The sequence below is a fragment of the Mycobacterium sp. WMMD1722 genome, assembly GCF_049315205.1.
Lineage (GTDB): Bacteria > Actinomycetota > Actinomycetes > Mycobacteriales > Mycobacteriaceae > Mycobacterium.
This window is the reverse complement of the sequence record NZ_CP186056.1, coordinates 804,831-862,501: the sequence shown is the minus strand read 5'-3', so window position 1 is coordinate 862,501 and position 57,671 is coordinate 804,831. Positions and strand designations below refer to the sequence as shown.

At 70.6% G+C, this 57,671-nt stretch carries 45 protein-coding genes (2 of these 45 cut by a window edge); 17 read left to right on the top strand and 28 right to left on the bottom strand.

Going from position 1 to position 57,671, the window contains the following annotated elements:
- The 4 genes in view from ACN27E_RS03870 to ACN27E_RS03855 are tightly spaced (at most 9 nt apart) and all read right to left on the bottom strand, a layout consistent with a single transcriptional unit that may run on beyond the window.
- A protein-coding gene (locus ACN27E_RS03870) for a DUF881 domain-containing protein (RefSeq protein WP_422746700.1) crosses the window boundary here: on the bottom strand, positions 1-595 show its 5' portion. It extends 329 nt beyond the left edge of the window; only the first 595 of its 924 coding nucleotides appear in the window; the start codon lies at positions 593-595; its stop codon lies off the left edge, out of view.
- Positions 588-1,190 (bottom strand): CDP-alcohol phosphatidyltransferase family protein, encoded by a 603-nt coding sequence (locus ACN27E_RS03865; protein ID WP_422746698.1) that lies wholly within the window; start codon positions 1,188-1,190, stop codon positions 588-590. The genes ACN27E_RS03870 and ACN27E_RS03865 overlap by 8 nt, the downstream gene beginning before the upstream one ends.
- A gap of 9 nt (positions 1,191-1,199) precedes the next feature.
- Positions 1,200-3,536, bottom strand: coding sequence for an accessory Sec system translocase SecA2 (gene secA2, locus ACN27E_RS03860; RefSeq protein ID WP_422746696.1), 2,337 nt, complete (start codon positions 3,534-3,536; stop codon positions 1,200-1,202).
- Between the two features lie 4 nt (positions 3,537-3,540).
- Positions 3,541-4,380: a GNAT family N-acetyltransferase gene (locus tag ACN27E_RS03855; RefSeq protein WP_422746694.1), complete on the bottom strand. Its 840-nt coding sequence runs from the start codon at positions 4,378-4,380 to the stop codon at positions 3,541-3,543.
- A gap of 127 nt (positions 4,381-4,507) precedes the next feature.
- Here ACN27E_RS03855 and ACN27E_RS03850 point away from each other — a divergent pair, with 127 nt between their 5' ends.
- Positions 4,508-6,421 (top strand): ABC transporter ATP-binding protein/permease, encoded by a 1,914-nt coding sequence (locus ACN27E_RS03850; RefSeq protein WP_422749590.1) that lies wholly within the window; start codon positions 4,508-4,510, stop codon positions 6,419-6,421.
- Here ACN27E_RS03850 and ACN27E_RS03845 read toward each other — a convergent pair.
- Genes ACN27E_RS03845 through ACN27E_RS03835 form a run of 3 tightly spaced genes read right to left on the bottom strand, consistent with a single transcriptional unit; the run spans position 6,418 to position 9,140 of the window.
- Positions 6,418-7,917 (bottom strand): FAD-binding protein, encoded by a 1,500-nt coding sequence (locus ACN27E_RS03845; RefSeq protein ID WP_422749589.1) that lies wholly within the window; start codon positions 7,915-7,917, stop codon positions 6,418-6,420. The genes ACN27E_RS03850 and ACN27E_RS03845 overlap by 4 nt on opposite strands.
- Positions 7,918-7,925: 8 nt before the next feature.
- Positions 7,926-8,420, bottom strand: coding sequence for a VOC family protein (locus ACN27E_RS03840; protein WP_422746692.1), 495 nt, complete (start codon positions 8,418-8,420; stop codon positions 7,926-7,928).
- 45 nt (positions 8,421-8,465) lie between these two features.
- Positions 8,466-9,140, bottom strand: a complete 675-nt coding sequence (locus ACN27E_RS03835) for a TetR/AcrR family transcriptional regulator (protein WP_422746690.1) — start codon at positions 9,138-9,140, stop codon at positions 8,466-8,468.
- A 107-nt stretch (positions 9,141-9,247) separates the two neighbouring features.
- Between ACN27E_RS03835 and ACN27E_RS03830 the strand changes: the two genes are divergently transcribed.
- Positions 9,248-9,688: a nitroreductase family deazaflavin-dependent oxidoreductase gene (locus ACN27E_RS03830; RefSeq protein ID WP_422746689.1), complete on the top strand. Its 441-nt coding sequence runs from the start codon at positions 9,248-9,250 to the stop codon at positions 9,686-9,688.
- Positions 9,689-9,691: 3 nt separating this feature from the next.
- Here the strand turns inward: ACN27E_RS03830 and ACN27E_RS03825 are convergent, their stop codons facing one another.
- The 6 genes from ACN27E_RS03825 to ACN27E_RS03800 all read right to left on the bottom strand — a co-directional run bounded on the left by ACN27E_RS03825 (position 9,692) and on the right by ACN27E_RS03800 (position 16,122).
- Positions 9,692-10,378 carry a hypothetical protein gene (locus ACN27E_RS03825; RefSeq protein ID WP_422746688.1) on the bottom strand — a complete coding sequence of 229 codons (687 nt, stop codon included), beginning with the start codon at positions 10,376-10,378 and terminating at the stop codon, positions 9,692-9,694.
- 91 nt (positions 10,379-10,469) lie between these two features.
- Positions 10,470-11,876, bottom strand: a complete 1,407-nt coding sequence (locus ACN27E_RS03820; RefSeq protein ID WP_422746686.1) for an NAD(P)/FAD-dependent oxidoreductase — start codon at positions 11,874-11,876, stop codon at positions 10,470-10,472.
- 10 nt (positions 11,877-11,886) lie between these two features.
- Positions 11,887-13,041 (bottom strand): cation:proton antiporter, encoded by a 1,155-nt coding sequence (locus ACN27E_RS03815; RefSeq protein ID WP_422746684.1) that lies wholly within the window; start codon positions 13,039-13,041, stop codon positions 11,887-11,889.
- 3 nt (positions 13,042-13,044) lie between these two features.
- Positions 13,045-13,554 (bottom strand): cation:proton antiporter regulatory subunit, encoded by a 510-nt coding sequence (locus ACN27E_RS03810; protein WP_422746682.1) that lies wholly within the window; start codon positions 13,552-13,554, stop codon positions 13,045-13,047.
- A 30-nt stretch (positions 13,555-13,584) separates the two neighbouring features.
- Positions 13,585-14,469, bottom strand: coding sequence for a sterol desaturase family protein (locus ACN27E_RS03805; protein WP_422749587.1), 885 nt, complete (start codon positions 14,467-14,469; stop codon positions 13,585-13,587).
- A 90-nt stretch (positions 14,470-14,559) separates the two neighbouring features.
- Complete coding sequence (locus ACN27E_RS03800) at positions 14,560-16,122, bottom strand: carboxylesterase/lipase family protein (protein ID WP_422746680.1); 1,563 nt, start codon at positions 16,120-16,122, stop codon at positions 14,560-14,562.
- Between the two features lie 97 nt (positions 16,123-16,219).
- Between ACN27E_RS03800 and ACN27E_RS03795 the strand changes: the two genes are divergently transcribed.
- Together ACN27E_RS03795 and ACN27E_RS03790 are read left to right on the top strand one after the other, a co-directional pair.
- Positions 16,220-16,564, top strand: coding sequence for a DMT family transporter (locus ACN27E_RS03795; RefSeq protein ID WP_422746679.1), 345 nt, complete (start codon positions 16,220-16,222; stop codon positions 16,562-16,564).
- Positions 16,564-16,887, top strand: coding sequence for a DMT family transporter (locus tag ACN27E_RS03790; protein ID WP_422749585.1), 324 nt, complete (start codon positions 16,564-16,566; stop codon positions 16,885-16,887). Before ACN27E_RS03795 ends, ACN27E_RS03790 begins: the two co-directional genes overlap by 1 nt.
- Here ACN27E_RS03790 and ACN27E_RS03785 read toward each other — a convergent pair.
- Complete coding sequence (locus tag ACN27E_RS03785) at positions 16,856-18,064, bottom strand: MFS transporter (RefSeq protein WP_422746677.1); 1,209 nt, start codon at positions 18,062-18,064, stop codon at positions 16,856-16,858. The genes ACN27E_RS03790 and ACN27E_RS03785 overlap by 32 nt on opposite strands.
- Before the next feature lie 82 nt (positions 18,065-18,146).
- Here ACN27E_RS03785 and malQ point away from each other — a divergent pair, with 82 nt between their 5' ends.
- On the top strand, positions 18,147-20,321 hold the full coding sequence (malQ, locus tag ACN27E_RS03780) for a 4-alpha-glucanotransferase (protein WP_422746675.1): 2,175 nt from the start codon (positions 18,147-18,149) through the stop codon (positions 20,319-20,321).
- 79 nt (positions 20,322-20,400) lie between these two features.
- Positions 20,401-20,805, top strand: a complete 405-nt coding sequence (locus tag ACN27E_RS03775; protein WP_422746673.1) for a hypothetical protein — start codon at positions 20,401-20,403, stop codon at positions 20,803-20,805.
- 4 nt (positions 20,806-20,809) lie between these two features.
- Here the strand turns inward: ACN27E_RS03775 and ACN27E_RS03770 are convergent, their stop codons facing one another.
- The 4 genes from ACN27E_RS03770 to ACN27E_RS03755 all read right to left on the bottom strand — a co-directional run bounded on the left by ACN27E_RS03770 (position 20,810) and on the right by ACN27E_RS03755 (position 23,401).
- Entirely contained in the window at positions 20,810-21,595 is a 786-nt protein-coding gene (locus tag ACN27E_RS03770; RefSeq protein ID WP_422746672.1) for an SDR family NAD(P)-dependent oxidoreductase, read from the bottom strand.
- A gap of 48 nt (positions 21,596-21,643) precedes the next feature.
- Positions 21,644-22,078: an SRPBCC family protein gene (locus tag ACN27E_RS03765; RefSeq protein WP_422746670.1), complete on the bottom strand. Its 435-nt coding sequence runs from the start codon at positions 22,076-22,078 to the stop codon at positions 21,644-21,646.
- A gap of 66 nt (positions 22,079-22,144) precedes the next feature.
- A complete protein-coding gene (locus tag ACN27E_RS03760; protein ID WP_422746669.1) occupies positions 22,145-22,990 on the bottom strand; it encodes a lysophospholipid acyltransferase family protein in 846 nt (281 codons plus the stop codon).
- Between the two features lie 66 nt (positions 22,991-23,056).
- On the bottom strand, positions 23,057-23,401 hold the full coding sequence (locus tag ACN27E_RS03755) for a hypothetical protein (RefSeq protein WP_422746667.1): 345 nt from the start codon (positions 23,399-23,401) through the stop codon (positions 23,057-23,059).
- Positions 23,402-23,449: 48 nt separating this feature from the next.
- Between ACN27E_RS03755 and ACN27E_RS03750 the strand changes: the two genes are divergently transcribed.
- Genes ACN27E_RS03750 through ACN27E_RS03740 form a run of 3 tightly spaced genes read left to right on the top strand, consistent with a single transcriptional unit; the run spans position 23,450 to position 26,237 of the window.
- Entirely contained in the window at positions 23,450-24,874 is a 1,425-nt protein-coding gene (locus ACN27E_RS03750; protein WP_422746665.1) for a serine/threonine-protein kinase, read from the top strand.
- On the top strand, positions 24,871-25,746 hold the full coding sequence (locus ACN27E_RS03745; protein WP_422746663.1) for an LLM class F420-dependent oxidoreductase: 876 nt from the start codon (positions 24,871-24,873) through the stop codon (positions 25,744-25,746). The genes ACN27E_RS03750 and ACN27E_RS03745 overlap by 4 nt, the downstream gene beginning before the upstream one ends.
- Positions 25,743-26,237, top strand: coding sequence for a nuclear transport factor 2 family protein (locus ACN27E_RS03740; protein ID WP_422746662.1), 495 nt, complete (start codon positions 25,743-25,745; stop codon positions 26,235-26,237). Before ACN27E_RS03745 ends, ACN27E_RS03740 begins: the two co-directional genes overlap by 4 nt.
- On the opposite strand, the gene ACN27E_RS03735 is transcribed toward ACN27E_RS03740, so the two are convergent.
- Genes ACN27E_RS03735 through ACN27E_RS03725 form a run of 3 tightly spaced genes read right to left on the bottom strand, consistent with a single transcriptional unit; the run spans position 26,164 to position 28,228 of the window.
- A complete protein-coding gene (locus tag ACN27E_RS03735) occupies positions 26,164-26,679 on the bottom strand; it encodes an NUDIX domain-containing protein (RefSeq protein ID WP_422746660.1) in 516 nt (171 codons plus the stop codon). The two genes, ACN27E_RS03740 and ACN27E_RS03735, sit on opposite strands and share 74 nt — an antisense overlap.
- 10 nt (positions 26,680-26,689) lie before the next feature.
- A complete protein-coding gene (locus ACN27E_RS03730) occupies positions 26,690-26,881 on the bottom strand; it encodes a hypothetical protein (RefSeq protein ID WP_422746659.1) in 192 nt (63 codons plus the stop codon).
- Positions 26,882-26,914: 33 nt separating this feature from the next.
- Positions 26,915-28,228 (bottom strand): NAD(P)/FAD-dependent oxidoreductase, encoded by a 1,314-nt coding sequence (locus ACN27E_RS03725; protein ID WP_422746658.1) that lies wholly within the window; start codon positions 28,226-28,228, stop codon positions 26,915-26,917.
- A gap of 34 nt (positions 28,229-28,262) precedes the next feature.
- Between ACN27E_RS03725 and ACN27E_RS03720 the strand changes: the two genes are divergently transcribed.
- Positions 28,263-28,970, top strand: a complete 708-nt coding sequence (locus tag ACN27E_RS03720) for a hypothetical protein (protein WP_422746657.1) — start codon at positions 28,263-28,265, stop codon at positions 28,968-28,970.
- Between the two features lie 2 nt (positions 28,971-28,972).
- On the opposite strand, the gene ACN27E_RS03715 is transcribed toward ACN27E_RS03720, so the two are convergent.
- The gene (locus ACN27E_RS03715) at positions 28,973-29,530 is read right to left on the bottom strand and encodes a type 1 glutamine amidotransferase domain-containing protein (RefSeq protein WP_422746656.1); all 558 of its coding nucleotides are present in this window, start codon (positions 29,528-29,530) and stop codon (positions 28,973-28,975) included.
- Between the two features lie 85 nt (positions 29,531-29,615).
- Here ACN27E_RS03715 and ACN27E_RS03710 point away from each other — a divergent pair, with 85 nt between their 5' ends.
- Positions 29,616-30,395 (top strand): SGNH/GDSL hydrolase family protein, encoded by a 780-nt coding sequence (locus ACN27E_RS03710; protein ID WP_422746655.1) that lies wholly within the window; start codon positions 29,616-29,618, stop codon positions 30,393-30,395.
- A gap of 28 nt (positions 30,396-30,423) precedes the next feature.
- On the opposite strand, the gene ACN27E_RS03705 is transcribed toward ACN27E_RS03710, so the two are convergent.
- The 3 genes from ACN27E_RS03705 to ACN27E_RS03695 form a co-directional block, all read right to left on the bottom strand.
- Positions 30,424-30,987 carry a hypothetical protein gene (locus ACN27E_RS03705; RefSeq protein ID WP_422749583.1) on the bottom strand — a complete coding sequence of 188 codons (564 nt, stop codon included), beginning with the start codon at positions 30,985-30,987 and terminating at the stop codon, positions 30,424-30,426.
- A gap of 84 nt (positions 30,988-31,071) precedes the next feature.
- Entirely contained in the window at positions 31,072-31,266 is a 195-nt protein-coding gene (locus ACN27E_RS03700) for a hypothetical protein (RefSeq protein ID WP_422746654.1), read from the bottom strand.
- A 57-nt stretch (positions 31,267-31,323) separates the two neighbouring features.
- Positions 31,324-32,127, bottom strand: a complete 804-nt coding sequence (locus ACN27E_RS03695) for a nuclear transport factor 2 family protein (RefSeq protein WP_422746653.1) — start codon at positions 32,125-32,127, stop codon at positions 31,324-31,326.
- Between the two features lie 67 nt (positions 32,128-32,194).
- On the opposite strand from ACN27E_RS03695, the gene ACN27E_RS03690 reads away from it, so the two are divergent.
- From ACN27E_RS03690 to ACN27E_RS03680, 3 genes are read left to right on the top strand one after another with little or no spacing between them, the layout of a single operon-like run.
- On the top strand, positions 32,195-32,572 hold the full coding sequence (locus ACN27E_RS03690) for a hypothetical protein (protein WP_422746652.1): 378 nt from the start codon (positions 32,195-32,197) through the stop codon (positions 32,570-32,572).
- A 51-nt stretch (positions 32,573-32,623) separates the two neighbouring features.
- Positions 32,624-33,046 carry a hypothetical protein gene (locus ACN27E_RS03685; RefSeq protein WP_422746651.1) on the top strand — a complete coding sequence of 141 codons (423 nt, stop codon included), beginning with the start codon at positions 32,624-32,626 and terminating at the stop codon, positions 33,044-33,046.
- A gap of 42 nt (positions 33,047-33,088) precedes the next feature.
- On the top strand, positions 33,089-34,753 hold the full coding sequence (locus ACN27E_RS03680; protein WP_422746650.1) for an acyl-CoA synthetase: 1,665 nt from the start codon (positions 33,089-33,091) through the stop codon (positions 34,751-34,753).
- A gap of 125 nt (positions 34,754-34,878) precedes the next feature.
- Here ACN27E_RS03680 and ACN27E_RS03675 read toward each other — a convergent pair whose 3' ends face one another.
- A complete protein-coding gene (locus ACN27E_RS03675) occupies positions 34,879-35,493 on the bottom strand; it encodes a hypothetical protein (RefSeq protein ID WP_422746649.1) in 615 nt (204 codons plus the stop codon).
- Here ACN27E_RS03675 and ACN27E_RS03670 point away from each other — a divergent pair.
- Positions 35,483-36,685 carry a PGRS repeat-containing protein gene (locus ACN27E_RS03670; RefSeq protein WP_422746648.1) on the top strand — a complete coding sequence of 401 codons (1,203 nt, stop codon included), beginning with the start codon at positions 35,483-35,485 and terminating at the stop codon, positions 36,683-36,685. The genes ACN27E_RS03675 and ACN27E_RS03670 overlap by 11 nt on opposite strands.
- Before the next feature lie 12 nt (positions 36,686-36,697).
- Here the strand turns inward: ACN27E_RS03670 and ACN27E_RS03665 are convergent, their stop codons facing one another.
- A complete protein-coding gene (locus ACN27E_RS03665; RefSeq protein ID WP_422749581.1) occupies positions 36,698-38,449 on the bottom strand; it encodes an AMP-binding protein in 1,752 nt (583 codons plus the stop codon).
- 314 nt (positions 38,450-38,763) lie between these two features.
- On the opposite strand from ACN27E_RS03665, the gene pks2 reads away from it, so the two are divergent.
- Both pks2 and ACN27E_RS03655 read left to right on the top strand, forming a co-directional pair.
- Positions 38,764-44,958, top strand: a complete 6,195-nt coding sequence (gene pks2, locus ACN27E_RS03660) for a sulfolipid-1 biosynthesis phthioceranic/hydroxyphthioceranic acid synthase (protein ID WP_422746647.1) — start codon at positions 38,764-38,766, stop codon at positions 44,956-44,958.
- 49 nt (positions 44,959-45,007) lie between these two features.
- Positions 45,008-45,682, top strand: a complete 675-nt coding sequence (locus tag ACN27E_RS03655) for a methyltransferase family protein (protein ID WP_422746646.1) — start codon at positions 45,008-45,010, stop codon at positions 45,680-45,682.
- Here ACN27E_RS03655 and ACN27E_RS03650 read toward each other — a convergent pair.
- A protein-coding gene (locus tag ACN27E_RS03650; protein ID WP_422746645.1) for an amino acid adenylation domain-containing protein crosses the window boundary here: on the bottom strand, positions 45,651-57,671 show its 3' portion. Its footprint extends 492 nt past the window's final position; the window shows 12,021 of its 12,513 coding nt (coding positions 493-12,513); its start codon lies off the right edge, out of view; the stop codon is at positions 45,651-45,653. The genes ACN27E_RS03655 and ACN27E_RS03650 overlap by 32 nt on opposite strands.

The following is a 57,671-nucleotide window of genomic DNA, read 5'->3' as shown; positions in this document are numbered from 1 at the left end:
CGCGGTCGAGAATGACCTGACGGCTGCCCTCGACCCGCTGTTCGGCGACGTCGGAGAGGTTCTTGGACATCCCGGGTTCGGTCACGGTGACCACCAGACCCGGTCCGATCGCCGCCGTGGCCGCCGCCTCGGCGTCGGCGACGTCGAGTTCGGCGAGCAGCCGGCGGCCGAGTTCGTCGCCCTCAAGCCGGCTGCGCCGCTGAGCGGCCACCGCGGCGGCCAGCGTGCTGCGCTCGGCGGCCAGTTGGTCGTCGGTGGCCTCGGCCGAACGCACGCTGCCGGCCAGCACCTGCTGGGCCTCCCGGGCCGCCGGTGCGGCGATCTGCGCCTGCGCCGCGGCGACCGAGAACACCGCCGCCACCGCGACCGCGGCCGCGATCTGCCAGGTCCACTCGCCGGCGCGGCCACGGCGCGCGCCCGCCCGCCGGGCCGATGCTGCAGCGGCGTAGCCGGGATCGTGGTGGTCGGTCAACAGCGAACGCAGCAGCGAGGGCACCGGGATCCGCGTCGGGGCGCCGGCAGCGTGTTGACTGCGCCCGGCCGACGGATCGAACCCGCCGAGCGTGCGGTCGACGTCGGTCGGCGGCTCAGCCACCGGCGCCCACCTTCGGCATCCGCCGCAGCACCAGCCCGACCTGCATCAGGTACAGCACACCCGACCACAGGTACAGCGCCAGCCCCCATCCCAGAAATCCCCAGCCACAGGCGAGCACCAGGCGGCTCCACACCTGGTCCCACTGCCCCAGCAACACCAACGGGAAGCCCGACATCAGCGCGAACGTGGCGGCTTTGCCGAGATAGGTGACCGGCAGGGCGGCCAGTCCGCGGCTACGCAGCAGCGGCAGCGTGGCGGCCAGCACCAGATCGCGCCCCAACAGGGTCACGACGAACCACCACGGCACCGTGCCGTGCGCGGCGAGCGCCAGCGGCACCGTGATCATGTAGATGCGATCGACCAGCGGATCGAGCAATTCGCCGAGCCGCGAGGACTGGTTGGCCACCAGCCGGGCGATCTTGCCGTCGGCCCAGTCGGAGAACCCGCTGAACATCAACACCCCGACCGCCCACCCGTTGGCGTGCGCACCGAACAGCAGCCAGAGGAATACCGGCACCAGCGCCAGGCGCAGCACCGACAGCGCGTTGGGCACCGTCACCACCCGGTCCTCGGCGCCCGCCCCCGGAGCGTTCATGGCCTGAATCTATCGGAACACCCCGGGCAGGCTCAGCGCCGCCATCGTGTCGTCGGCCAGCGGATTGTCGTGCACCATGTAGGTCCACGTCGAGGTCGGGCGGGCCAGTTTCGACAGGTCGACACCCGGCTCGTCCTCGATGGACGGGGCCGTCTCGAACGTCTGCTGGGCGGCCTCGATGGCGTCGGCGGCCAGTGAGGCGAACGCGTCGACGGCCATCCGGTGGAACTCGTCGAGCGGATTCTGCCGGCCGAGTGCCCGCAGATGGATGCTCTCGCGGATGTCGGCCAGGTAGGCCAGGTGTTCACACCAGCCCCGGTCGAGGTGGTACAGCATGATCAGCCGGCAGATCTTCTCCAGCCGCTCCTCGGAGAGCTGCTCGGAGAGCTCCTCGTAGCGTTTCGGGGACAGCTCGGCGAGCTCTTCGCGGGCGGCCGCGGTGCGCAGCAGCGTGTCCCGCCGTTCGACGATGATCGCGCGCTGCTGAGCGGTGAGCTGGTTGTAACGCCAGGTGTTGGCGTGCACGTCCAGCAGCCGCCCCTCGGCGATGCGCTGGGCATGGTCGAGCAGCCCGGCGGCCTTGTCGCTGAGCACCCGGCCGTCCTCGTCGGCCTGCATCGGCAGTTTGGTGGGGTCGAGATGGGCGAGCACCAGCTCGTCGTCCCAGCTGGAGAAGAAGACCGACGACCCCGGATCGCCCTGTCGCCCGGCGCGCCCGCGCAGCTGGTTGTCCAGCCGCTCGGTGTGATGGCGCCCGGTGCCGACGACGTGCAGCCCGCCCAGCTCGGCGACGCGTTCGTGTTCGGCGGCGTGATCGTCGGCGTCGGAGCCGCCCAACCGGATGTCGGTACCGCGACCGGCCATCTGGGTGGACACCGTGACGGCGCCCAGCGAGCCGGCCTCGGCGATGACCGCGGCCTCCTCGGCGTCGTTCTTGGCGTTGAGCACAACGGCCGGGATCCCGTGCCGAACCAGCTTCTCGTGCAGTTCCTCGGATTCGGCGACGTCGCGGGTGCCGATCAGCACCGGCTGCCCGGTGGCGTGCACGTCCTCGACGTGGGCGATGATCGCCTCGGTCCGGGCGGCTGCGGTCACATACACCCGGTCGGCCTCGTCCTCGCGCACGTTGGGCTTGTTCGGCTCGATCGGCGACACCCCGAGCTTGTAGAACTGGCGCAGCTGCTCACCGGCGGCCAATGCGGTGCCGGTCATTCCGCACACCGTCGGGTACCGATTGATCAGCGCCTGAACGGTGATGGTGTCGAGCACCTCACCGGTCTCGGTGGTCTCGATGCCCTCTTTGGCCTCGACGGCCGCCTGCAGACCGTCGGGCCAGCGCTGTAGCTGCGCGATGCGGCCGCGGGAGGCGTTGATGAGGTGGACGGCGCCGTCGCGGACGATGTAGTGCACATCGCGCTGCAGCAGTACGTGCGCGTGCAACGCCACGTTGACCTCGGTCAGCGTCGAGACGACGTGTTCCTCGGAGTAGAGGTCGATCCCGCCGAGCTTGGCCTCGAGTTTGCGGGCGCCACGGTCGGTGAGGTGGACGTTGCGGCTCTCGGCGTCGGTCTCGTAATCCGTGCCGGCGGTCAGCTCCCCCACCATCCGGATCAGCTCGACCCGCGGTGTCTCGCGGTGGCTCGTTCCGGCCAGCACGAGGGGCACCAGCGCCTCGTCGACCAGCACCGAATCGGCCTCGTCGATCAGCGCCACGTCGGGGCGCGGCGAGACCAGGTCGTCGACGTCGATGACGAGCTGATCGCGCAGCACGTCGAAGCCGATCTCGTTGACCGACGCGTAGGTGACGTCGCAGGCGTACGCGTCCCGGCGCTGTTGCGCGCTGGACTCGGCGGTGATCCAGCCGACGGTCAGCCCGAGCGCCTCCAGCAGCGGACCCATCCACTGCGCGTCGCGGCGGGCCAGGTAGTCGTTGATGGTGATGACGTGCACGCTGCGTCCGCCGATGGCGTAGCCGGCGGCGGCGATCGCACCCGAGAGCGTCTTGCCTTCACCGGTCGCCATCTCCACAACGTCGCCGGCCAGCATCCGCAGCGCGCCGAGCAGCTGGACATCAAAAGGACGGAGCGAGGTGGTCCGCTCGGCCGCCTCCCGGGCGATCGCGAGGAACTGCGGGATGTCGGCGGCCTCGGCGAGGTCTTCCAGGCGCAGCAGTCGTGCGGCTTTGCGCAGCTGTTCGTCATCGAGGTCGGCGGCCTTGTCGTCGAAGTCGGCCGACGCGGTGACCTGTGCCAGTGATCGGCCCTGGTTCTTCTCGGTGGCGGCGCCGAGCAGCTTCCAGAACTTGCCGCTCAGGCGGCCGGTGGTGCGGGAACTCGTCTTGGGCACACGTTTACGGTACGCGGAGGTCCACGATGAGCGAATCTCCCACCGGGACGAATCCGAGCTTGCGGTAGACGTGGTTGCTCGCCGGATTCGCCACATCGGCGAACAGCACGACGTGCCGGGCTCCGGCGGTCAGCGCCCAGCGGCAGGCCGCCGCGGTCACCGCCGACCCGAAGCCGCGGCCGCGCACCTCCGGCGGGGTGTACACCGGCCCGATCCGCGACACCCCGGCGGCCGGCGCGCGCACCGCGGCCATGCTGACCGGCGCCCCGTGCGCGGTCCACAGCAGATACGCATCGCCGACGGCACCGGCGGCCGCCACCGCAGCCGCGGCCCGGTGCGGGTCGGGTTCGTGGCCGAGCGCCTCCGCCGCGAAGTCGCACTGGTACCGGATGAGCACCGGCAGATCGGCCGGGCGCGCCACCCGGTGCACACCGGCCACCCCGGCCGGACCGGTCAGCGTTCCCAGCCGGTAGAGCCGCTCCTCGACGGTCCCCTCGGCGACCGACCCGGTGTGCGCACACCACCGCCGGCAGAACCTCTCGGTCGTCGCCCGCGGACCGCGCACACCCGGCACGGCGAGGCCCGCACCGTGCACCGCACGCACCGTCTCGTCCAGCGGGGCGCCGGTCAACCCGCCGCACAACAGCGCCAGCGGCGGCGTCCGCATCGCCGCACCCACCAGTTCGTCGCCCTCCCACACGGTCAGCAGCAGCGGATCCTCCGGGCCCGGCAGTGCTCGGCGGAGCAGGGACAGTTCGATCGTGTGCACGATCGGGCTGCGCCGGTACCAGTCGCCGGCGGACGCCAGGAAGTCGTCGGCGTCGGTGTGCACCCGTAACCGCATGACCCCAGCATGGGTGGCGATCGGCGGGATCGTCGAGAGCACTGCCGGGACCCGCACGCCGGACGTGTTCGCGCGTCCGGCGCCGCGCGGACAGGCCGACGGCAGGTCCGCGCGGTACCTTCCCCCGGTGGAGATGTTCACACCGACCCTCGACTGGGGCAACGAGATCTGGACCTCGCTGTGGTGGATCGCCCGGGCGTGGGTCTATGCGGCGGTGGCGACCATGGTCGCCCTGTTCCTCATCGTCCGGTTCACCGAGTGGGGCAGGCAGTTCTGGCGGGTCACCCGCGAGTACTACGTCGGCCGCGATTCGGTGATCGTGTGGGTGTGGCTGGCCGGGTTGCTGCTGTCGGTGATCGTCGGGGTTCGGCTGTCGGTCCTGTTCAGCTATCAGGGCAACGACATGTCGACCAGCTTCCAGGTGATCGCGGCCGGGCTGGGCAGCAACGACGACGCGGTCCGGAGTTCCGGCGGCGAGGGCTTCTGGCTGTCGATGTTGATCTTCACCATCCTCGCCACGATCAACATCGCGCTGGTCATGCTCGATCTGTATTTCGCCCAGCGGTTCATGCTGCGCTGGCGCGCGTGGCTGACCGACAAGCTCACCGGCAACTGGCTCGAGGGCAAGGCGTTCTACCGGTCCCGGTTCATCGACGCCACGATCGACAACCCGGACCAGCGCATCCAGGCCGACATCGACATCTTCACCGCCGGGGTCAACTCGCAGCCCAACCGGCCCAACCAGGGTTCGGAGACCACCCTGCTGTTCGGCGCGGTCTCGTCGATCGCCTCGATGATCTCGTTCACCGCGATCCTGTGGAACCTGTCGGGCCCGGTCACCCTTCCGCTGGTGGGGTTCACCCTGCCCAAGGCGATCTTCTGGATCGGCATCGTCTACATCGCCATCGCCACGGTGATCGCGTTCCGGATCGGCCGGCCGTTCATCACGCTGTCGTTCAACAACGAGAAGTTCAACGCCGCGTTCCGTTACGCGCTGGTGCGGTTGCGCGACGCGTCCGAAGCCGTGGCGTTCTACCGCGGCGAGGCGGCCGAGCGTTCGGGTCTGCGCCGCCTGTTCGCCCCGGTCGTCACCAATTACCGCAAGTACATCAACCGGACGATGGGCTTCGCCGGCTTCAACCTGTCGGTCACGCAGGCCCAGGAGCTGATCCCCTACGTGGTGCAGTTCCAGCGGTTCTACAACGGCGAGATCACCCTCGGGGCGTTGGGTCAGACGGCCTCGGCGTTCCGTTCGATCCTGAGCGGGTTGTCGTTCTTCCGGACCGCGTACGACGACTTCGCCGGCTACCGCGCCGCCATCATCCGGTTACACGGCCTGGTGGTCGCCAACGACGAGGGCCGCGAGCTGCCCACCCTCGCGGTGGCGGCCAGCACGGACGGCGCGGTCGAGTTCGACGACGTCGAGGTCCGCACACCCGACGGCACCCAGCTCATCGATCCGATCGACCTGCGCCTCGAAACGGGTGACACCCTGGCCGTGACCGGCATGTCGGGCACCGGCAAGACGACGCTGCTGCGGAGTCTGGCGCAGCTGTGGCCGTACACCAGCGGCACGCTGCGCTGCCCGTACGGGCCGCACGAGACGATGTTCCTGTCGCAGATGCCCTACGTGCCGCTCGGCGATCTGCGGGCCGTGTTGTCCTATCCCGGCCAGGTCGGGGACTTCTCCGACGAACAGTTGGCCGCCATGCTGAACAAGGTGGCGCTGCCGCATCTGGTGTCACGGCTGGACGAGGTGCAGGACTGGGTCAAGATGCTCTCCCCCGGTGAGCAGCAGCGGGTCGCGTTCGCCCGCATCCTGTTGACCAAACCCAAGGCGGTCTTCCTGGACGAGGCGACCTCGGCGCTCGACGTCGGCCTGGAGACGATGCTGTATCAGATGGTCCGCGACGAGCTACCCGACACCATTCTGGTCAGCGTCGCGCACCGCGGCACCGTCGTCGACCTCCACGAGCAGGAGCTGGCGTTGCTCGGCGGCGGCGAGTGGCGGCTGGCCCCGGTCGGGGCCGCCGCGCCCTAACCCGCGGTGGTGTGCGCGTCCGCCCGCCGGGCCGCGTGCGCCCCGGCCCGCCGGCCGAAGAACGACCCTTCGCCCAGCTGGGTGCCGCTGGCGTAACCCTTACCGTCCTGGGCGATGTTCGACGCACAGGCGCCCGCCGCGTAGAGGCCGGGCACGACCGAGTCGTCGTCGCGCAGCACCTGGCCGTCGACGGTCACGGCGAGTCCGCCCATGGTGAAGCCCGAATACATCGCGACGCCCAGCGACAGGTCGAACGCCGCATAGGGCCCGGTGTCCTGCGCCGCGAGATAGTCCGGCTGCTTGTGGAAGTCCGGGTCCTCGCCCCGGGCGGCGTGGGCGTTGTAGCGCTCCAGGGTGGCCGCGAGATTGCCCTGCGGGATGCCCAGCGCGGCCTCCATCTCCGCGACGGTCTCCCAGCCGTCGATGAACTTGATCAGCGGCATCTCGGGCATCTGCATGTGCGCCTCGTCGACGACCAGATAGGCCCGTTGATCCGGCTGTTCGAGGACGAACGCCGAGGTGCGCGAATGGTAGGAATCCTCGGCGACGAAGCGCTGCCCGTCGGAGTTGACGATGACGCCGGTGAGCAGGATCTCCGGCGGGTAGGCCGCAGCGGTGATGAACAGCTGGTCCAGGTCTTTGGCCACGCCGCCGGCGGACACGCCCAGCCGGATCCCCAGCCCGTCGTCGTTGGGGTTGCCCAGGATGTAGGGCTCGACCTCACCGTGGTGTTTGGTGCGCCGTCGCTGCCCCAGCGCCGGGGTGAACTCGGCCACCATCTGCGGGTTCATCGCGAAGCCGCCGGCGGCGATGACGACCGAGGCGGCCCGAACGGTGCCGGTCTCGGTGAAGTGCTTCCACCGCACACCGACGACGCGACCGTCCTGCACCACGAGGTTGGTGGCGCCGGTCTCGTAGCGGACCGCGACACCGACTTCCTCAGCTCGCTTGATGAGGAGTTTGATCACCATGTCGGCGCCGCCGAGCTCGCCGGGCACCGGCACGGAATGCCCGCGCGGGGCCGGCCGGGCCTGTTCGCAGAACGGCCACACCTTCTCGTTGCCGGTGTAGGACAGGCCCTCGGTACCGGGCGGCACGACCACCTTGCCGGGGTAGTAGCTGCGCTCGAATTCGAATCCGAGCGCCTCGAGCCACTCGAAGTGCTCGACGCTGCCCTCGCAGTACGCGCGGATTTTGTCGTGGTCGGGCTCACGCGCCTGGGAGACCAGATACTTGTACATCTCCTCGGCGGAGTCGTCGTGACCCGTCGCCCGCTGTACCGCGGTGCCCCCGCCGAGGTAGAAGTGTCCCCCGGCCATCGAGGTGGTGCCGCCGGCGCCGGCGGCGCGTTCGAGGACCAGCACCCGCGCACCGGCCGCGGCGGCGCTGACCGCCGCGCAGCCACCGGCGATGCCGAAGCCCACGACGACCACATCGACGTCGTCGGACCACTCGGACACCGATGCGGCGTCGATGATGTCGGGGATATCGGGCACGTTGGGGCTCACTGCTGCTCCTGTTTGACGTAATCGAAGAAGGACCGGATCTCATCGGAGATGTAGGCGATCTCCAGGTAGGGCACGCCGGCGTGCGCGGCGCCGACATAGGCGAAGCGCATACCCCCCGCCATGACCCCGTCGCACACCAGGTCCGCGCCGGCCTGGCGGGCGTCGTGGACGGCGGCGTCGAAGGCCGGTTCGTCGAGGGTCTCGACGCAGATGTGGTGCAGACCGGGGCCGTGCCGGTCGAGGAATTCAGCGTAGAGACTCGCACCCCGCACGGGGGTGATGAGCTCCAGTTGGGTGTCGCCGGCGTAGCTGAGTGAGACGTCGGCGACGAAGTCGGCGGGTTCACCGCGGAACCGGCAGCTGTCGGGCCCGAAGTGGACGCCCGGCATCCGCACCCACCGACGGGCTCCGAGCAGCGTGGTGAGTGCGTGTTCGGTGGCGTCCTGATCGTCGGTGACCCAGGCAATCTGGACAGGTGTCTGGGCAAGCATCGACACGACAATATCGCCCCACCGGCGGCTGCGCTAGAACGTGTTCTAGTTGTCCCCGGCCACCATCTCGATCAGCAGGCGGAGTTGCCGGTCGAACAGGCCCGGCGGATCGCTGAACGTATCGGCACCGTACTGCCCGAACACCTCGAGGCTGATGGCGCCCACCAGACCCGCCCACAGCGCAGTGCAGCGGATGACCAGATCGTCGCCGCCCCCGAAGCCGAACTCGTCGCGCAGCCGGTCGAAGTCCGACGGGACATCGTGCGGCGCAGGCGGTTGCGTCGTGGCGACCAGCCCTTCGGCGACGGTGTCGAAGATCGCCTTGACCACCCTCGTCCCGGGGATCACGGTGCGCTCGGCCGGCGCCTGGTACCCCGGCACCGGGCTGCCGTAGAGCAGCGCCCACCGGGCCGGCTGCGTGACCGCCCACCCACGCGCCGCGTGCGCGATCGCCAGCACCCCCGCGCGCCAGTCCCCCCCTGCCGTCGCCCGCTCCCGGTCCGCGCAATCCGCGAGTTCGCCGTAGGCGTCGACCAGCAGCAGGGTCAGCAGGTCGTCGCGGCTGGCCACGTAGCGGTACACCGCCGAGGACACCATGCCGAGTTCGCGGGCGATCGCGCGTAGCGACAGCCCGGCGGGTCCGTCGGTGGCCAGGTGGCGACGTCCGACCTCGACGATCTGGGCCTCGATGCGTGCCCGGCTGTCCTCCCGTTTACCCACGGCACCGAGTGTGACAGAAAAGTGAGCAGTGCTCTTGCTTATTGGGCGAGTGTGGGGCATCGTGAAACGAGAGCACCGCTCACACATTCATCGACCGAGGAGTGACCGTGACACCGCGCTACGACGAACCGAATCTGGCGGCCAGGGTCGCCAACGAGATCTTCCGCAGGCTGGCCGAGGCCGGGATCAGCATCGCCGGGACCAGATCACTGCGGGTCCGGGGACGCAAGACCGGTGAGATGCGCGGCGTCGTCGTCAACGTGCTCACCGTCGACGGCCGCGAGTACGTCGTCTCCCCCCGCGGCAACACCCAATGGGCCCGCAACGCGCGGGCCGCGGGTGAGGTGGAGGTCGGGTCGCGCAGGCGCCGCCACACCGTGCGGCTGGCCGAGGTGGCCGACGACGACAAGCCCGAGCTGCTGCGGCGCTATCTGAAGCGGTGGTACTGGGAGGTCAAGGGCCACGTCGGCGGTCTGACGCCGGAGTCCGGCGAGAACGAACTACGCGCCACCGCTCCGTCGATCCCGGTGTTCGAACTGCTGAGGTAGCGCTCAGGCGGCGCCCGAGGCGACCAACACCGGCGCGCCGGCCTGCGCCAGCGCGGACTGCCAGGAGACGGCGGCCGGGAAGCTGCCCCAGGTGCTGTTGTAGATGCCGAGGATGACGGCCCGACCGTCGGGGGCGTTGAAGTACACCGGCCCGCCGGAGTCACCCTTCTGGCTGCGCACACCGTTGGCCATGGTGAACCAGCCGTTGTTGACCGACTCGATGGTGCCGCACGACTCGCCGGTCATGATGCCGAAGTGGCACACCGGCATGCCCGGCGCCACCACCACCGAGGCGTCCTGCACCAGCGGCCGGCCGTTGGGCAGCACATTGTTGACCTGGACGTCGGACGCCAGCGCGATGGTCTGCCAGTCCGAGATCTGGTGGTTGGTGTCGATCGTGGTGCCGTCGGGCGTGTTGTCGGAGAACGCGACCTGGCTGCCCAGGAATCCGTTGGTCTTGTCGGTGACCCCGGCGCCGCCGCGGCAGTGTCCCGCGGTGTAGGCGACGCGGGCCTCCACGTCGACGAAGGCCAGGGTGCACAGATTGGACCCCTGCCGGATCTCCATGCCGGGGAACACCAGCACTCCGGGGTCGGCCTTGGCGTGCACCGGCGGGCCGACGAGGGTGGCGAAGAATGCGGCCGCAGCGGCCAGGACACCGATCAGTGTGCGACTCAGCATGCGACGCATGGTGGCTCCCCTCCCCGGTGGGTTGCGTGATTCGTGAGGTGTATCGCCCCATTGTCAAGCACCGTTACCGAAGCGTGTCGTCACGGGTCGGTCAAGAGTCGAAACCGAGCCCCAACCGGTCGAGCGTGCGCAGCAGCAGGTTGCGCCGGCCCGCCGCATGATCGGCCCGGTCCAGTGACCAGCGGGTGGCCTGGATGCCGATCGAGGCGATCGGTTCGGGCGGGAACGGCAGCGGTTTGCGGCGCACCATGGCCAGCCGGGTGCGCGGCGTGTCACGGCGTTCCAGCAGGTCCAGGCATACGTCGGCGGCGAAGCGGGTGGCGCCGACCCCCAGGCCGGTGAACCCGTTGACATAGGCCACCCGGCCGCCGCGGGCCAGGCCCCAGTGCGCACAGAAGCGGGTGTTGGTGTCGATCGCGCCACCCCAGCGGTATGCGAACCGGACATCGGCCAGCTGCGGGAACGTCAGGTAGAAGTGGGCGGCCAGCTTGCGGTAGGTCTGCGGCCGGTTCTCGTAGTGCGGCTTGATCCTGCGCCCGGGGAAATAGACCGCGTCGTAGCCGCCCCAGACGATGCGATTGTCGGCCGACAGCCGGTAGTAGTGGAACTGGTTGGCGCTGTCGCCGATGCCTTGCCGGTTGCGCCAGCCGATGCGTTCGAGCTGTTCGGCGGTCAGCGGTTCGGTCGCCAGCACGTAGTCGTACACCGGAACGGTGTGCAGCCGGTTCCGCCGCAGCAGGCTCGGGAAGACGTTGGTCGCCAGCACCGCCCGGCGCGCGGTCACCCGGGCGCCGGGGCTGTCGATCCGCACGCCCGTGCCGTCGGTGTGCAGTGCCGTCGCCCGGGTGTGCTCGTGGATCTGCACGCCGGCGTCCACGCAGGCCCGCGCCAACTCCAGCGCCAGCTTCCCGGGGTCGACGATCGCGCACGTGTCGGGACTGAACAGACCCGCCAGATACGTCGGCGAGTGCACCTCGTCGCGCACCTGCGCCTGGTCGAGCAGCATGCCCTCACCGGCGGCGGCCGCCTCGGTCAGCCAGCCGACCTGGTGCGGTTCGGTGGCGACGGTCAGCATGCCGGTGCGCTGCCAGTCGACGTCGAGACCGAGGCGCCGGATGTCGGCCTGCATCCCGTCGAGGTTCTCCCGGCCCATCCGCTCGAGCTCGTCGAGTTCGTCGGGCCAGCGGGACCGGCCGTTCTCCAGTCCATGGGTGAGGCTGGCCTCGACGAAGCCACCGTTGCGTCCCGACGCCGCCCCGCCGATCCGATCGGCCTCGATCAGCACGATGCGTCGGTGCGGGTGCTGCTCGGCAGCGTGCAGAGCGCTCCACAGGCCGGCGTAACCGCCGCCGACCACGACCAGATCGGCGTCGACGTCCACGCTCAGCGGCGGGTGCTCCGGCCGCGGCACGTCCAGCCAAAGGGATCCGAATTTCGCCGGCGCCAGCCCCCGGTCGACGAGGGCGGGGTCGACATGGGCGTCGAAGACGGTCTGCACACCGCGGAGACTATCCGGCGCGCGACCGCTTGGGCAGTCGAGCGCCCGTGAAGCGCGTGATCACCGGCCCCACCATCGCCAGGATGAACACGTAGGGCATCGCCACCGCCTCCAGCGACGCGACGGTGGCCCCCACCAGACCGATGATGACCAGCGAGAACTCCCCGCGCGCGATGAGCGCGGTGCCGGCACGCAGCTGACCCGCGCGGGCCACGCCGTCGCGCCGGGCCGCGAAGCGCCCGGTCAGCACCTTCGTCAGCGCCGTGACCACCGCGAGGGCTGCGGCGACCGGCAACATGGGCAGCAGTTCGGCCGGCGACACCGACACCCCGATGGCGAGGAAGAAGATCGCGGCGAACAGGTCGCGCAACGGGGTGAGCACGGTGCGAGCCCGGTCCGCGGCCTCACCGGTCAACGTCAGCCCGACGAGGAAGGCGCCGACTGCCGCGGAGGCGTGGATGAACTCGGCCACCGCGGCGACCACGAGGGTCAGCCCGAGGATGCGCAGCATCAGTTGCTCGTTGTCCGGGTGGGCGATGAGGCGACCGACATGGTGGCCCCACCGGTAGGACACCACGAACGCCGCCACGAGTGCGGTGACGGCGACGGCCATCCCGACCATCGCCTGCACGACGGTGCCGCCGGCCGCCAGCACGGCCAGCAACGGCAGGTATGCCGCCATGGCGAAGTCCTCGAGCACCAGCACCGACAGCACCGCGGGCGTCTCCCGGTTACCCAGTCGCCGCAGATCCGTCAGCAGGCGTGCGATGACGCCGGACGAGGAGATCCAGGTGATCCCGGCGAGGGCGAGGATGCCCACGGCATCGAGGCCGATCAGCCACCCCGCCAGCGCGCCCGGCGCGGCGTTGAGCACGAAGTCCACCCCGGCCGAGGGCAGATGCCTGCGCAGGCTGCTCGCGAACTCCCCGATCGAGAACTCCAGGCCGAGCGTCAGCAACAGGAGTACGACACCGATCGAGGCGCCGGTCTCCAGGAACTCGCCGGCTGCGGGCACCGGCGCCAGTCCGCCCTCGCCGACCGCCAACCCCGCGGCGAGATACAGCGGAATGGGCGACAGGGCATATCGCCGGGCGACCGTTCCGAGCACCGTGAGCACCGTGAGCAGGACGCCGAGCTCGAGCAGCAGCGTCGCCGAGACCTCCACGGATCAGGTTCCGGATGGCGGGCCGCTGGGGTGATCCCGGGCCACGATGGCCTCGACACCGGCGATGCCGTCCTCGGTGCCGATGATCACCAGGACGTCGCCGGCATGCAGGATCTCCGCCGGGCCCGGCGATGCCATGACCTCGTCATCCCGCACGATCGCCACGATCGACGCACCGGTGCGGGTGCGGGCCCGGGTCTCCCCGAGGGGTCGGTCCACGAACGCGCTGCCCGGGCGGATCGACACCTGCCCGGCGTCCAGTCCGGGCACCTCGCGGGTCAGATCGGCGAAGCGTTCGGCGATGCGTGGGGCGCCCAGGATCTGGGCGAGCGCCTCGGCCTCCTCACCGGTCAACCGGAACACCTGCTCGGCCTGGTCCGGGTCCTCCCGCGGGTAGACCACGACCTCGAAATCCCCGCTGCGCCGGGCGACGACACCGATGCGGTCGCCGTCGCGGTTGTCGAACTCGAAGCGCAGCCCTACACCCGGCAGCAGTACTTCTTTGACGTCCATGCGTTTCATCCTGGCGGTCCGCGGGCCGGATCAGGAACCGACCCCGGCGACCGGTTCGACGGATCGCCGCGCGGCCGGCTGCCAGCCCGGCGGCCCGAAGGTGTACCCGAACCGGTCTCGCCAGCGGGTCGCCCGACGGACGTCGCGCGAGATCGCCGCGTACTCGTGGGTCTGCAGGGTCCAGATGTTGTAGGTGCCGACGGGCTTGGTCAGCCCGTAACGGGGCCGCGCCACCTCGGGGGCGAACGTGCCGAACAGCCGATCCCAGACGATGAACACCCCGCCGTAGTTCCGGTCCAGGTATTCGGGATCCATGCCGTGGTGCACCCGGTGGTGTGACGGGGTGTTGAACACGAACTCCACCGGTCGCCACAGCTTGTCGATGCGCTCGGTGTGCACCCAGAACTGGTAGATCAGGTTCAGCGAGAAACTGGCGAACACCATCCAGGGCGGGACCCCGAGCAGCGGCAGCGGAACCCACATCAGGATCTCGCCGCTGTTGTTCCACTTCTGGCGCAACGCGGTCGCGAAGTTGAAGTACTCGCTGGAGTGGTGGGCCTGATGGGTCGCCCAGATCAGCCGGATCCGGTGCGCCAGCCGGTGGTAGGCGTAGAACAACAGGTCGACCCCGACGAACGCGACCACCCACGTGTACCACTGCGTGGCCGGTAGGTGCCACGGCGCGACGTAGGTGTAGAGCGCGGCGTAGCCGAGCAGCGCGACGAACTTCCACGCCGCCGTCGTCGCGACCGACACCAGACCCATCGAGATGCTGGTCCACGCGTCCCGGCGGGCGTAGGAGCCGGCCGGGCTGCGCTGCTCGTCCTCCAGGGCCTCCAGCTTGCGCGCCGCGGTCCACTCGAGGGTCAGCAACAGCAGGAAGAACGGGATCGCGAACAGCACCGGGTCGCGCATCTGCGGCGGCAGGGCGTCCAGAAACGCCAGATCCACGGGTCACACCTCCGCGTGGAGTCTATCGGCCGGTCGCACACCACCGGGCACACCTCACCGGAAGCTGAGCACCTCGTCGCCCCAGGCGGCGCGCAGTTCGCCGTCGAGGTCGTCGACCACCCGGTCCTCGCTGTCGATCACCAGGGTCGCGCGGTCCCCGGGCCGGTACGGCCGCCACCGCGGCGCGCCGCCGGGCTCGCCGGCCCGGGCCAGGCCGGTCCAGCGCTCGCGCACCCGCCCCGACAGCGCCGTACCCGTCTTGAGGCCGCCGAGCTTGAACGTCGGATCCTTGGGTCCGGCCGACAGATTGCCCCACACGAAAGGCAGCTCGGTGGCGTGCGCGGCGCCCAGGCGCAGCAGCCGCATCATCGGGGTGGCGTAGTCGAACCGGTAGAGATACACCGGGGCCACCGCACTGTGTCCCTCGGCGAACCACACCGACGGCATCCGGAAGCCGATGTCACGCGCCACACCCATCCCGCGGGCCTTGCCCTTGAGGCCGGGATAGGCCGAACCGAGCTGTTCGTCGGAGGGGATCTGCAGGCCGGGCTGTTCGACGGCGATGTCGGCGAACATCGCGGTGATCGCCTCGGGTGTGATCGGCATCAGCGGCGACTTCATCCACCGGAACAGCGCCGCCTCATGTTTGTTGGACCCGATGATCAGCGGGACGGGCAGCGACCGCCCGGCCCGCGCGGCGTGGGCGGGGAAGTCGGGGACGATGTCGCCGTCCACCACCGGCGCGAACGCCAGGGTGCCGGGCATCTGCACCGGCACCTCGTCGAACAGCTTCTTCGAGGCGGCCAGCACGGCGGCCAACGGCGCATCGGGCAGCCGGTCGCCATCGGCGGGCGCCACCCCGAGCCGCTCCAGGAACTGCTCGGCGGTCCGCCGACCCCGGTCGGCGCTGTAGACCGATGTCACCGGGGAGCTCTGCGCGATCGCCGCCGAGAAGAGTCCCTCGGCGGCCGGGCTGGTCAGCAGCGTAGTGACGATGCCGCCGCCCGCCGACTCCCCGAACAGCGTGACCCGTTGCGGGTCGCCACCGAAGCCGGCGATGTTGTCGCGGACCCACTGCAGCGCGAACAGCACGTCACGCAGTCCCGGATTGGTGTCGAAGCGGGTGCGCGGGGTGCTCAGCGACGACAGATCGAGGAAGCCGAATGCGCCGAGACGGTAGTTCACCGTCACCACCACGACATCCGCGTCGGACGACAGGGCGCGGCCCCGATAGAGCGGCTGGGTGGCCGCGCCGATCAGGTAGGCGCCGCCGTGCACCCACACCAGCACCGGCTTGGCGTCGGCGGCCGTGGTTCCCGACGGCGCCCACACGTTGAGCACCAGGCTGTCCTCGCCCTGCGGGGCGCCCAGATCGAACGGGATCCCCGGGAACACCGGTTGCGGAGCGGCCGGTCCCACCCGGCGGGCGTCGGCGACCTCGCGCCACGGCTCGGGCGGCTGAGGCGCACGCCACCGCAGTTCCCCGACCGGAGCGGCGGCGTACCGGATGCCCCGCCACACCGCGGCGACCCCGTCGTCTCGCCCGCGGACCGGCCCGTGCACCGTCTCGACGACGGGCTCGGCGACCGGGATCGCACTGGATGTCTCGGCAGTCATGCGCTGCCCTCCTCTCCGTACTCGCTTCGCCGGTCTCGGCAAATCCGCACCGAGCGTCGGCCCATCCAGGCTACCCACCCTCGGATAGGTTGAGCCGGTGCAGAAGTCGGTGCTCCTGGCAGGAGCGATCGCCAGTGAGGTGGCCGCCACACTGGCCCTGCGGGCGTCCCAGGATCACAGTGGCTGGCTCGTCGCGGTGGTGTTCGGCTACCTCGGCGGGTTCGTCTTGCTGACGGCCGTACTGCGGGCGGGTATGCCCGTCGGCGTCGCCTACGGCATCTGGGGCGCGTCGGGCACCGCGGCGACGGCGGTGCTCGCGGCGGCGATTTTCGGCGATCCGTTCACCTGGCCGATCGCCGCGGGGATCGGCTTGATCATCGCGGGTGTGCTGCTCGTCGAGTTCGGCTCCCACGCCCGCGCAACCGGCGACGTTGCCTCGTGATCTACCTGGTCCTCGGGTCGGCCATCGCGCTCGAGGTGATCGCCACCCTGGCGTTGCGCGCATCGGAGGGTTTCCGTCGCAAGGTGTGGATCGCTCCGGTGGTGATCGGCTATCTGGCGTCGTTCTATCTGCTGTGGCTGACGCTGTCGCTGGGTGCGCCGGTGGGTCTGGTGTACGGCATCTGGACGGCGTGCGGAGTGGCGCTGGTGGCGGTGCTGGCCAGATTCCTGTTCGGCGAGCGGCTGACGCCGATCATGGGGCTCGGGATCGCGCTGATCGCGGCCGGTGTGCTCACGATCGAGCTGACCGGCCTCTCGCCCTGAGAGCACCGGCCGCGACGATCACCACGATGCCGGCGACCGGCACGCTGAGCAGACCGATCCGCAAGCTGGTGGTGTCCGCGATGAAGCCGACCACCGGCGGCGAGGCCAGGAAGCCGATCCGCAGCAGCCAGGTCAGCAGGGTGAGGCCCGTGCCCGGCCGCAGGCCGGGGAGTTGATCGGCACGGTTCATCGCCGCCGGAATCCAGGTGGCCACGCCCAGCCCGGCAGCCGCGAAACCGGCCAGGGTCCCCGGCACGCTGGGCACCGCCAGCGCGGCCCCCATCCCGCCGGCCACCAGCAGTCCGCCCGCCCTGGCCACCGTGACGTCACCGAAGCGGTCGACCAGTCGGTCGCCGGCCAGCCGGCCGACGAACATGGCCCCGGCCAGGGCGACGTAGCCCAGGCCGGCGACCGCGGCGGGCGCGCCGACGCTGTGGCTCAGATACAGCGCCGCCCAGGAGCTGCCGGCATCCTCGACCAGCGCCCCGGCGATCGCGATCGCCGCCAGCGCGGCCAGCGCGGCCAGCAGCAGATACCCCCGCGGGCCGGCGCGTCCGGTCGCGCCGGGTGCGTCGGCGAGGTGTTCGTCGTGGTCCGCGCCGGGCAGCATGAACCGGTAGGCCACCAGGACGACCATGCTGAACAGCACCGCGGCGACCCCGAGGTGCACGCTGCGCGGGATGTGCAGCGCGATGGCCCCGGTGGCCATCAGACCGCCCAGCACCGCGCCGGCGGCCCACACCGCGTGCACCGAGTTGATGATCGACCGGCCGTAGTGGCGCTGCACCCGCAGAGCGTGCGCATTCTGGGCCACATCGGTGCACGCATCGCAGGCGCCCGCCACCAGCAGCGCCGCCGCCAGCCACATCGCCGACGGCGCCACCGCCGCGGCGAGGACGAACACCGCGATGCCCACCGTGCCGCCGACGGCGACGCGGGCGGAGGTGAACCGCCGGATCAGCGCTCCGGCACCCAGACCGGCGACGAAGGCGCCGGTCGAGAACGCCCCGATCGCCAGGCCGTACACGGTATTGGACAGGCCCAGATCGGATTTGATCTCGGGGAAGCGCGGCAGCAGGTTCGCGAAAAGTGCGCCGTTGGTGAGGAATTGGGCCGCCACGGCGATTCGCGCGCGCCGGATCAGCGGGCCGGAACGGTGATGCACCTCCGCCGCCATAGCCCGCGACCCTACCGGGCGCGGGCCGCCGCCGGCCGAGGCGGGAATGCCGTCGCACGCCGGTCCCGGCAGGATGGCGGTCATGACTGCCGACACGCCGCTGTCTCCCGCGCTGGTCGAACTGGCTGATCGCCACGGCGTGGCCACCCACTACGAGGACTGGAGCGGCGCGACGGTGGCAGCGCCCGAATCGACCCTGGTGGCGGTGCTGGCCGCGCTCGGGGTGCCGGCGGGCGACGAGGATGAGCGCACCGCGGCGCTGACCGCCGACCGCCGGCGCCACTGGCAGCGGTCGCTGCCCCCGACGATCGTCGCCCGCCGCGGGTCGGCCACCCCGTTCTGGGTGCATGTCACCCACGGCGATGCCGTCGATTTGTCGGTGCAGCTGGAGGACGGTTCGATCCGCACCGGTCTACGCCAGCTCACCAACGACACACCACCGTTCGACCTCGATGGCCGCCTGGTCGGTGAGGCCAGCTTCGAACTGCCCGCCGACCTCCCCCTCGGCTACCACCGGGTGCGCCTGCGGGTCGGATCGTTCGAGACCGACACCGCGCTGATCGTCACCCCGGACCGGCTGGCCTTGCCCCCGCGCCTCGGGGAACGACGTAGCTGGGGGTTGTCCACCCAGCTCTACAGCGTCCGCTCGCGGGATTCGTGGGGCGTCGGCGACCTCACCGACCTCACTGACCTCGCCGTATGGTCGGCGACCCGGCACGGCGCGGGCTTCATCCTGGTCAATCCGTTGCACGCCGCGGTCCCGACCGCTCCGATGGAGCCTTCGCCGTACTTGCCGACCTCGCGGCGCTATGTGAACCCGCTGTATCTGCGGCCCGAGGCGGTCGCCGAGTTCGCCGGGCTGCGTCACCGGGGCAAGCTGCGCCGATTGCGGACCGAGGTCCAGTCGCGCGCCGCCCGCAAAGACCTCGTCGACCGCGATGCCGCCTGGCGCGCCAAGCGGGCCGCGCTGGAGGCGGTGTACCGGGTCGAGCGCTCGGCGGGCCGGGAATTGGCCTACGCCGGGTACCGGCATCGCGAGGGGCGCAGCCTCGACGATTTCGCGGTGTGGTGCGCCCTGGCCGACAGACATGGCAACGATTGGCACGCCTGGCCGCAGGACCTGCAGCATCCGGCCAGTCCGGCCGTCGCGGCCTTCGCGGCCAAACGCGCCGACGACGTCGATTTCCACCGGTGGCTGCAGTGGCAGCTCGACGATCAGCTGACCCGGGCGCACGCCACCGCGTTGGGTGCGGGAATGGATCTGGGCGTGCTGCACGATCTGGCCGTGGGCGTCGACCCGGACGGCGCCGACGCCTGGGCGTTACAGGACGTCCTCGCACTCGGGGTGACGGCCGGGGCGCCGCCGGACGAGTTCAACCAGCTCGGCCAGGACTGGTCGCAGCCGCCGTGGCGGCCCGATCAGCTGGTGGAACGGGAGTACGAACCGTTCCGTGCGCTGGTCAACGCGGTCCTGCGGCATGCCGGCGGGGTGCGCATCGACCACATCATCGGGTTGTTCCGGCTGTGGTGGATCCCGCGCGGCGCGTCGCCCACCGTGGGCACCTACGTCCGCTACGACCATGAGGCGATGATCGGCATCGTCGCGCTGGAGGCGCATCGCTGCGGTGCGGTGGTGGTGGGTGAGGATCTGGGCACCGTGGAGCCGTGGGTTCGTGAGTACCTCCGCGACCGCGGGTTGCTCGGCACGTCGATCCTGTGGTTCGAACACGACCGCGGACCGGGCGGGACGGGCGGCCCGCTACAAGCCGAACGCTGGCGCCAGGACTGCCTGTCGGCGGTGACGACCCACGATCTGCCCCCGACCGCCGGCTATCTGGCCGGTGAACACGTCCGGCTGCGCGACGAACTGGGCCTGCTGACCCGCCCGGCGGCCGACGAACTGGCCGACGACCGGGCCGCCCAGGCCGCCTGGCTGGCCGAGCTGCGGCGGGTCGGTCTGCTTCCCCCCGACGACGGAGCCGAGACCGACACTGACAGCGTCGTGCTCGCGCTGCACCGCTATCTGGGCCGCACCCCGTCGCGGCTGCTGACCCTGTCGCTGGCCGACGCCGTCGGTGAGTTGCGCGCCCAGAATCAGCCGGGGACCAGCGACGAATATCCGAACTGGCGGATCCCGCTCGGCGGGCCGGACGGCCGGCAGCGGTTGGTGGAGGACGTGTTCGACGACGTCCGCGCCGCCGCGCTCGGCGAGGTGATGCATGCGCTGGTCGATCCCGGCGTCGACCGGCGGATGTAACGCCGGGCGGCCGCGCTCCGGTTTCACATAGGTCACGGCTGCGATATGTTCGCACCGCACCACAACCGACGGAGGCCATGTGAAGAAGCTCGTGATGCTCGGCGCCGGGGTACTGGCCGCCGGATCCGCAGCGGTGATCAGCTCCGCTGTGGCGTTCTCCCAGCCCGGTGGCACCTACAACGTGATCGGTGAGCCCTACGCGAAGGCGCTGGCGATCCTCAAATCGCAGGGTGTCAGCACGGGTTTCGGCGGCTCGTTCGGCAGCGTGCTGCCGCAGGCGCAATGCCTGGTCGACACCCAGAAGGTCACCTCCGGCGGGAAGATGCTGCTCTCCCTCGACTGCTCGCAGGCCGCGGCCGATGCGATCGCCGCGATGGGTCCGGCCGCCGGGCCGCGGGTGGGCAGCAACGGCATCACCACGATCAAGGCCACCCCGGTCGCCCCGCGCCCCGCGCCCGCCGCTCCCCCACCGCCGGCGGGCTGACCGCTCAGCGCGGTCTGGCGATCAGCCGGTTCATCGCCGCTTTGACCGCATCCGGCAGCACGGTGTTGAGCGTCCCGAGCGCCTTGGACATCGCCGAGGCCGCCACCACCTTCTGATCGCCACGCATCATCGCCTCGAAGCCATGCCGGGCCACCTCGGCGGGATCGTCCTTGGGCAGCAGCCCTCCGATCACGGTGTTGTCCATCTCGGCGCGGTCGAAAAAGGCGGTGTCCACCGGGCCGGGCATCAGCGCGGTGACGGTGACGCCGGTGCCGCGCATCTCGTCGTGCAGGGCTTCGGCGAAACTCTGCACGAACGACTTCGACGCGTTGTACATGCTCTGGTACGAGCCGGGCATCGCCGCGACCGTCGACGAGGTGAACAGCACCCGGCCCGCACCCGCGGCGGCCATATCGCTGAGCACCAGCCTGGCCAGGTGGACGGTGGATCTGACGTTGAGGTCGATGATCGACATGTCCTCGTCCAAGTCGCCGTCGATGAACCGGCCCGCGCGGCCGATCCCGGCGTTGAGCGCCGCGGCATCCAGCTGCCGACCGCCCGAGGTGGCCGTCCGGTAGAGCCCGGCGACGCCGTCGGCGGTCCGCAGGTCCGCCTCGACCGCAGTCACCGTCGGTCCGAGAGCCGAGAGTTCCTCGGCCGCACCGTGTATCCGCGGTTCGTCAGCGGCGATCACCAGGTCGTAGCCGTTGGCCGCAAAGAGCTTGGCCAACTCGAATCCGATTCCGGTGGAGGCGCCGGTGACCAGCGCGAGCCTCGTTGAGTCAGCCACCCCGGCGGACTACCCGCGACCGATGCCGCCAAACGACGCCGAGCCAGGTCAGCCGTCGACGAGGGTTTTGAGTCGTTTGAGCGTCTCGGACATGTTGCGACCGACCTGCCGGGCCGCGACCCGGTCGGCGAGCAGCCCCAGCAGACCGCCCGGCGCCTCGTAGGAGAGCCGGAACGTCACCTTGGTGCGCCCGTCGGAGGATTCCCGCAGGCGGAACCGTCCGCGCAGAGTGATTCCGGTGATGCCGATCCAGGCCAGGTCCCGCGGCTCGTCGAACTCGACGATCTCCACAAGCCCACCGATCGGCACCGAACCGACCTTCCAGTGGACGGTGAACCGGGAGCCGACGGCCACCGGCCCGTCGGTCGCGGTCTCCCAGCGCTCGAGACTGGCCATGAACTCCGGATAGCAGTCCGGGTTGCTGACCGTCTTCCACACCGTGGCCGGGTCGGCGTCGAGCACGCACCGCCGTTCGAGTCTCATCGGGACCCCTTGCTCTTCGCGCAAGCGCTCATCGGGACACCTTGTTCTTCGCGCAAGCGCTCATCATCAACCCACCAGGGGGAAACGTCGTTCGGCCGCCAGCCGGTCCACCCCGTCCTGCAGGCTGGCCACCACCTTGTCGTTGATGACGTCGTCGTCGGCGCCGGCGATGTCGGACGCGTCGATCGGATCCTGCACCTCGATCACGATCTTGGTCGGCAGCGGAAGCCGGGGGATCAGATCGCTGACCACCAGACCCCACGGTGGGGCCAGCAGGATGGGCACGCTCTTGAGCCGCGCGAGCTTGTCCACCATCAGCAGCTTGGCCAGCCACTGACCGCGGTCGAGGAACAGGGCCGCCTCCTGACCGCCGACGCTGGCGACCGGAACGATCGGCACCCCGGCCTCGCGGGCCAGCTTGACATATCCCTTGCGCCCGCCGAAGTCGACGCGGTGACGCTCCCAGGACGGCCGGAACACCTCGTAGTCGCCGCCCGGGTAGACCAGCAGCGCCGCCCCGGATTCCAGGGCGAGCCTTGCATTCTCGTGATTGGCCGCGACGGTGCCGAATTTCCGCAGCCACCCCAGCCCCGGTGCGGAGACGACCAGGTTGTGCGCGAGTTGGTAGAACGGCCGCTCGACGCCGAAATAGGAGCAGAACGCGAGGGTGAAGACGAACGTGTCGGGCGGGATGTTGCCGCCACTGTGGTTGCCGACCAGCAGGACCGGACCGTCCTTGGGGATGCGGTCGAGCCCGCGCACGTCGGCCCGGAAGTACAACGACGCCAGCAACCAGGTGCCCGGCAACTGCTCGAGGATGTAATCGGAGTCGCGCTGATCGAGGTCCGCTTTCGGTACCCGGGAGGACACCTGGTGTTTGGCCCACTCGAAGACGTCGCCGATCCCAGCCATGGCACGCGTATTGCCAGCGCGCCGAAAACCGAAACCAGCGTTCCCACAAACCCTGGCGGGGTCGTGCTACCGGTGTTCGGCGAACGGCCACCAGAGGCCGTCGCTGCCGCGCACCCCGTTCGGGGTGTCCATGGCGGCCGTGATCTCGTCGATCTGCTCGTGGCCGAGCGCGACCGGGGCGATGCGCTCACCGGAGCCGTCGACGACGTCGAAGGCGAAGCTCACCGGCAGCGCCGGATGCAACCAGTGGCTGACGGTCGCCTCGGCCCCGTCGGCGCCCGGTTCGGTGGTGGTGAGGAAGAAGCCCTTACCCGTGGCGAACCGCGCCGCGGTGGCCGCCTGCAGGTGCGCCAGGAACTCGTTGGTGAAGGTGCCGGCCAGCGGTTGCCCGCCTACGTGAACCGTTGCCACCGATCCGCCTTTCTGCTCAGGTCGAACGCCGGTCGGTACTATCGCGCCATGCCGTTGGCCGAGGGGGCGACGTTCGCGGGTTACACCGTCGTGCGACAGCTGGGTTCGGGCGGTATGGGCGAGGTCTACCTCGTCCAGCATCCGCGACTCCCCCGGTTAGACGCGTTGAAGGTGCTGCCCGCGACCGTATCAGCGGACGCGGCCTACCGAGAGCGGTTCCACCGCGAAGCCGATATCGCTGCGACACTGTGGCACCCCCACATCGTCGGCGTGCACGACCGCGGGGAATTCGACGGGCAGCTGTGGATCTCGATGGATTTCGTCGACGGCACCGACGCCGCCGGTGAACTGCGCGACCGGTACCCCGACGGGATGCCGCCGGCCGAGGCGCTGGCGATCGTGCGTGCCGTCGCCGACGCGCTGGACTACGCCCACCAGCGCGACCTGCTGCACCGCGACGTCAAACCCGCCAACATCCTGCTGGGCCAGGGCGGGTCCGGTGAGCGCCGAATCGCGTTGGCCGACTTCGGTATCGCACGCTGGGTGAACGACATCAGTGGCCTGACCGAGACGAACATGACGGTGGGAACGGTCTCCTACGCCGCCCCCGAACAACTGATGGGTGGCGATCTCGACGGCCGCGCCGACCAGTACGCCCTGGCCGCCACCGCCTTCCATCTGCTCACCGGCAGGCCGCCGTTCACCGGCACCAATCCGGCCGTCGTGATCAGCCGACATCTGTCCGCGGCTCCGCCAGCGCCCGGCGAGCACCGCGCCGAACTGGCCGCCGCCGATCCGGTTTTCGCCAGGGCACTGGCCAAGGACCCGGCCGATCGTTTCGAGCACTGCGCCGATTTCGCCCGCGCGCTCGGCCATCATCTGGACGGTGACAGCCCGGCGTCGACCCGGCCGGCACTACCCGCGGCGGGCGGCACCAAGCGGACGCTGAAGAGCCCGGCGGTGCTGATACCGTCCCTACTCGCCGTGCTGTTGGTCGTGGCTGTCGTCGTCGCGGTCGCCGAGTTCCGCCGCGCCGACGATGAACGATCAACGGCGGCAACCGATGCCACCACCGTGACCACCAGCCGGACGCCTACCCCGACCACCAGCGGCGCGCTGTCACCCACCGCGGTCGCGCCGCCGCCGGCCCCCGCCACCACCGAAACACCCACCATCACGACCACCTCGACCGCGCCGGCGGTCGCCGTCGTGGGCTCCGCCTGCGCCACCGTCGGCAGCACCGCCACCACCGCCGACGGCACCACCGCCTACTGCGGGACGCTGCAGTCCACGGGTGCGGCGATCTGGTCGCTCACTCCCGGGGAGATTCCCGATCCGACCGTACTGCCGGGACCCGGCGATGAGGTGTTTCCACCCGAACAGGAGAATCCGGTGCGAGTGTGTATGCAGCAGACCGGGATGACCCGGCGTGAATGCCGTGAGTCGATCCGCCGCGGCAACGGGTTGCCGTGAAATACGCCGTCGTGGCGCCGGTCGGCGCCGGGGTCACCGCCGATCCCGGGTGGATGGCGGCCTTCGCCCGGCACGTCGAGGAATGCAATTTCGAATCCCTCGTGGTGGTCGAGCACACCGTGCTGATGACGCAGTACGCCAGCGTCTATCCCTACGACCGGTCCGGGCGCGTGGAGCTCTCGGCCGATACCCCGGTGCCTGATCCGCTGGACCTGTTGTCGTTCCTGGCTGCGCACACCACCCGGCTCGGGCTGGCCACCGGCGTGCTGGTGCTGCCCAACCACCACCCGGTGGTGCTGGCCAAACGGGTGGCCACGGTCGACGTACTCTCCGGCGGTCGAGTGCGCCTGGCCGTCGGGACCGGCTGGCTGGCCGAGGAGATCGCCGCCTGCGGCACCGATTTCGCCACGCGGGGACGGCGTGCCGACGAACAACTGCAGGTGCTGCGCACCCTGTGGGACGACCACCCCGACGGTGCCTCGTTCCACGGCGAATTCTTCGATTTCGACCATGCCGCGTCGTATCCGAAGCCGGTGGGCCGCATCCCGATCCACATCGGCGGCCACAGCCGCGCGGCAGCCCGGCGGGCGGGCCGCGTCGGGGATGGTCTGCAGCCGCTGGGCGTCGGCGGCGACGACCTGGCCCAGCTGGTCACCGAGATGCGCGCGGCCGCCGAACGCGCCGGGCGGGATCCGGACCTGCTCGAACTGTCCCTGGGTCACGCCGTCGACCGGATCGACGCCACCCGCGCCGAGCGGCTCGCCGAACGGGGAGCTCAGCGTGCGGTCCTGGCGATGCCGCCGGTGACCGAGATCGACCAGGCCACCGACCTGCTCTCCGCATGCGCACAGCGCCTGGGCCTGACGGCATGAGGCTGCCCATCGGCGACCGGTTGGCCCTGGCCGACCTGGTCCACCTGTACGCAGCGGCCGTCGACGACCGCCGCTTCGACGACGTGGTGCGGCTGTTCACCGACACCGCGCAGCTGCGGCTGCCCGATCCGCCGCGCGCCCTGGACCCGGTGCGGCGCCTCGACGGCCACGACGGTGTCCGGGCCGCGATGGCCGCGCTGTCGGACGTCGAGCGCACCGAACACGCGATCGTCGGCGAGGTGTACGCCGAGACACCGGATCCGGACTACGCCCTGGGCCGCATCACCGCCATCGCCCACCACTGGACCCTGACCGAGCGCGGTCCGACCGATCTGGTGTGGCATCTGCGCTACGACGACGAATATCAGCGCACCGCGGCGGGTTGGCGCTTCCACGGGCGGGCGCTCACCGTCAACGCTATCGAGACGTGTGCGACTCGTCGTGTACGCCAACACCTTCGGAGTGACCGCGGACGTCGGGAAGCGCCATGAGCTGGTCGAGCACGGGCTGCTGACTTTTCAGCAGCTTCGTGCGGGCCAAGGCAACCGACATCCAGCCCACCCGGTCGATCTCCGGATACTCGCGCAGGACGCCCGAGCCCTTCGGCCACTCCAGGGTGAAGGTGTTGCTGACGGCGCCCTGCAGGTCGAGCTCACCGTTCACCGCAAAGACCGTCACCACTTTCCCACCGGACTGCCGGATGGGTTGCAGCCGGTGCGGCTCGCCCGGCGGGACCGATTCGCCGATCTCCTCGGCGAATTCGCGCTGGGCCGCCGCCCACGGATCCTCATCGTCGAGGTATTCACCCTTGGGGATGGACCAGGCACCCTCGTCCTTCTTGGCCCAGAACGGTCCCCCCGGATGTCCGATCAACACCTCGACGGTGTCGGCGGAGATCCGGTAGAGCAGCAGCCCCGCACTGAGTTTGGGCACCCGCGCCCGGTCAGTATTTGCGGTCGCCCTCGCTGTCGTCGAAGAACGACCACTGCCCGTCGTCACCCTGGACCTCCATGCGCCAACCCAACTCCGGTTCGGCCTTCTGATCGACGAACCAGGCGTGCGCGTCGTCAGCGCTCTCGATGTCCTTGGTGTCGACGACGTCGCCCTTGGGGTTCAACACACGGTAGGTAGCCATGGCTATCAAGATTCCCCATCTGCGGCCGATTAATCAGTCGGCTTTGGGCATCGGGATGCCCTCGCTGGCCGAGAATCGGGCGTCGTCGGCCGAGGACAGGCCGATGGACACCACCGAACGCGCGAAGAACACGTCGGTCAGATAGGCCAGGGACACCGCCCAGCGGTTGACGAACCGCGGGATGGCGTAGAGGTGGTAGGCCCTGGTGACGGCTTTCGCCGGGAACCCCGACAGCTGCACCCCCAGCGGATTGGCCACCGCATTGCGCGGGCCGAGGTCCACGACCAGACCCATGTTGCGGTGCTTGTAGAGCTTCTTGGTGCCGTATCCCAAGCTGGCTGCCACGTTGCGCGCCAGCGTCTTTCCCTGCCGAGTGGCGTGCTGCGCAGTCGGCGGGGTGATGGCACCGGGGTCGGTGAGATCGGGCACCGCGGCAGCGTCCCCGGCGGCGAAGACATTCGGGTGGCCGGGCACCTGCAGGTCGGCGTCCACCTTCAGCCGGCCGCGCTCGGTGGGCAGGCCGAGCTTCTCGATCAGGGGGGCGCCGGTCACCCCGGTCACCCAGGCGACCGTATGGGTGTCGATCCGGGATCCGTCGGTGAGCACGACATGGTCGGCGTGCACCTCCTCGAGGGTCACTCCCAGCCGGACGTCCACACCGCGGGCGTGCAGCACCCCTTGGGCGGCCTCGCCCAGCCGCTCCCCCACCTCGGGCATCACCTGTTCGGCGAGGTCGAGCAGCACGAAACGCACGCTGTGCGCGTCGAACCCCATCTGCTGGGCGGCCGCGTCGGCCAGCGCACGCAGCTGCAGCGCGAGTTCGGTTCCCGAGTACGAAGCGCCGACCACCACGATCGTGCGTCGGGCGGCGGCGAGCGCGGGATCGGTGTCGATCTTGGCCAGCTCGAGCTGGTCGAGCACGTGATCGCGAAGATAGAGCGCCTCGGCGGTGGATTTCAGCCCCCTGGCGTGCTCGGCGAGTCCGGGGACGTCGAACAGCTTGGTCACCGAACCGGGCGTGAGCACGAGGCGGTCCCACGTTCTGGTGTGCGTCCGGTTCTCCGGGTCGACGAAGCTGACCGTGCGCGCGTCGAAGTCGACGTCGTCGACGCGGCCCCGGACCACGTCGACCCCCCGCAGCGCGTTGGCCAGCGGAATCGTCACGAAGCGGGCGTCGACCAGACCGCCCGCGACATCGGGCAGCAACGGGGTGTAGAGCATGTAGTCGACCGGCGAGATGAGCGTGATGTCGACCGAGTCCCCGCCCGGCCGGCGCAGCCGGCGGGCCAGATGCCGCGCGCACTCGAACCCGGTGAAACCGCTGCCTACTATCACCACAGACGTCACCGGCCCCACCTTACGCAGCGGATGGAATGCTGGTGTGGTGACGCATCCCGGCCGGCAGCAGCGTCGCGAGTCGATGCGACTGCTGCGCACGCTGTTCGTCACGCTGCCCCGGCTGGTCGTGCGCCGCCGAGTGACGGTACAGCTCAACGAGGGTGAGTTGAGCGCCACGGTCACCGCCTTCGATCCGCGGCTGGACGTTCGAACGCTGCCCAGCGGGAACCTCGGTGACGTCCGTATCGCCGCCCGGGACGTGCGGTTCAACGACAGCCGCTTCGACCGGGCCGAGATCGTCCTGCGCGGCGTGCATCTGCGCCCCGCGGTGGCACCGGTGCTGTCGGCGGCTCCGGTGGAAGCGACCGTCCACGTCCACGCGGACCGGCTGCACGAGTTGTTCCGTTGGGCCGCACCACGTCTGGCCGGCGAGGTGGGCGCCGACGCGGTCGCGCGGCTGCGCTGGGCCCGGCACCCCGGCCTGGGCCACCTCGAGGTCGACGCGCGTCTGGACGGAGCGACGCTGTGCCTGCAGCCCAGGGCGGTGACGATGCGCCGCGCCCGCTGGGAGCTGCCGCAGCGCACTCCCGCCTACCGGGTTCAACTGCCCGAGCTGCCCCGGGGGCTGCAGGTGACCGGGATCGCGTTCGCGCCCGATCTGGTCGCGGTGAGCGCGACGCTGCCGCGCTGGCAGGTGCAGATGCCGCGTACCCGGCTCGAGCACCTGCTGGCCCAGCTGCGGCTGCGCTGACCTCAGGTGTGCGCCGGGGTGGTGGCGAACTGGTCGGTGATGGCCTGACAGAACGCCGGGAGATCCTGGGGTGACCGGCTGGTGATCAGGTTGCCGTCGATACAGACCTGCTGGTCGACGACGGTGGCGCCGGCATTGCGCAGATCGGTGCGGATACTCGGATACGACGTCAGGGTGCGATCCCGGACGACGTCGGCCTCGACCAGCGTCCAGGGGCCGTGGCAGATCGCGGCCACCGGCTTACCGGAGCGCACGAAGTCGCGCACGAAGCCCACCGCCGATTCGTCGAGGCGCAGCTTGTCCGGATTGACCGTGCCGCCCGGCAGCACCAGTCCGTCGTAGTCCTCGACCGAAGCGTCGGCGACCTTGCGGTCGACGGCGATTTCGCCGGCCGCCTCGAGGTCGTGGTTCATCGCCTGGATCTGTCCGTCCTTGACCGAGAGCACCTCGACGGATCCGCCGGCCTCCTCGATGACCGTTCGCGGCTGTTCGAGTTCGACCTTCTCGACCCCGTCGGCGGCCAGCACGGCGATCCGGCGGCCCTGCAGTTCGTTGGGCATGGGTGGTCATCCCTTCTGTTGACGTCCATCTACTGGCTACCCGCGACGGAGCGTTCGAACCCGTCGCGCTCCGTACGATCACGGGGTGGATTTCGTCGACGGCTACCGCCGTTATGTGGCGCTCGGAGACAGCCAGACGGAGGGCCTCTGGGACACCGACGGCCGGGGCGATCTGCGGGGATTCGCCGATCGGCTTGCCGCGCAGCTCGACTCGCTGTACCCGGGCCTGGAGTACGCCAACCTCGCCGTCCGCGGCCGCCGGATCGACGACGTGTGCCGCGAGCAGCTGCCCGCGGCACTGGCGATGCGGCCGGATCTGATCACCGTCTGCATCGGCATGAACGACGTGACCCGGCCGGGCCGACGGTTCGACAGCGCGCTGGCCGAGCTGGAGGATCTCTACGATCGGTTGGCGCGCTGCGGGGCGACGGTGGTCACCACGACGTTTCCCGACATCGCCCGGATCATCCCGGTGGGCCGGGTGCTGGCGGGCCGGGTGCACCGGATCAACCGCACCATCCGGGTGGCGAGCGCCCACCACCGGTTCCGGCTGGTCGATCTGTACGCGGCCGCCTCGATGACCCAGCCAGGAACCTGGAGCGCCGACCGCGTCCACGGTTCGGCGCGCGGCCATGCGCTGTTCGCCGCGGCGGCGGCCGAAGCGCTGGGGCTGCCGGGCAGCGACCACCGGTGGGCGGCGGCCGACGCGGACGCCGCCCGGCCGACTCCGGCGGCTCGGGCCCGTTCACAGGTGCAATGGACTCAGAATATGCTGATGCCGTGGGTGTGGCGGCACCTGCGCGGGGTGTCTTCCGCGCAGGGACGGGGACCCCGTCGGCCGGCACTGGAACCGGTCAGCGGCTGAGCCGCCACCGCGAGGCGTCGCGTCGTCATCACAGCCCTTTCCAGCTCTCGTCGATCATGTCGCCCACGGGAATCACCTTCGCCTGCTGGGATTCCGGGCTGTCGATCTCCCCGGCGACATGCATGGCGATGAACCGCTTGATCTCCGAGTCGATGTTGCCGATGATGCGGACCACCTCGGCGCGCAACGTCTTCGAGGTGACGTGGATCGAGATGTCGCTGGCGCGTGGCTTCTTCACGTCGAGGATCAACAACAGCGGTTCGGCGGCCAGAGCGGACGCACGCAGCGAGATCTCACCGAACACCACGAACCGCGGTTTGTCGATCCGCAGGTCGACCACCATGTCGATCTCGAGCGGAATGCGGATAGCGAAGGTGATCATCTCGCCGACATGGCGTTTCACCCGCGGCGTCTGCACCTTCACCCGCGCGGTGACCTTCGCCAGACCCCCGGGACCCTGCCCCATCGGGCCCATCTCGAACGCGTCGCCGGCGATCTGCCCGATCGCCTCGCCCACGCGCTCCTCGGTCACGGCGACCTCGAAGAATTTGCGGCCGAATTCCTCATAGGTCATGTACTGGTGGTCAGGCATGGTTCTCATACCGTCTCACGCCGGCGCGGCCACCCGGGGCAACTCGCCGTATCCCGGGACGTATCCCTGCCGCACCCGAGTCGGTCAGTTACCGCCCTGCTGCGCGCGGGCCTCGGCGCCGGTCTGTTCGTCATCGAGGGCGTCGTCGGAGAAGGTGCGGCCCACGTATGTGCCGTCTTCACCGTCGTCGCCGTCCTTGCCGGCTCGCGACGCGGCGACCTTGTCGTCGTCGTCGACGTCCGACTCGCTGTTCTGGTTCTCGTCACTGGGGCTGCTCACCCGGTCGTACTACCCGCCGGACCGGGCGACTAACCGCCGCTCGACGTGTCGGGGCGGTCAGGCGCTCTCATCGTCGAAGTAGCGAATCCTGGTGATGGCGAAGGGGTTCTTCGCCACGTCGGCCAGCAGGACCGCGGCTCCCCGGTCCGACCGCAGCCCGGCAGCCACATGCCGCCCGGCGACGATGACCTTGTGCTCGTCGGCGCCGGTCAGGCGGTCGAGCAGGTCGGCAGCCGGCAGCGGGCGGCTCTCGCCGCGGGTGATGCGGGCGCCCCTGGCCAGTCGCCGCCGCACGGCGACCTCATCTCCGGTCCGCGCATCGGACAGGAACCGGGTGAATTCGCGCCGCCCGGACCGGCCGGCGCCGCGGAATCCGGCGAGGAATCCCCCCGCACCGGTGAGTCCCTGGTTGCGCAGCAGAGCCAGACTCAGAGCGCCCCCGACGGGAACCGCGGCCGGCCCGGCCCGCAGGAACTGGGCGACCATCGCGGGCAACTCCCAGAAGGCCTGCAGCCGAGTGATCTTCAGATCCGAGCCGGTCGGTACGAGGTCGTATCTCAGGACGGCGGGGATGCGCATGCTCACCGCATCCGACATCCGTACCTCCAGCTCGAGATCGCGCACGACGGTGTCGTCGACCACCAGATCCGACCCGCGGTGGAAGGTGATCTCCCTGGGCGCGATGAAGGTGGCGTAGAAGCGGTCGATCTCGGTGGGACCACGATGCGGCCGGGAGCCGACCGGATCCTCGATCTGCGCGTCGAGGGTGTAGAGGCCCACCCAGCCCGCCCGGTCGCGGGCCGCGACCAGCTGCGGCGAACGTTCGACGACGGCAAGCATGTCGGCACGTGCGGGACCCATAGGTCACGCATTATCCCTCCTCGACGGTTCCCGGTGCGGCACCCCGCGCGGTGCGTACCGTGGAGTGATGAGCAACAACGGACCTTTCGGCTTCGATCCGGAGGACCTCGACCGCGTGGCCCGCGAGGCGCTCGAAGGGGTCGGCCGGTTCTTCGCGACGTCCGGTGAGCGCGCGGGCTGGGGTGCGCTGCTCGACGAGCTCGGACGATTCTCCCGGCCCCGTACCGAACCGGAGACCACCGGGGAGACCGGCGACGGGGTGTGGGCCATCTACACCGTCGACGACGCCGGCGGCGCGCAGATCGAGCAGGTGTATCCGAGCGAACTCGATGCGCTGCGGGCCAACAAGAACAACACCGACCCCCGGCGCAAGGTGCGGTTCCTGCCCTACGGCATCGCGGTGAGTGTGCTCGACACGACCGGCCGCGCGGGGACCGAGGAGTAGGCGCCACCGAAAGCCGACCGCGCGGTGACGCCCACGGGCTACTCTTCCCGCATGGTTCGCGAACTCCTCGTCGCCGCGGCGGTCGCCGGCGCCGCCGTCGGCCTTGCGCCGGGCGCGCTCGCCGATCCGTCGAACGATTTCCCCGACGATCCGGGCCGCTACTCGACCGACGTGCCGGGGATGAGCTATGACGCCCATCTGGGCGGCCCCTGCTACAGCTGGGACCGCAACGTGTTCGGCCGCGGCCGCGGTGGAGAACCGTTGCAGTGCAAGTACATCCCGAACCAGTGGCCGCCGGTCTACACCGGGTTCTGGACCACCACCTACGCCCTCTACGGCGTGCAGGACATCGGTGCGCCGTGCCCGAATCCGCAGTCGACGGCCCAGGCTCCGGACGGTAGGCCGCTGCTGTGTGTGGGCTCGCAGGGCTGGCAACCGACGGTGTTGACCGGTAGCGGTCTGCATCCGGCCTGACAGCCGACCATACGCAGAAATGCCCGATGTATGGTCATGCGCATGACGAGCGAGGGCGCGGGTTTCAATCTGTCGGAGGTCTTCGCGACGGTGGCCCGAGCGGTGCCGGAGCAGACCTTCCTGGTCTGGCGCGATCGGCGGCTGAGCTATGCCGACATCGACGCCCGGATCGACGGCGTCGCGCACTATCTGACGTCGCTGGGGCTGGGTTGCCACACCGAACGGACCGCGCTGGCCGGTCACCAGTCCGGCCAGGATCACCTGGGCATCTATCTGCGTAACGGCAACGAGTATCTCGAGGCCATGATCGGCAGCTACCGCGCACGGGTCGCGCCCTTCAACGTCAACTACCGCTACGTCGGCGAGGAGCTGGTCTACCTGCTCTCCGATGCGGGGGCCACGGCGTTGGTCTACGGAGCGGAGTTCGCCCCGCAGGTGGCCGCGGTCCGTGACCAGCTGCCCCAGCTTCAGGTGCTGATCCAGGTCGACGACGGATCCGGTCACCCCCTGCTTCCGGGGGCGGTGGACTACGAGTCGATCATCGCCACCCCGGCGCCGGCCGCCGGGATGCCGACCCCGTCGGCCGACGATCTGTACATCCTCTACACCGGCGGCACCACCGGGATGCCCAAGGGCGTGCTGTGGCGTCAGCACGACATCTTCCTGTCCTCGATGGGCGGGCGCCCCTTCGGCAGCGACACCTTCCTGCAGTCCTACCAAGAGCTCGCCGAGCGGGCGGTGTCCGGCGGCGGGGCGATGGGCCTGCTGATGATCCCGCCGTTCATGCACGGCGCCGCGCAGTGGGCGGCGTACAACACCGTCACGATGGGCGGCAAGATCGCCATCCCCGATTCCGTCGAGCGCCTCGATCCCGCCGACGCGCTGCGGGTGGCCGCCCGCGAACGGGTGCTGAGCATCCCGATGGTGGGCGACGCGGTCGCCCGGCCCCTGCTCGACGAGATCGAGAACGGCGACCACGATCTGTCCGGGCTCGTCACCGTCACCAACGGCGGGGCGCCGCTGTCCCCGACGGTGCGCGAGCGCATCCTCGCGGCGCTTCCCCACGTCATCGTGCTCGATGCGGTGGGCTCGTCCGAGTCGGGCGCGCAGATGAGCACCTATGCCGCCGCCGGTGCCGAAGTCGAGGCTGCGACGTTCAATCCGCAGAGCGACACCGCAGTGGTTTCCGCGGAGTTCGACCGGGTGCTCGGCCCCGGGGAGGGTCCCGGCTGGCTGGCCCGGCGCGATCTGATCCCGCTGGGATATCTCGGTGACGAGGCCAAGACGGCCAAGACGTTCCCGACGATCGACGGGGTGCGTTGGTCGGTGCCCGGCGATCGGGCGAATGTGTTGAGCGACGGTCGGATTCAACTGCTCGGCCGCGATTCGGTGACCATCAACTCCGGCGGCGAGAAGATTTTCGTCGAAGAGGTCGAGCGAGCGATCGCCGCGCATCCCGCGGTGTACGACGTCGTCGTGGTCGGTCGCCCGTCGGAACGCTGGGGCAGTGAGGTCGTGGCCATCGTCCAGTTCGCCGACGGGGCGACGGCATCCGACGAGGAGCTCGTCCAGACGTGCAGCCGTGCGATCGCCCGCTACAAGATCCCCAAGGCGTTCCTGCGGTCACCGAAGATCGTCCGGTCTCCCGCGGGTAAGGCGGACTATCGGTGGGCCAAGGCGCTGGCCACCGACAGCGTCGGCTCCTGAGCCGCTGACGCGATTCGACTAAAATTGTCGCTGGCGTAAGCGCGCGGCGGTAGAGTCCGGCCGGTGGCCGGTAGACACCGTTCGACGCATCGGGTCCGGAAAGCAGCTAAGAGGCGGGCCGGCCGTCACCGCGCGGCGCAGCGTCGCGGCGAGGTCGCGGTCTGGCTCGGCACCGGCGCCGTAGCGTTGGGTGTCGCCGCGTCCCTGTCCAGCGGATCCGGTGTCGCCCACGCCGACACACCCGGTCGCGATTCCGCCCCGGCCGCCGGCAGTGACGCCGGTCCCCCCTCCCGCGTGGAGCGCGGCCACCCCTCGTCGAGCGGCGGGCCGACCCGGACCACCGGGGTCGGCGTCGCCGACGGATCGTCGGCCGGCACGGCATCGGCGTCGTCGACCGCCAGCCGCCATCGACGCGAGGACAGCGCCCGCCCGGCCGCCGATCCGGGCTCGGCGGCCCGGATCACCGCCCGCAGCACCGAACCCTCGCGCAGCGAACGGGCCGAGCGACCGGCCACCTCCATCGCCCTCGCCGGCGCCGGCGTGCAGCGCGGCACCGATGTCCGCACCACGGTGGCGGTCGATGACGGGGCGCCCACCGCCCGCGCGGTCGCGTCCCGCACCACCGCCGAGCGGGTGGGGTCCGCGCCGACGGGCGGCACCGGGATCGCCGCGACGGGCGCCGCCGCCGGGGCGCCGACCACGCCACCCACCGCCGCGACGACGACGACAATGGCGGCCACCGGTTCGGGCACCGCCCGCGCCGGCGACGGTGAAGTGACCGCGCTGGCCGGGGAGGTCGACTTCCTGCTCGTCCTGCCCGGCGTGTTGCTCGAACTCGCCGACCAGTTCCAGACCGTGGTCGCCCCGATCACCATTCTGGACATCCCGATCAGGTTCACCGTCCAAGAGGTCTTCGACGCCTGGGGCGCCAACATGTGGCGCGGGCGGCCGATCATCGGCGACGGCGCGGACGGGACGGCGTCGAGCCCCGACGGCAAAGCCGGCGGCTGGCTGTTCGGCAACGGCGGCGACGGCTACTCACCGCCGCCGGGCTCCGGGGAGAACGGCGGAGACGGCGGCCCGGCCGGATTCATCGGCAACGGCGGCAACGGAGGTCACGGCGCAGCCGGCGGAACGCTGCTGGGGGCCGGCCTCGGCGGCGGTGCCGGCGGCAAGGGTGGGCCGGCGTTTCTGATCGGCTTCGGCGGCACCGGCGGCAACGGCGGAGACGGCGGCAGCGGCTCGCTGTCCCGCGGTAACGGCGGGCCCGGTGGTGACGGCGGCAACGGCGGATTCCTCAGTGGCGGCGGCGGAAACGGCGGAAACGGCGGCGCGGGAGCCTGGGGTGGGGCCGGCGGTGACGGCGGTCAGGTGCTCAGCGTCGGCCTCGGCTACCTGGACGGTGCGTATCAGCCGGGCCTCGTGTCCGGAGGAGCCGGCGGCGCCGGCGGCAGCGGGCTCTCCGGCCCGGGCGGCGACGGCGGCGACGGCGGTCTGGCGATCACCATCGAATACGCCCCGTTGAGCACGGTGCTCAACGCCATCGCCGCCATCTTCGGGACGAACGGCGCGCCCAGCGTCACCGCCGGCGGTCCGGGCGGCGCCGGGGGCGACGGAACCACCGCCGGCGGTACCGGCGGCGCCGGTGGCTCGGCCTTCAACCTGCTCGATCAGGCGACCGACATCCCCGGCATGGCCCGTGGCGGCGACGGCGGACGGGGCGGCAATGCCGCCAACCTGCTCACCATCGGCGGTGCCGGCGGCCGCGGCGGCGACGCGTCGGCTTTCGAGCAGCGGGTCGCCGGCGCCGGCGGCGACGGCGGGGAGGGCCGCCTGCTCGACGGCATCGTCGGCGCCGACGGGCAGACGGCCACACCACCGGTCCTGCTGGATCTGATGATCACCATCCTGCAGGCGCTGTTCACCATCTAGGGTGCTCGGCGGTTACCGGCGATCCACTCGCGTCAGACGCCCCTGCCGGTACAGTTCCGCGCACGATTGCCGGCGCACCTTGCCGCTGGTGGTGATCGGGATCGAACCCGGCCCCACCAACACCAGATCGGCGACCGTGAGACCGTGGGCCTGCGACACCGCGGCGGTGATCTCCCGGGCGACCGCGGCCAACCGGTCGGCCACCTCCGGGTCGTCCGCACCACGCACCTTGACCTCGGCGATGGCGACGAGTTGCTCCACGCCTTCGAACGCAACCCCGATCGCGGCGACGCGGCCCTTGGTGATCTCCGAGATCGTCGCCTCGATGTCGTCGGGGGCGTGGTTGCGGCCGTAGACGATCAGCAGATCCTTGATGCGGCCGACGATGAACAGCTGGCCGTCGGAGCGGAACCCGAGGTCGCCGGTGCGCAACCACGGATCCGAAGGGGTGCCTTCGGAGGGTTCGGCGAGGGTGGCGCGGAAGACCCGCTCGCTGTCCTCGGGCCGGTTCCAGTAACCCATGCCGACGTTGTCGCCGTGCACCCACACCTCACCGGTGGTGCCGTCGCGGCATTCGGTGCGTGACTGCGGATCGACGATCCGCACCATCGGCGAGATCGCCGACAGCGGGTTGTCGTAGCCCACCAGCGGTGTGCCGCTCGCGGATCGCTTCGCGATGCCCTCGGCCAATTCGTCGGGTTCGAAGCCGACGACGTCGGGCGGTGAACCGGGTCGGCACGTCGCCACATAGAGGGTGGCCTCGGCGAGTCCGTAGGACGGCTGAATCACCCGCGGGTCGAGGTTGAACGGGGCGAACCGGTCGGTGAACCGGTTGAGCGTCGTGGGATTCACCCGTTCGGCCCCGCTCTGGATGATGAAGACGTCGCCCAGATCATGGTCGGCCATATCGGCATCGGAGGTCTTGCGTGCCGCCAGCTCGAAGGCGAAGTTGGGCGCGGACGAGAAGGCCTGCGGATGGCCGGCCAGCAACTGCATCCAGCGCGCCGGTCGCTCCAGGAACGCCACCGGGCTGGTGAGTACCGTGGGGAAGCCGCCGTAGACCGGCGTGCAGATGCCCAGCAGCAGACCCAGATCGTGGTAGAAGGGCAGCCACGACACGACGGTCATGTCGGGCGGGGCCACCCCGCCGTGGTCCACCGCGTAGTCGGTGGTGATCTGCGCGATGTTGGTCAGCAGATTCGTGTACGAGATCATCACGCCGGCCGGTCGGCGGGTCGACCCGGAGGTGTACTGCAGATAGGCGATGTCGGGCTGCTCGGCCGGCGGGGTGAGCGCGTCGTAGCGGACCGGGGCGTCCAGATCCAGCAGATCGACCTCCAGGATCGCCGGTGCAGCGGTGCCGAGCTGTGCGGCCACCCGTCCCGCGACATCGGAGGCGACACCGGAGGTGGTGAGGACGGCGGCGGGGGCGGCGTCGGAGAGCACCGAATCGACCCGCTCGTCGGTGACGCCGCCCAGGGGCACCGACAGTGGGACCGCGATGAGTCCCGCCTCCAGGGCCCCCAGGAAGCCGACGATGTAGTCCAGACTCTGCGGTGCGGAGATCACCGCACGGTCGCCGGGCGAGGTGCATCCCCGCAGTTCCCGCGCGACGTTGCACACCCGCCGGTACAGCTGCGGCCACGTGAGGCTTTCCGCGACGCCGTCGCGGTCCGCGTCGTAGTCGAAGAACGTGTAGGCCGTGTCGTCCGGCTGCAGGCTGGCGCGCTCGCGCAGCAGCGCTGGAATCGAAGTCTCGAGCACCTCTGTCACGCGGAGAAAATTACCGCAGGCGTCAACGTCGCATGCTTGAAACCGGAAGTTGGCCCCGCGCCGGCGCGTCGGGCATGTTCGCCATTTCCGTCTGGCCACGTGTCGAGCGCCGCAGGCGCGCGGCCACGATGCTTGACCCGAGCCACCTACGTCTGCGTCAATTGGCGGGTGGCTCAGCTCGCGGGAACCGGTCGGCGAGCGATTCAGCGAACGGCGTGCGCGCTGCCGTGAGGAGATGACGTGACTATCTGCGGGACAGACCTTGACCAGGCAAATCCCCGGTCGATGCCGATCCCGCGCAGCCAGTGAGCGCCGATGCCGCCGACCGCGTCGCGGTCATCGGGATGGCCTGCCGGTTGCCGCACGGGATCGACTCACCGGAGCGACTGTGGTCTGCGTTGCTGAACGGCGACGACCTCGTCACGCAGGCACCGGCGGAGCGGGGATTGATGACCCCGAACCAGCCGCCAGGGGCGTTCCTCGACGATGTGGCCGGCTTCGACTGTGACTTCTTCGGACTCGACGAGCACACGGCACGCACACTCGATCCACAGCACCGGCTGCTGCTCGAGACATCCTGGGACGCCCTCGAACACGCCGGTATCGCACCGGCCACGCTGGCCGACTCCCCCACCGGCGTCTTCGTCGGTCTGGCGCAGCGCGACCATCAGCAGGCAGGGTCGGATGCCGCAGCGGCGAACAGCCTCGGCATGGCCTCCGGGCGGATCGCCCGCACCCTCGGCCTGCGCGGTCCGGCCATGACGATCGACACCGCGTGCTCCTCGGGTCTGATGGCCGTACACCTCGGCTGCCGCAGCCTCAGGGACGGTGAGAGCGATCTGGTGTTGGCCGGTGGCGCGCACGTCGCGCTCGGGCCGCAGGCGACCGCCGTGGATTCCGCATCCCCGACCGGGCGGTGCCGGCCATTCGACGCCGCAGCCGACGGATCGGTGATCGGCGAGGCCATCGCCGTGCTGGTGCTCAAACGGCTCGCGGACGCCCAGCGTGACGGCGACCGGATCCTGGCGGTGATCCGGGGTACGGCCGCCAACAGCGACGGCTCCGGCGGGGACGCCTCGACGCCGTCCCGGGCCGCACTGACCGCGCTGTACCGAGCGGCGCTGACCGCTGCCGGGGTGGACGCCGACACCATCGGCATGGTCGAGGCGCACGGCTGCGGCGTCCCGTCGACCGATGCCGTCGAATACGCCGGTCTGTGCGAGGTGTACGGCGTCGGGTCGCCGTGCGCGCTCGGATCGGTGAAAGCCAACGCGGGGCACACGCAGTCCGCGTCCGGGCTGCTCGGCCTGATCACCGCGATCCTCTCGTTGCAGGACGCCACCGTGCCCCCGCATCTGCACTTCACCCGCCTGCCCGCCGCCCTCGCGCGCAGCCGCACCCAGCTGTTCGTGCCGCAGGAGGTGACGCCCTGGCCGGCCGGCGGTACGCGCCCGCGCCGGGCAGCGGTGTCGGCGCACGGGTGGGCCGGCACCCATGTCCATGCCATCGTCGAGCAGGCCCCGGATCCGGTCCCCGCGCCACCCCGCCCGCAGCCCCCGGCGACGGCGCGGCGGATGTTCCCGCTGTCCGCGACGTCGGCCGACGAGCTGCGACACACTGCGGGGCGGCTGGCCGAGTGGGTCCGGGCCCATCCCGAGGTCGGCATCGACGATCTCGCCTACACGCTGGCCCGCCGGCGGGCGCACCGGCCGGTCCGCACCGCGGTCTTCGCCACCGGCCGGCCCGAGCTGATCGACACATTGCGCGAGATCGCCGACGGTGGAGGAGCTTTCGAGTCTGCGGTCGGATCCGACGATCGTGGTCCGGTGTGGGTGTTCTCGGGTGCGGGTGCGCAGTGGGCCCGGATGGGTGTCGATCTGCTCGCAGCCGAACCGGCGTTCGCGGCCACGGTTGCCGCCGTCGAGCCCCTGGTCGCGCACGAAGCCGGCTTCTCGGTCACCGAAGCCATGACGGCACCCGAGGTGGTGAGCGGTGTGGGCCGGGTCCTGCCGACGCTGTTCACCCTGCAGGTCGCGCTGGCAGCGGCGCTGACCGCGCGCGGCGTGTGTCCGGGCGCGGTGATCGGGTATTCCACGGGCGAGATCGCCGCGGCGGTGGTGGCCGGCGCGTTGTCCCTGGAGGACGGGGTGCGGGTCGTGTGCCGCAGTTCCCGCCTGATGTCCGCCGTCGCCGGTTCCGGCGCGATGGCATCGGTCGATCTGCCTGCCAAGAAGGTTCTTTCGGAGCTGACGACGGCGGCGGCCAAGGATGTGGCGATCGCAGCGGTGGCCGCACCGCAGACCACCGTGATCGCCGGCGCCACCGCGCGGGTCCGCGAATTCGTCAGCGCGTGGCGGCAACGCGACGTGCCGGCCGACGAGATCACCGTCGAGGTGGCCGCCAACTCACCGCAGCTGGATCCGATCCTGGCTGAGCTCGCCGAGCTCCTCGCCGAGGTGCGCCCGCTGACCCCCACCGTGGCGTTCTACTCCACCACCGGGTTCGATCCCCGGGAGCAGCCGGTGTGCGACGGCAGGTACTGGGCCCACAGCCTGCGCCGCACAGTGCGTTTCGCGGCGGCGGCGCGGGCGGCATTGGAGGACGGTCACCGGGTCTTCGCCGAGCTGGCCGCCCACCCGTTGCTCACCGCATCGCTGGAACAGATCGCCCAGGGCGTCGACCTGCCGCTGGCCACCGTGTCGCCGCTGCATCGCGACGCCCCACTGCCGGACGGGCTCGAGAGCTACGTGGCGAAGGTGCACGGCGCCGGTGGCGGGGTGGACTTCTCGGTGCTGCACCCGGTCGGGTCACTGGTCGACGCGCCGCTGCCGAGGTGGACGCACCGACGGTTCTCGGTATCCGACGACGGGCAGTGGTCACCCAGCACACACTCCGTGGCCGCCCATCCGCTACTGGGGGCCAAGGTGGGTCTGCAGCAGGAACCGCAACGGTATGTGTGGGAGGCCGAGGTCGGCACCGCCGCCCATCCGTGGCTCGGCGAGCACCGCGTCGACGGCACCCCGACGCTTCCCGTCGCGGCCTACTGCGAAATGGCCCTGGCCGCAGCCGAATCCACCCTCGGCGACCACGTTGAAGTGCACGATCTGCACTTCCTCGATGCGCTTGCGGTCGAGGGGCAGACCGCAGTCGGTGCGTCGGTGTCACTGTCCTCGCCCGACAGCGCCGATTTCGTCGTCGAGCGGAACCGAGCCGGCGAGCACTCGCGGCATGCTCGCGCGATCCTGCGGTGCACAGACGCCCGGCAGCCCCCCGTCCACGACATCGCGGCCGTACTCGCGGCGCATCCGCGGCGCGGCGACGGCGCCGAGGCCCGGGACCGCCTGACCCGTCTCGGTGTGCAGTACGGCCCCTCGTTCACCGGACTGGGCGAGGTGCGCACCGGTGACGAGGCCGGGTCGGTGCTGGCCGAAATCGCCGTGCCCGACGCACTGCAGGCCGAACAGCACACCTACGGTGTGCATCCCGTGCTGGTCGACGCCTGTCTGCAGGCCGTCGCCGCCGGCGCACACCTGCAGGCGTTCGGCGAAGAGGTGCTGGGGCCGCCGCGGGGCGTTCGCCGGCTGCGCCGGTACCGGTCCGCCGGCCAGGCCCGATACTGCTATGCCCGGGTGGGGAGATCGGATACCACCGGGCTGCAGGCCGATGTCGAGATCCTCGACGGCGACGGAGCAGTACTGCTGGGCGCTTACGGACTCACCTACCACCAGGATCCCGCACGCGACGCCGGGGACCGGTTGCTGCGCGAGCGGTTGTTGACGGTCGAATGGCGGCAGCGCCGGCGTCCCGAGCCGTCCGGTGACGATCCCGGCGCCTGGCTGGTGGTCAGCACCGCGGCCACCACGCAGGCGATGGCGGCCGCACTGACCGCATCGCTGGAACGCCACGGCGGTTCCTGCACCACCCTGTCGTGGCCCGATACCGCCGACCCCGCCGTCAAGGCAGCCGAACTCGGCTCGGCCCTGCGCGAGCGTCCGATCGCGGGACTGGTCATCCTCGCCGCGGCAGGCGATTCCGATGCAGCGGGCGGGCCTGCGGCACTCGGGCTGAGCCGGGCGCGACATTTCCTGCAGATCGCCCGCGAGGTGCCGGCGGTGCCGGGCCGGTTGCCGCGCCTGGTCACGGTGACCCGCGGCGCGCAGTGTGTCCTCGGTGCGGACGTACCGGATCTGGCCCAGGGAGCCCTACGGGGCCTTGTGCGGACGATCGGAGTCGAGCATCCGCACCTGCAGACCACCCAGATCGACACCGACGCAACCACCGACGCCGCCCAGCTCACCGCGCAGCTACTCAGCGACTCGCCGGAGGACGAGACCGCTTGGCGGCTCGGCGAGTGGTACACGGCACGGCTTCGGCCCGCCCCACTGGGCGCCGACGATCGGCGCAAGGCAGCCGCTGATCCCGACCACGACGGGATGCGTCTGCAGGTCCGCACCCCCGGCAACCTCGAGACCGTTGAACTGGTGTCCTGCCAACGGGTGTCACCGGGTCGGGGCCGGATCGAGGTCGCCGTCCAGGCGGCCGGTGTGAATTTTGCCGACGTCCTCGTCGCCATGGGCCGCTATCCCGGCGACCGCCCGGAGCTGGGAATGGATTTCGCGGGGGTGGTGACCGCGCTCGGACCGGGCGTCACCTCGCATCGCGTCGGTGACCGGGTGGGCGGCTTCTCCCCCGACGGTTGCTGGGGCACCTTCGTCACCTGCGATGAACGCCTGGCTGTCCGGCTGCCCGACGCGCTGACCGATCAGCAGGCGGCCGCGGTGGCCACGGCCACGGTCACCGCGTGGTACGGGCTGCACGAGCTCGCCGGGATCTCCTCGCACGACCGGGTGCTGATCCATTCGGCGACCGGAGGCGTCGGTCAGGCGGCGATCGCGATTGCCCGCGCGGCCGGAGCGCAGATCTTCGCCACAGCCGGCAGCGACGATCGGCGGGAGCGTCTGCGCGCCGGCGGGATCGAGCACGTCTACGATTCCCGCAGCACGGAGTTCGCCGACCGCATCCGACGGGACACCGGTGGTTACGGCGTCGACATCGTGCTGAATTCGCTGACCGGCTCCGCACAGCGCGCCGGTTTCGAGCTGTTGGCGGTCGGCGGACGGTTCGTCGAGATCGGCAAGCGCGACGTCTACGCCGACACCCAGCTCGGGATGTCCCCGTTCCGCAACAATCTCAGCTTCCACTACGTCGACCTGGCGCTGCTGGCACGCAGCCGTCCCCAGCGGACCGGCGACCTGCTGCGCACGGTGTACCGCCTGGTCGCCGACGGCCGGCTGCCCCGCCCCGCGCACACCGCCTACCGGCTGGCCGACGCCACCGAGGCGATCCGCACGATGAGCCGGGCCCGGCACACCGGCAAGCTCGTGCTGGACGTCCCGCGCACGGACTCCGCCACCGTGGTGATCCCGCCGGAGCGGGCCCGGGTGTTCCGCCCCGACGGTTCCTACGTCATCACCGGTGGACTCAGCGCTCTGGGACTCTTCCTCGCCGAGAAGATGGTCGAGGCGGGCTGCGGGCGCATCGTGCTGACGTCGCGCTCACAGCCGACGCTGCGGGCGTTGGAGACCATCGAGCTGATCCGCGTGATGGGTGGTGATGTCGTCGTCCAGTGCGCCGACATCGCCGACCCGGCGACCGCACCGGCTCTGGTGCAGACCGCCACGGCCACCGGTCTGCCGGTGCGCGGCGTGGTGCATGTCGCGGCGACGGCCGGGGACGCCATGCTGGCCGACATCACCGACGACCTCCTCAAACGGGATTGGGCGCCCAAAGCGCTCGGAGTGTGGAATCTGCACTCCGCCACCGCCGGTCAGCCGTTGGACTGGTTCTGCGTGTTCTCCTCGGTCGCCGCGCTCATGGGCATGCCCGGTCGGGGCGCCTATGCCGCCGCGAACAGCTGGGTGGACACCTTCACCCGGTGGCGCCGGTCACGGGGCCTACCCGCCACGGCGATCGCCTGGGGTGCGTGGGGACAGATCGGACGGGCGTCGGAGTTCGCCGCGGGCGCGGGTGCGGCCATCACTCCGGACGAGGGGGCGTACGCCTTGGCGGCTCTGCTCCGCCACGACCGCGCCTACAGCGCCTACACGCCGGTGGACGGGTCGCCATTCCTGACGGCGTTCGCCCACCGCAGTTGCTTCGCCGAAGCGTTCCGCTCCGACGGCGACGACGCCGGCGGGACCGCGAAGTTGCGCACCATGCTCGACGATCTGCCGGAGGCCGAATGGCCGGGCCGGCTGCGCCGGCTGATCTCCGACCAGATCAGTCTGATTTTGCGCCGCAACATCGACCCCGACCGCGCGCTGGCCGAGTACGGCGTCGACTCGCTGGGCGCGCTGGAACTGCGGACCCGGATCGAGAGCGAGACCGGGATCCGCCTGGCGGCCGGCGATCTGGCCGTGGGAACCGTTCGCGAGCTGGCCGACGTGCTGTGCCGGAGATTGGCATCCGGGCGCGACGCGGACCGCGGAGCGACGGCGTGACCGCCGGCGCCGCAACCACCACCCGGATGAGCGAGGAGAGGAAGTACGCGTGAGACCTCTGGTCACGGTGTTGACGTCGGGGCTCGTCCAGGCGGTGGCGATCGCGCTGCTGGTCTTCCCGCCCGCCGGCACGTTGGACTATCCGCAGGCCTGGCTCTTCCTCGCGGTGTTCACCCTGTCGGCCTGGCTGCCGAGCATCGTCGTGCAGCTCACCGATCCCGCTGCGCTGCAACGTCGTCTGCGCGGCGGTCCGGTCGCCGAGGGTCGTACCGTGCAGAAGGTCGTCATGGCCGGGCTGTACCTGTCGCTGGCGGCGATGTGTGTGGTCAGTGGGCTCGACCATCGGTTCGGCTGGTCGACGGTGCCGACCGCGGTCTGGGTGGCCGGTGACCTCCTGGTCGCGCTCGGCCTGGGCGCAGTGGTGTTGGTGGCCCGCCAGAATCATTACGCGTCGACCACCGTTCAGGTGGAGGCGGGTCAGGCCGTCGTCTCGACAGGTCTGTACGGGCTGGTGCGCCACCCGATGTACTCGGCCAACGTCGTCATGCTGGTGGGTATCCCGCTGGCGCTCGGCTCCTGGTGGGCACTCGTGTTCGTCGTCCCGGGCCTGCTCGTGCTGGTCTCCCGGATTCGCGACGAGGAGACCATGCTGCGCCAGGAACTGGCCGGCTACCGCGACTACACCCTGGAGGTCAGATACCGTCTCGTGCCGTGTGTCTGGTGAGCAGCTGACACAACTGCGCGACGCTGGGGGCGTCGAACAGTGCGCTGACCGGTAACTCGGTCGCGAACACCGCGTTGACCTTCGCGACGGCCCTGAGCGCGGTGAGCGAATCCCCGCCGAGGTCGAAAAACGAGTCGTCGACCCCGATCCGGGGGAAGTCGAGCAGCTCGGCATAGATGCCCGCCACGGTCCGCTCGGAAAGCGTCTGTGGCGCAGCGTATCCGGGCCGGTAGCCGGGCCCGGGCCGCTCGGCGGCGCGGGTCGCCCCGTCACAGTCGGGCGGATCGGCCGGCAGCAGCGGCTGGGTGGGGTCGGTGATCATCGCCACCACGGTTCGCTGGATCTGCTCGGCGAACCCGGCGATGCGCTCCCGGTCGAAGATGTCGGCGCGGTACTGGATCCGCAGGTCGAGCTCGGGGCCGGGCACGGCCTGGACTGCCAGCGGGTAGTGGTAGAGGTCGTGGTGGGCGATTCCGGTGACCGCCAGTCCGTCGGTGCCCGACAGTTTGGCCGCATCGGTCGGATAGTTCTCGTAGACGAAGACGGTGTCGAAAAGCTCGCGATGGCCGGTGCTGCGGTGAATCTCGGCGAGCGCCAGATGCTCGTGGTCGAGGGTGCGGTTGCGTCCGTCGTGCAGCTGGTCGAGCAGTTCGGCGGTGCTGGTCGTGGACGTGATGACGGCCCGCACCGGAACGGTGTTGATGAAGAGCCCGACCATGGAGTCGGCCCCTGTCACATCGTCGGGCCGGCCGGAGACGACGGCTCCGAAGGCGACGTCGCGGCGGCCGGTGAGGCCGCACACCAGCTGTGCCCACGCCGCCTGCAGCACGGTGCTGACCGTGGTGTGGTGCGCCCGCGCCAGTTCGCCCAGGGCCCGGGTGGTCGGCTCGGTGAGGCGGTGGCACAGCACGTCGCGGGGGCCGGGCCGCAGCGGGTCGACGGATCCCACCAGCGTGGGGGTGTCGAAACCGGCGAACGCCTCGGCCCACGCGGCGCGGGCCGCCGATACGTCGCGCTCGGCCAGCCGGGCGATGAATCGGCGGTAGGGCTCGGCCGCGGGAAGCCACTGTCCGTAATACCCGGCGAAGATCTCGCCGAGCAGGATCGGCACGGACCAACCGTCGAGCACGATGTGATGGTTGGTCAGCAGGAACCGGTGCTCGTCGGGGGCGGTGCGGATCAGCGCAGCCCGCAACGGCGGCCGGCCGGTCAGATCGCAGACCGCGGCGCGTTCGAGCGCGCAGAGCTGCGCGATCCGCCCCTGGCGGTCGCATCCCGGGGCGCTGAGATCGACGTACTGCCATGGCACGTCGGGGTGGTCGGGAACGATCTGGACCGGCTCGTCGAAGTCGGCATGAAAGCGCGCCGCGAGGTTCGGGTGGCGCTGCACCGCCGACTGGACCGCCTCGTGCAGTCGGTGCGGATCCAGTCGGCCGGTCAGCGTGACGTCCAGCTGAACCGCGTACACGTCGTCTCCGCAGCCGCGGGCGACGCCGGCATGGAACAGCAGCCCCTGCTGCAGCGGGGTCAACGGCAGGATGTCGGCGACCCCGCCGCCGGGCGACAATTCATCGATCTGTCGCTGAGTCAGGCGGGCGGGCCGGATGTCCGACGGCGTCAGCCCTCCGCCGCCGGCGCGGACGTGGGCGCAGATGCCGGCCAGTGCGTCGAACCACAACTCGCTCAGTCGGTTCACCTGGGTCTGGTCCAGCGCCGAGCGGGCCCAGGTCCAGCCCGCCCGCAGGCGTGGGCCCACCGCGGTGTCGACCGTACCGGCATTGAGTTCGACGGTGTGCATCAGCGGCATGGGAATGGCGGCGGCGGCGCCGGTCACCGTCCAGCCGTCCTGCCTGATCTCCCAGATGTCTCCGGATACCTCGCCGGCCCCGGCACCCAACCGGCCCAGATAGTTGAACCCGATGGTGGGATCGGCCCCGCTGAGGTCGACGTCGTCGTTGAGGTAGCGCAGCAGGCCGTAGGTCAGCCCGTCCGGGAGGCTGCGCAGCTGCTCCTTACCGTCCTTGACCAGCGCCCCCATTTCGGGTCCGCCGGCCCGCACCTGGGCCCAGGTCAGGTCGCCGCCGATGGTCAGTGCCACCGGGTATTTCGTGGTGAACCAGCCGACGGTGCGGGACAGGTCGATCGCCTCCTCGGCGACGGCGTCGGGCAGCTCCTCCTGCCGGCCGTGACCTTCGGCGTCGATCACGATGGGAGCCGCGGCGCTGTCACCGAGCGCCCCGCAGAACTCCGCGAGCGCCAGACCGTAGGCGATGAGCAGGATGTCGTTGATCCCGGCGTGGAAGGCCGCGGGCACCTCGCCGAGCAGCAGCCGGGTCGTCTCGCAATCCAGCTCGACGGTGAGGCTGCCGGCGTCGGCGTAGGTGTCCAGATCCGGTCGCACGGCGGGCAGTGGCGCCGGGACGGTCATGATCTCGCGCCACACCGGCGCGTGCGCGACGATCCGCGGGTGCCGCGCATGGTCGGCCAGCACCGCCGCCCACCGGGCGAACGACGTTCCGGGCGCCGGTAGCTCCACCGGCTGTCCGCCCCGGTGTTGCGCCCAGGCGAGGTTGATGTCCTCCAACAGGATTCGCCATGACACCCCGTCGACCACGAGATGGTGTGCGATCAGCACCAGCTGACCGGTGGTGGGCACCCACAGTGCCCTCACCATGTCACCTGCGGCCGGATTCAACCGCGACCGCGCGGCGACCACCGCGTCGTCGGTCAGGGCGTCGACGGTGTGCAGACACGACAGCGCCTGTACCGCTCCGGGTTCCGGAACCGTCATCGACCAGTCCGCATTCTCGGCGCCGTCGTCGCCGGCCACCCGCAGCCGCAACATCGCGTGGCGGTCCAGCACGGCCTGCAGCACCAGCGCCACATCGGCTTCGGTGGCACCGACCGGTGCCTGCACCACCACCGTCTGGTTGAACTGGTCCACCGGCCCCGGCACCTGCGCCAGCCAGTGGATGATCGGTGTCGCGCACAGCGTTCCGACACCGTCGTCGACGGCCTCGTCGGAACCGGTGGCCACCCGGGCCACCCGCGCGAGCCGGGCCACGGTCTGCTCGACGAAGACGTCGCGGGGCCGGCACAACACACCGGCGGCCCTCGCCCGGGCAACCACCTGCATGGACAGGATGCTGTCGCCGCCGAGTTCGAAGAAGGATTCGTCGACGCCCACCCGCGCGAGTCCGAGCACCTGGGCGTAGATACCGGCCAGGGTTTCCTCCAGCGCGTCGGCGGGCGCGCGGTAGGAGTCGACGTCCTGGTATTCGGGTGCCGGCAGGGCCCGCTTGTCGAGTTTGCCGTTGACCGTCAGGGGCATGGCGTCGACCACCACCACCGCCGACGGGATCATGTAGTCGGGCAGTCCCTCGGCCAGCGCGGCCCGCAGCCGCACCGGATCCAGCGACGGTGCACCGGTCACGTAGCCGACCAGACGTTTGTCCCCGGGACGGTCTTCCCGGGCGATCACCTCGGCCTGGGCGACACCGTCCAGCGCGGCCAGCGCAGCCTGGACTTCGCCGAGTTCGATGCGGTAGCCGCGGATCTTGACCTGCTCGTCGGCCCGGCCGAGGTAGCGCAGCTCGCCGTCGGGGCCCCAGCACATCACGTCCCCGGTGCGGTACATGCGTTCCCCGGCCGCCCCGAACGGGCAGGCCACGAACCGGGTCGCGCTCAGACCGGCACGCCCGATGTAGCCGTACGCCAATCCCGCACCGGCGACGTACAGCTCACCGACCACCCCGGGTGCCACCGGACGCAGCGCGTCGTCGAGCACGAAGAATCCCAGATGGGCCAGCGGGACCCCGATCGGACTCACGGCTGCGGCGACGTCCTGGCCGGAGATCTCCCGGAACGACGCGTGCACCGTGGTCTCGGTGATGCCGTACATGTTGATCAGGCGGGGCGCTTCCGGGTGGGTTTCCAGCCATGGACCGAGCCGGTGCGGTTCCAGCGCTTCCCCACCGAACACGACCGCCTTCAGGGTCAGCCGCACCTGCGGTTGCAGCGCATCGGCCGCCTGCAGCGCGTAGAACGCCGACGGGGTCTGGCTGAGCACCGTCACCTGTTCGGCGGCCAGCAGCGCGTGGAGGTCTTCCGGGGATCGCACCACCGCGTCGGGTACCACCAGCAGCCGGCCGCCGTAGAGCAACGGACCCCAGATCTCCCACACCGAGTAGTCGAACGCCAGTGAATGGCACTGGGTCCAGACCTGATTCGTCAGGTCCATCTCCACGTCCAGCGTCTCGAGGAGCCTGGTGACGTTGCGGTGCGGGATGGCCACGCCCTTCGGCATCCCGGTCGTGCCCGAGGTGTAGATGATGTAGGCGACCTGGTCGGCGGCCGGCGCGGGAAGCGCTGCTGGGCTGCACTGTCCGACGGCCGGGTCGGCGACGTCGAGGACGGGGATGTCGAAGCCGGCGAACCGGTCGGCCAGCTCGGCGGTGGTGATCGCCGCGACCGGCGCGGCATCGGTCAGGACGTGTTCCCGGCGCGCCGCCGGTACCGCGGGATCGATCGGCACGTAGGCGGCACCGGTCTTGACGATCGCCAGGATCGCCGCCACCGCCTCGGCGGTGCGCGGCATCAGCAGCGCCACTCGCTGGCCGGTGTGCACACCACGACTGATCAGCAAGCGCGCCAACCGATTCGATGTTTCGTCGAGCTCCCGGTAGGTCCACGACCGCTCGCCGCAGGTGATCGCCACCGCATCAGGGCTGCGGTGCACCTGAGCGGCGAATGCCGACGGTATCGAGCGCGGCGTGGCGGCCGGCGCGGTCAGCGCCGCCCGGTTGCCCCAGCCGTCCAATCGGGCGTGTTCGCGCTCGTCGAGTACATCGACCGAGGAGAGCCGCCGGGCCGGATCGGCGGTCATCGCGTCGAGGACACGGCGCAACCGCGCGATCAGCGCCTCGATGGTGGATGCGTCGAAGACGTCGGTGCGGTACTCGACGAATCCGCCGATCCCGGTGGCCTGCCCTGCCGCGTCGAACCGTTCGGCCAGCGAGAACGACAGATCCATCCGCGCCGCATGGGTGTCCACCGGGATCCGGGTGATGTCCACCTCCCCCAGCGACAGTCCGGCCGTCGTGGGATCGGTGGTGTCGGCGGGCAGGTTCTGCCAGGCCAGCATCACCTGCACCAGCGGATGGTGAGTCAGCGATCGGGTGGGGTTGAGCCGCTCGACCACCACCTCGAACGGCACATCCTGGTTTTCGTAGGCGGCCAGCGACTGCGTCCTGACCTGGTCGAGCACCTCGGCGAGGCTGGGGTCACCGCCCAGATCGAGACGCAGCACGAGGGTGTTGATGAAGAATCCGACCAGCCCGTCGAGTGCCGGGTCCCGCCGGCCCGCGATCGGGAAGCCGACCGCCACATCCGAACTCCCGCTGAGCTTGGACAGCAGCACCCCCAGCGCGGCCTGCATCACCATGAAACCGGTGGCGCCGCGTTCGCGTGCCATCCGGTTGATCCGCTGCTGCAGATCGGCCGGCCAGTCCACCGCCACGGTGGCGCCCCGCTGATCGGCGACCTGCGGGTAGGGCCGATCGGCCGGGAGCACCAGGCGTTCCGGGAGTTCTGCCAGCGTCTGCTCCCAGTAGGCCAGCTGGGCGGCGATGCGGCTGTCGGCGTCGGTGAGCTCGCCGAACTGCGACCGTTGCCACAGCGTGTAATCCACGTACTGCACCGGCAGGTCGGCCCAGCCGGGAGCTGTTCCGGCGCAGCGCGCGGTGTAGGCCAGGCCCAGATCCGTGACCAGCGGACCGATCGACCAGCCGTCGGCGGCGATGTGGTGCACCACGGCCACCCACACGTGGTCGTCTTCGCTGACCCGGAACAGCCTGGTGCGCAGCGGGATCTCGGTGGCGAGGTCGAAGGTGGCCTGAGCGGTCTGCTCGATGGCCGCACTCAAGCGGGCATCGGACCAGCCGGCGGCGTCGACCACCTGCCAGCCCACCTCGGCGTCGCCGCTGTCGATCACCACCTGCCGCGGGACACCGTCAGGTGCGTCGAACAGCGTGCGCAGGCTTTCGTGGCGGCCCACCACGTCGGCCAACGCGGCGCCCAGCACATCCGCGTCCAGGCATCCACGCAGCCGCAGGGCGACGGCGAGGTTGTACACCGCTGACGGGCCCTGCAATTGGTCGATGAACCAGAGTCGGCTCTGCGCAAAGGACAGCGGGATCACCGGGGGTCGCCGCTGGGGTGTCAGCGGCTGGAGGTGGCCGGATTCCGTACCGACGCGCAGCGCCAACTGGGCCACCGTCGGCGCTTCGAACACGGTACGGACCGCCAGGGTGGCCCCCATCGTGGCGTTGACGGCGGCGATCAGGCGCATCGACGACAGCGAATCCCCGCCGAGGTCGAAGAACGAGTCGTCCACGCCCACCCGCTCCAGTCCGAGGACGGTGGCGAAGAGGCCCGTCAGCATCTCCTCGGTCAGCGTGGCCGGGGCGCGGTAGGTCTGCTCGTCCTGATAGTCGGGGGCGGGCAGGGCACGCCGGTCCAGCTTTCCGCTGACGGTCAACGGCAGCGCCGCCAGCGCCAGCACCGCGGCGGGGACCAGGTAGGCCGGCAACCGCTCGGCCAGCGCCGCGCGGGCCTTGACCGGATCGGCCGAACCGGTGATGTAGCCGACCAGGCGGGGGTCGCCGGGGCGGTCCTCGCGGGCGATCACCACGGCGTGCTCCACCCCGTCGAGTCCGGCCAGCACCGCCTGGACCTCACCGGGTTCGATGCGGTAGCCGCGGATCTTGACCTGCTCGTCGGCGCGTCCGACGTAGTGCAGCTGTCCGTCGGAGCGCCACCGGACCAGATCACCGGTTCGGTACATGCGCGCCCCGGCCGGGCCGAACGGGCACGCCACGAAGCGCGACGCCGTCAGATCGGTTCGGCCCAGGTAGCCGATCCCGACGCCGCGGCCGGCGACATACAACTCCCCCACGACACCTTCGGGCACGCGGCCCATCCGCCCGTCCAGGACGAACAGCGCCACGGTGGGCGGTGGTGCGCCGATCGGCACCTCCGCACCGGGCTGCAGGGGTGCGCTCATCGACGCGTACACCGTGACTTCGGTGGGGCCGTAGGCGTTGATCACGACCCGGCCGGGCGCCCACTGCTCGATCACCTCCGGTGGGCACGCCTCGCCACCGAGCAGCAGCGCCACCGATTCCAGACCGTCGGGCCGCAGCGCCGCCACCGCGGACGGAGTCTGGGTGAGGACGTTGACCTGCTCCTCGACCAGCAGGGTGTGGAAGTCCTCCGGTGAGCGCACCACCTCGTCGGGCACGATCACCAGCCGCCCGCCGCCGAGTAGCGCGGCCCAGATCTCCCAGACCGAGAAATCGAAGGCGTACGAGTGGCACTGCGTCCAGACCTGTTGTGCGGGAAGTCCTTCGGGCGGGGAATCGGCGAGGTGGGCGAGGTTGCGGTGCGACAGCGCGACACCCTTGGGTGTTCCGGTGGTGCCCGAGGTGTAGATGAGGTACGCGATGTCGTCGGCCGACGGCACCGGCAGTGCGGTGGTGCGCGGATCGCCGGAATTCTCGTCGAGATGGATCACCCGCGGGCCCAGACCGGTGACCCGCGATGCCCGCGTCGGATCGGTGATCACGGCATCGGGCGCGGCGTCGGCGAGCAGGAACTCGATCCGGGAGTCCGGGAGCGCGGGATCGATGGCCAGGTACGCCGCCCCGGTCTTCAGCGCCGCCAGCATCGCGACCACGGCGTCGGCGGATCGCTCCAGCAGCAACGCCACACATGTTCCCGGGCGCACGCCCCGATCCACGAGTAGCCGGGCAAGGCGGTCAGCTGCCTCGTCGAGTTCGCGATAGGTCAGGTGCCGGCCCGCGTCGCTGATCGCGACCGCCTCGGGGGCGGCGGCGACCCGGGCGGCGAACAGCTGCGGAACGGACGCCGGCGCCGGCGCCGGCGCGGTGAGCACCTCGCGGTTGCCCACGGCGTCGAGCCGGGCCGACTCCGGCTCCCCCAGCACGGACACCGATGAAATCCGTTGGGACGGATCGTCGGTCATCGCGGTGACGACCCGGTGCAGCCGCTCGACCAGTGTCTCGATGCTCGCCGTGTCGAAGACGTCGGTGCGGAATTCCACCGCGCCGCCGATCCCCGCGGCGTCGCCGGTTCTGGTCCAGCGTTCGTTCAGCGAGAAGGCGAGATCGACTCGGGCGGTGCTGGTCTGCAGCGGGATCTGGGTGATCTGCAGATCGCCGAGGGCCATCACGATCTGATCGCTGGCCTCGGCGGGAAGATTGCGCCAGTCCAGCATCACCTGCACCAGCGGGTGGTGGGTCAACGAACGGTGGGGGCTGAGCCGGTCGACCACGACTTCGAATGGGACGTCCTGGTTCTCGTAGGCGGCCAGCGCGCGCTGGCGAACCTGGGCCAGCACGTCGGCGACGGACGGGTCGCCGTCGAGATCGACCCGCAGCACCAGGGTGTTGACGAAGAATCCGACCAATTCGTCGAGCGCCGGGTCGCGGCGGCCACCGATCGGAAAGCCGACCGCCACATCGGTCTCGGCGCTCAGTTTGGACAGCAACACCGCCAGGGCGGCCTGCATGAACATGAAACTGGTCGCATTGTGTTCGCGGGCGACCTCGGCGATCCGCTGCTGGGTGTGGGTGGACCAGCGGAAGGTCGTGGTGGTGCCGCGCTGGTCGGCCACCGGCGGATAGGGCCGGTCGGTGGGCAGCTCCACCCGTTCGGGCATTCCGGCCAACGCATCCTGCCAGTAGCCCAGCTGAGCGGCGATGAGACTGTCCGCATCGTCGAGGTCGCCGAATTGGGCGCGCTGCCATAGCGTGTAGTCGACGTATTGAACGGGCAGTTCGGTCCACATCGGGTCCAGCCCGGCGCACCGGGACAGATAGGCGACCCCGAGGTCCTGCACCAGCGGTGCCACGGATAGCCCGTCGGCGGCGATGTGGTGCGCCACCGCCACCACCACGTGGTCGTCGGCACTGACCCGGAACAGCCGGGCCTGCATGGGGATTTCGGACGCCAGGTCGAACGGGTGCCGGGCGACCGCACCCACGGCCTCGTCGAGGCGGGTCTGCGACCAGCCGGTGGCGTCGACGATCTCCCACCCGAAATCGGCGTCGTCGGCGGGCACCACCAGCTGTTGCGGGACTCCGTCGGGGGCGAGGAAGCGGGTGCGCAGACTTTCGTGGCGGCGCACCACGTCGCCGAGCGCCACCCCCAGCATCTCGGCGTTCAGTCGTCCGTGCAGCCGTAGCGCCACCGGCATGTTGTACGTCGGTGACGGGCCCTGCAGCTGGTCGAGGAACCACAGCCGGTTCTGCGAGAAGGACAGCGGGATCGCGGCGGGACGCTGCGCGACGGCGGTCAGCGGCTCGGGGCCACGAGCCGCTCCGCCGATCCGCGGCGCGAGCTGTGCGACGGTCGGCGCCTCGAAGAGGGCGCGCACCGACAGGGCGGTGTCGAGTCCGGTGTTGACCGCGGCGACCAATCGCATCGCCGACAGCGAATCACCGCCGAGGGCGAAGAAGGAATCGTCCACCCCGACGCGCTCGACACCCAGGACGCGGGCATAGATCCCGGCGAGGATCTCCTCGACGGCGGTGCCCGGGGCGCGGTAACCGTCGGCGCCCTGGTAGTCGGGCGCCGGTAGGGCGCGCCGGTCGAGTTTCCCGTTGACCGTCAGCGGAAGCGCATCGATCACCATGATCGCGGCGGGCACCATGTAGTCCGGCAACCGGTCGGCCACTGCGGCACGTACCGCCGCGGGATCCAGCCGGCCGGTGACGTAGCCGACGAGCCGTTTGTCGCCGGGGCGGTCCTCCCGAGCCAGCACCACGGCCTGCTCCACACCGTCCACCGCGGCCAGGATCGACCGCACCTCACCGATCTCGATGCGATAGCCGCGGATCTTGACCTGCTCGTCGGCGCGGCCCGCATATCGCAGGTCTCCGTCCTCGCCGCACCACACCAGATCGCCGGTGCGGTACATCCGCTGTCCGGGAGCGAACGGGCAGGCCACGAAGCGCGTCGCGGACAGGCCGGCCCGGCGCCAATACCCGAGTCCGGCCTGCGGACCGGCCACGTACAGGTCCCCGATCACCCCGGCGGGGACCGGACGCAGCCACCGGTCGAGGACGAAGAACGCCAGACCGGCGAGCGGACCGCCGACCGGGCTGGCGTCACCGCCCAGATCGGCGTCGACGATCTCCCGGAACGATGCGTGCACCGTGGTCTCGGTGGTGCCGTAGAGGTTGAGCAACCGGGGCGTCTCGGGGTGACGCGTCCGCCAGCTCTGCAGACGCTGGGGCTCGAGCGCTTCGCCGGCGAACAACACCGCCCCGAGGCGCAGCCGACGGCTCACCTCGGGGGCGTGTTCGTCGGCGGTCTGCAACGCGTAGAACCCCGATGGGGTCTGGCTGAGCACGGTGACCTGTTCGTCGGCCAGCAGTGCGTGGAATTCCTCCGGCGCACGTGCGACCGACTCGGGGACGACCACCAACCGGCCGCCGTAGAGCAGTGCGCCCCACATCTCGCAGACCGAGACGTCGAAGGCCAGCGAATGCCACAGCGACCACACCTGGCCGGCCATGTCCAGGTGGCTCTCGAGCGCCCCGAGCAGCTCGGTGACGTTGTCGTGGCTGATGGCCACCCCCTTGGGCACACCGGTGGTGCCCGAGGTGTAGATCAGGTAGGCCAGGTCGTCGGGGCGGGGACCGGCCAACGCATCGCCGACCGGGACCGGCGCCGTGACCACGTCGCCGGCGTCGATGATCGGTATCCCACGTCCCACCAGCCGGTCGGCCAGCTCCGCGGTGGTGATGACCGCTTGCGGCGCGGCGTCGTCGAGGATGAGTTGCATCCGCGCCGCCGGTGCGCTCGGATCGATCGGCACGTAGGCCGCACCGGTTCGGAGCACCGCCAGGATGGACACGATCGCCTCGTCCGAGCGCGGCAACAGCAGGGCCACCCGCCGGCCCGGACCGATCCCCCGACCGGCCAGCAGATGCGCGAATCGGTCCGCGGCGTCGTCGAGTTCGCGGTAGCTCCAGGTCTTTTGACCCCAGGTCAGTGCCGGTGCGTCCGGACTGTGCGCGACCTGTGCGGCGAACCGCTCCGGGATCGTCTTCGGCGTACGGGGGCCGCCGCGCAGCGCGGCGCGGTTGCTCCAGCGCTCCGCGCGGGCGAGTTCGGCGTCGTCGAGGATGGTGATCGCCGACAGCGGGCGGGTGGGGTCGGCGATCATCGCCGCCAGGATGCGGGTGAATCTGGCGGCGAATGCGGTGATCTCGGCGGCGCGGAAGGCGCCGGTGTCGTACTCGACCCGCAGGGCCAGTGCGTCCCCGGGAAGCGCCTGTACGGCCAGCGGATAGTGCGTGGCTTCGCGGTGGGCGAATGCGGTGACCGCCAGCCCGTCGCCGCCCGACACCGCGGTGGCGTCGATCGGATAGTTCTCGTAGACGAAGAAAGTGTCGAAGAGGTTGTCCAGTCCGGTGAGACGCTGAATCTCGTTGAGCGCCAGGTGCTGATGGTCCAGCGTCTGGGTGTAGGCCTGCTGGAGCCGGCCGAGCAGGTCGGCGGTGCTGGTGCGCGCGGTGATATCGGCCCGCACCGGGACGGTGTTGATCATCAGTCCGACCATCGCGTCGGCACCGAACATCTCGGCCGGCCGACCGGACACCGTGGTCCCGAAAGTGACGTCGGCCTGACCGGTCAGCGACATCAGCAGTCGCGCCCACGCCGCCTGCAGCACGGTGCTGACCGTGGTGTGGCAGGTCCGGGCGAGCTCCCCGAGAGCCCGGGTGGTCTGGGGGTCGACCTCGAAGCGGGCGACGTCTCGCACCCCCTGACCCGTGACGCCGGCCGGACCGATCAGCGTGGGCGTGTCGAAGCCGTCGAGGACTTCGGCCCATGCGGTGCGGGCGGCGTCGGAATCCCGGCCGGCCAGCCAGTTGACGAATCTGCGGTAGGGCACCGGTGG

What these genes read in the sequence shown, in the direction of transcription:
- ACN27E_RS03865 (WP_422746698.1), bottom strand. Translation starts at nt 1,190, where the DNA reads ATGAACGCTCCGGGGGCGGGCGCCGAGGACCGGGTGGTGACGGTGCCC.
- ACN27E_RS03855 (WP_422746694.1), bottom strand. Translation starts at nt 4,380, where the DNA reads ATGCGGTTACGGGTGCACACCGACGCCGACGACTTCCTGGCGTCCGCC.
- ACN27E_RS03840 (WP_422746692.1), bottom strand. Translation starts at nt 8,420, where the DNA reads ATGCTTGCCCAGACACCTGTCCAGATTGCCTGGGTCACCGACGATCAG.
- ACN27E_RS03825 (WP_422746688.1), bottom strand. Translation starts at nt 10,378, where the DNA reads ATGCGTCGCATGCTGAGTCGCACACTGATCGGTGTCCTGGCCGCTGCG.
- ACN27E_RS03810 (WP_422746682.1), bottom strand. Translation starts at nt 13,554, where the DNA reads ATGGACGTCAAAGAAGTACTGCTGCCGGGTGTAGGGCTGCGCTTCGAG.
- ACN27E_RS03805 (WP_422749587.1), bottom strand. Translation starts at nt 14,469, where the DNA reads ATGCGCGACCCGGTGCTGTTCGCGATCCCGTTCTTCCTGCTGTTGCTG.
- ACN27E_RS03800 (WP_422746680.1), bottom strand. Translation starts at nt 16,122, where the DNA reads ATGACTGCCGAGACATCCAGTGCGATCCCGGTCGCCGAGCCCGTCGTC.
- ACN27E_RS03785 (WP_422746677.1), bottom strand. Translation starts at nt 18,064, where the DNA reads ATGGCGGCGGAGGTGCATCACCGTTCCGGCCCGCTGATCCGGCGCGCG.
- malQ (WP_422746675.1), top strand. Translation starts at nt 18,147, where the DNA reads ATGACTGCCGACACGCCGCTGTCTCCCGCGCTGGTCGAACTGGCTGAT.
- ACN27E_RS03765 (WP_422746670.1), bottom strand. Translation starts at nt 22,078, where the DNA reads ATGAGACTCGAACGGCGGTGCGTGCTCGACGCCGACCCGGCCACGGTG.
- ACN27E_RS03760 (WP_422746669.1), bottom strand. Translation starts at nt 22,990, where the DNA reads ATGGCTGGGATCGGCGACGTCTTCGAGTGGGCCAAACACCAGGTGTCC.
- ACN27E_RS03750 (WP_422746665.1), top strand. Translation starts at nt 23,450, where the DNA reads ATGCCGTTGGCCGAGGGGGCGACGTTCGCGGGTTACACCGTCGTGCGA.
- ACN27E_RS03740 (WP_422746662.1), top strand. Translation starts at nt 25,743, where the DNA reads ATGAGGCTGCCCATCGGCGACCGGTTGGCCCTGGCCGACCTGGTCCAC.
- ACN27E_RS03730 (WP_422746659.1), bottom strand. Translation starts at nt 26,881, where the DNA reads ATGGCTACCTACCGTGTGTTGAACCCCAAGGGCGACGTCGTCGACACC.
- ACN27E_RS03715 (WP_422746656.1), bottom strand. Translation starts at nt 29,530, where the DNA reads ATGCCCAACGAACTGCAGGGCCGCCGGATCGCCGTGCTGGCCGCCGAC.
- ACN27E_RS03705 (WP_422749583.1), bottom strand. Translation starts at nt 30,987, where the DNA reads ATGCCTGACCACCAGTACATGACCTATGAGGAATTCGGCCGCAAATTC.
- ACN27E_RS03695 (WP_422746653.1), bottom strand. Translation starts at nt 32,127, where the DNA reads ATGGGTCCCGCACGTGCCGACATGCTTGCCGTCGTCGAACGTTCGCCG.
- ACN27E_RS03690 (WP_422746652.1), top strand. Translation starts at nt 32,195, where the DNA reads ATGAGCAACAACGGACCTTTCGGCTTCGATCCGGAGGACCTCGACCGC.
- ACN27E_RS03685 (WP_422746651.1), top strand. Translation starts at nt 32,624, where the DNA reads ATGGTTCGCGAACTCCTCGTCGCCGCGGCGGTCGCCGGCGCCGCCGTC.
- ACN27E_RS03680 (WP_422746650.1), top strand. Translation starts at nt 33,089, where the DNA reads ATGACGAGCGAGGGCGCGGGTTTCAATCTGTCGGAGGTCTTCGCGACG.
- ACN27E_RS03670 (WP_422746648.1), top strand. Translation starts at nt 35,483, where the DNA reads ATGGCGGCCACCGGTTCGGGCACCGCCCGCGCCGGCGACGGTGAAGTG.